The 55,190-nt window shown below is 73.7% G+C and carries 58 protein-coding genes and 1 riboswitch (1 of these 59 running past the window's edge); of the genes, 26 read left to right on the top strand and 32 right to left on the bottom strand.

The window, feature by feature from the left end; genetic code table 11:
• On the top strand, positions 1-1,306 hold the 3' portion of the coding sequence (locus ACN6LM_RS07630) for a bifunctional glycosyltransferase 87/phosphatase PAP2 family protein (RefSeq protein ID WP_445064502.1). Its footprint begins 638 nt before the window's first position; the window shows 1,306 of its 1,944 coding nt (coding positions 639-1,944); its start codon lies beyond the left edge, outside the window; it ends in the stop codon at positions 1,304-1,306.
• Positions 1,307-1,316: 10 nt separating this feature from the next.
• Here ACN6LM_RS07630 and ACN6LM_RS07625 read toward each other — a convergent pair whose 3' ends face one another.
• The 7 genes from ACN6LM_RS07625 to ACN6LM_RS07595 all read right to left on the bottom strand — a co-directional run bounded on the left by ACN6LM_RS07625 (position 1,317) and on the right by ACN6LM_RS07595 (position 8,779).
• Positions 1,317-2,297, bottom strand: coding sequence for an AEC family transporter (locus ACN6LM_RS07625; protein WP_445064501.1), 981 nt, complete (start codon positions 2,295-2,297; stop codon positions 1,317-1,319).
• A gap of 101 nt (positions 2,298-2,398) precedes the next feature.
• Positions 2,399-2,836, bottom strand: a complete 438-nt coding sequence (locus ACN6LM_RS07620) for an aggregation-promoting factor C-terminal-like domain-containing protein (RefSeq protein WP_391260321.1) — start codon at positions 2,834-2,836, stop codon at positions 2,399-2,401.
• Positions 2,837-3,137: 301 nt separating this feature from the next.
• A complete protein-coding gene (locus ACN6LM_RS07615) occupies positions 3,138-4,007 on the bottom strand; it encodes an ECF transporter S component (RefSeq protein ID WP_445064500.1) in 870 nt (289 codons plus the stop codon).
• Positions 3,959-5,689: an ABC transporter ATP-binding protein gene (locus ACN6LM_RS07610; protein ID WP_445064499.1), complete on the bottom strand. Its 1,731-nt coding sequence runs from the start codon at positions 5,687-5,689 to the stop codon at positions 3,959-3,961. Before ACN6LM_RS07610 ends, ACN6LM_RS07615 begins: the two co-directional genes overlap by 49 nt.
• Complete coding sequence (locus ACN6LM_RS07605; RefSeq protein ID WP_445064498.1) at positions 5,686-6,846, bottom strand: energy-coupling factor transporter transmembrane protein EcfT; 1,161 nt, start codon at positions 6,844-6,846, stop codon at positions 5,686-5,688. Before ACN6LM_RS07605 ends, ACN6LM_RS07610 begins: the two co-directional genes overlap by 4 nt.
• A complete protein-coding gene (locus ACN6LM_RS07600; protein ID WP_445064497.1) occupies positions 6,843-7,526 on the bottom strand; it encodes an SCO2322 family protein in 684 nt (227 codons plus the stop codon). The genes ACN6LM_RS07605 and ACN6LM_RS07600 overlap by 4 nt, the downstream gene beginning before the upstream one ends.
• On the bottom strand, positions 7,523-8,779 hold the full coding sequence (locus ACN6LM_RS07595) for a prenyltransferase/squalene oxidase repeat-containing protein (protein WP_445064496.1): 1,257 nt from the start codon (positions 8,777-8,779) through the stop codon (positions 7,523-7,525). Before ACN6LM_RS07595 ends, ACN6LM_RS07600 begins: the two co-directional genes overlap by 4 nt.
• A 126-nt stretch (positions 8,780-8,905) precedes the next feature.
• Positions 8,906-8,976: riboswitch (cobalamin riboswitch) on the bottom strand.
• Between the two features lie 194 nt (positions 8,977-9,170).
• On the opposite strand from ACN6LM_RS07595, the gene ACN6LM_RS07590 reads away from it, so the two are divergent.
• Positions 9,171-9,809: a helix-turn-helix transcriptional regulator gene (locus tag ACN6LM_RS07590; protein ID WP_445064495.1), complete on the top strand. Its 639-nt coding sequence runs from the start codon at positions 9,171-9,173 to the stop codon at positions 9,807-9,809.
• Positions 9,810-9,857: 48 nt separating this feature from the next.
• Positions 9,858-10,352: a DUF3291 domain-containing protein gene (locus ACN6LM_RS07585; protein ID WP_445064494.1), complete on the top strand. Its 495-nt coding sequence runs from the start codon at positions 9,858-9,860 to the stop codon at positions 10,350-10,352.
• A gap of 65 nt (positions 10,353-10,417) precedes the next feature.
• Here ACN6LM_RS07585 and ACN6LM_RS07580 read toward each other — a convergent pair whose 3' ends face one another.
• The 3 genes from ACN6LM_RS07580 to ACN6LM_RS07570 are packed head-to-tail and all read right to left on the bottom strand — an operon-like array spanning position 10,418 to position 14,423.
• On the bottom strand, positions 10,418-11,569 hold the full coding sequence (locus tag ACN6LM_RS07580; RefSeq protein ID WP_445064493.1) for a winged helix DNA-binding domain-containing protein: 1,152 nt from the start codon (positions 11,567-11,569) through the stop codon (positions 10,418-10,420).
• Positions 11,566-13,569 carry a helix-turn-helix domain-containing protein gene (locus tag ACN6LM_RS07575; protein WP_445064492.1) on the bottom strand — a complete coding sequence of 668 codons (2,004 nt, stop codon included), beginning with the start codon at positions 13,567-13,569 and terminating at the stop codon, positions 11,566-11,568. Before ACN6LM_RS07575 ends, ACN6LM_RS07580 begins: the two co-directional genes overlap by 4 nt.
• Before the next feature lie 35 nt (positions 13,570-13,604).
• Positions 13,605-14,423: a 3-hydroxybutyrate dehydrogenase gene (locus tag ACN6LM_RS07570; protein ID WP_445064491.1), complete on the bottom strand. Its 819-nt coding sequence runs from the start codon at positions 14,421-14,423 to the stop codon at positions 13,605-13,607.
• A gap of 274 nt (positions 14,424-14,697) precedes the next feature.
• On the opposite strand from ACN6LM_RS07570, the gene ACN6LM_RS07565 reads away from it, so the two are divergent.
• The 12 genes from ACN6LM_RS07565 (at position 14,698) to ACN6LM_RS07510 (ending at position 22,270) form a co-directional block, all read left to right on the top strand.
• Positions 14,698-15,945 (top strand): extracellular catalytic domain type 1 short-chain-length polyhydroxyalkanoate depolymerase, encoded by a 1,248-nt coding sequence (locus ACN6LM_RS07565; protein ID WP_445064490.1) that lies wholly within the window; start codon positions 14,698-14,700, stop codon positions 15,943-15,945.
• A gap of 174 nt (positions 15,946-16,119) precedes the next feature.
• Positions 16,120-16,419, top strand: coding sequence for a gas vesicle protein GvpO (locus ACN6LM_RS07560; RefSeq protein WP_445064534.1), 300 nt, complete (start codon positions 16,120-16,122; stop codon positions 16,417-16,419).
• Between the two features lie 45 nt (positions 16,420-16,464).
• Positions 16,465-16,902, top strand: coding sequence for a gas vesicle structural protein GvpA (locus tag ACN6LM_RS07555; protein ID WP_445064489.1), 438 nt, complete (start codon positions 16,465-16,467; stop codon positions 16,900-16,902).
• A gap of 5 nt (positions 16,903-16,907) precedes the next feature.
• Positions 16,908-17,618: a GvpL/GvpF family gas vesicle protein gene (locus ACN6LM_RS07550; protein ID WP_445064488.1), complete on the top strand. Its 711-nt coding sequence runs from the start codon at positions 16,908-16,910 to the stop codon at positions 17,616-17,618.
• A gap of 47 nt (positions 17,619-17,665) precedes the next feature.
• Complete coding sequence (locus ACN6LM_RS07545) at positions 17,666-17,923, top strand: gas vesicle protein GvpG (protein WP_445064487.1); 258 nt, start codon at positions 17,666-17,668, stop codon at positions 17,921-17,923.
• A 49-nt stretch (positions 17,924-17,972) separates the two neighbouring features.
• Positions 17,973-18,572, top strand: a complete 600-nt coding sequence (locus tag ACN6LM_RS07540; protein ID WP_445064486.1) for a hypothetical protein — start codon at positions 17,973-17,975, stop codon at positions 18,570-18,572.
• Positions 18,565-19,776 carry an SRPBCC family protein gene (locus tag ACN6LM_RS07535; protein WP_445064485.1) on the top strand — a complete coding sequence of 404 codons (1,212 nt, stop codon included), beginning with the start codon at positions 18,565-18,567 and terminating at the stop codon, positions 19,774-19,776. The genes ACN6LM_RS07540 and ACN6LM_RS07535 overlap by 8 nt, the downstream gene beginning before the upstream one ends.
• 53 nt (positions 19,777-19,829) lie before the next feature.
• Positions 19,830-20,261 carry a gas vesicle protein gene (locus ACN6LM_RS07530; protein WP_445064484.1) on the top strand — a complete coding sequence of 144 codons (432 nt, stop codon included), beginning with the start codon at positions 19,830-19,832 and terminating at the stop codon, positions 20,259-20,261.
• Complete coding sequence (locus ACN6LM_RS07525) at positions 20,258-21,079, top strand: GvpL/GvpF family gas vesicle protein (protein WP_445064482.1); 822 nt, start codon at positions 20,258-20,260, stop codon at positions 21,077-21,079. Before ACN6LM_RS07530 ends, ACN6LM_RS07525 begins: the two co-directional genes overlap by 4 nt.
• The gene (locus tag ACN6LM_RS07520; RefSeq protein ID WP_445064481.1) at positions 21,076-21,288 is read left to right on the top strand and encodes a gas vesicle protein; all 213 of its coding nucleotides are present in this window, start codon (positions 21,076-21,078) and stop codon (positions 21,286-21,288) included. The genes ACN6LM_RS07525 and ACN6LM_RS07520 overlap by 4 nt, the downstream gene beginning before the upstream one ends.
• Positions 21,289-21,343: 55 nt before the next feature.
• On the top strand, positions 21,344-21,754 hold the full coding sequence (locus ACN6LM_RS07515) for a gas vesicle protein K (protein WP_445064480.1): 411 nt from the start codon (positions 21,344-21,346) through the stop codon (positions 21,752-21,754).
• A gap of 51 nt (positions 21,755-21,805) precedes the next feature.
• Positions 21,806-22,270: a hypothetical protein gene (locus ACN6LM_RS07510; protein ID WP_445064479.1), complete on the top strand. Its 465-nt coding sequence runs from the start codon at positions 21,806-21,808 to the stop codon at positions 22,268-22,270.
• 71 nt (positions 22,271-22,341) lie between these two features.
• On the opposite strand, the gene ACN6LM_RS07505 is transcribed toward ACN6LM_RS07510, so the two are convergent.
• The 7 genes from ACN6LM_RS07505 to ACN6LM_RS07475 all read right to left on the bottom strand — a co-directional run bounded on the left by ACN6LM_RS07505 (position 22,342) and on the right by ACN6LM_RS07475 (position 28,748).
• On the bottom strand, positions 22,342-23,241 hold the full coding sequence (locus ACN6LM_RS07505; RefSeq protein ID WP_445064478.1) for an alpha/beta fold hydrolase: 900 nt from the start codon (positions 23,239-23,241) through the stop codon (positions 22,342-22,344).
• Positions 23,238-24,353, bottom strand: a complete 1,116-nt coding sequence (locus ACN6LM_RS07500; protein WP_445064477.1) for a branched-chain amino acid ABC transporter permease — start codon at positions 24,351-24,353, stop codon at positions 23,238-23,240. Before ACN6LM_RS07500 ends, ACN6LM_RS07505 begins: the two co-directional genes overlap by 4 nt.
• Positions 24,350-25,237: a branched-chain amino acid ABC transporter permease gene (locus ACN6LM_RS07495; RefSeq protein WP_445064476.1), complete on the bottom strand. Its 888-nt coding sequence runs from the start codon at positions 25,235-25,237 to the stop codon at positions 24,350-24,352. The genes ACN6LM_RS07500 and ACN6LM_RS07495 overlap by 4 nt, the downstream gene beginning before the upstream one ends.
• Positions 25,237-25,983 carry an ABC transporter ATP-binding protein gene (locus tag ACN6LM_RS07490; protein WP_445064475.1) on the bottom strand — a complete coding sequence of 249 codons (747 nt, stop codon included), beginning with the start codon at positions 25,981-25,983 and terminating at the stop codon, positions 25,237-25,239. The genes ACN6LM_RS07495 and ACN6LM_RS07490 overlap by 1 nt, the downstream gene beginning before the upstream one ends.
• Positions 25,980-26,771, bottom strand: a complete 792-nt coding sequence (locus ACN6LM_RS07485; protein ID WP_445064474.1) for an ABC transporter ATP-binding protein — start codon at positions 26,769-26,771, stop codon at positions 25,980-25,982. The genes ACN6LM_RS07490 and ACN6LM_RS07485 overlap by 4 nt, the downstream gene beginning before the upstream one ends.
• Before the next feature lie 3 nt (positions 26,772-26,774).
• Positions 26,775-28,022: a substrate-binding domain-containing protein gene (locus ACN6LM_RS07480; protein ID WP_445064473.1), complete on the bottom strand. Its 1,248-nt coding sequence runs from the start codon at positions 28,020-28,022 to the stop codon at positions 26,775-26,777.
• A gap of 126 nt (positions 28,023-28,148) precedes the next feature.
• Positions 28,149-28,748, bottom strand: a complete 600-nt coding sequence (locus ACN6LM_RS07475; RefSeq protein ID WP_445064472.1) for a TetR family transcriptional regulator — start codon at positions 28,746-28,748, stop codon at positions 28,149-28,151.
• 176 nt (positions 28,749-28,924) lie between these two features.
• Here ACN6LM_RS07475 and ACN6LM_RS07470 point away from each other — a divergent pair, with 176 nt between their 5' ends.
• From ACN6LM_RS07470 to ACN6LM_RS07460, 3 genes are all read left to right on the top strand, one after another.
• Complete coding sequence (locus tag ACN6LM_RS07470; RefSeq protein ID WP_445064471.1) at positions 28,925-30,256, top strand: glycosyltransferase family 4 protein; 1,332 nt, start codon at positions 28,925-28,927, stop codon at positions 30,254-30,256.
• A 68-nt stretch (positions 30,257-30,324) separates the two neighbouring features.
• Complete coding sequence (locus ACN6LM_RS07465) at positions 30,325-31,077, top strand: class I SAM-dependent methyltransferase (protein WP_445064470.1); 753 nt, start codon at positions 30,325-30,327, stop codon at positions 31,075-31,077.
• Complete coding sequence (locus tag ACN6LM_RS07460) at positions 31,074-32,147, top strand: prenyltransferase/squalene oxidase repeat-containing protein (protein ID WP_445064469.1); 1,074 nt, start codon at positions 31,074-31,076, stop codon at positions 32,145-32,147. Before ACN6LM_RS07465 ends, ACN6LM_RS07460 begins: the two co-directional genes overlap by 4 nt.
• Before the next feature lie 39 nt (positions 32,148-32,186).
• Here ACN6LM_RS07460 and ACN6LM_RS07455 read toward each other — a convergent pair whose 3' ends face one another.
• Positions 32,187-32,474 (bottom strand): hypothetical protein, encoded by a 288-nt coding sequence (locus ACN6LM_RS07455; RefSeq protein ID WP_445064468.1) that lies wholly within the window; start codon positions 32,472-32,474, stop codon positions 32,187-32,189.
• 149 nt (positions 32,475-32,623) lie between these two features.
• On the opposite strand from ACN6LM_RS07455, the gene ACN6LM_RS07450 reads away from it, so the two are divergent.
• The 3 genes from ACN6LM_RS07450 (at position 32,624) to ACN6LM_RS07440 (ending at position 35,133) form a co-directional block, all read left to right on the top strand.
• Positions 32,624-33,178, top strand: coding sequence for a hypothetical protein (locus tag ACN6LM_RS07450; protein ID WP_445064467.1), 555 nt, complete (start codon positions 32,624-32,626; stop codon positions 33,176-33,178).
• Between the two features lie 40 nt (positions 33,179-33,218).
• Positions 33,219-33,995, top strand: coding sequence for a maleylpyruvate isomerase family mycothiol-dependent enzyme (locus tag ACN6LM_RS07445; protein ID WP_445064466.1), 777 nt, complete (start codon positions 33,219-33,221; stop codon positions 33,993-33,995).
• Positions 33,996-34,092: 97 nt separating this feature from the next.
• Positions 34,093-35,133 carry a PHP domain-containing protein gene (locus ACN6LM_RS07440; protein ID WP_445064465.1) on the top strand — a complete coding sequence of 347 codons (1,041 nt, stop codon included), beginning with the start codon at positions 34,093-34,095 and terminating at the stop codon, positions 35,131-35,133.
• 70 nt (positions 35,134-35,203) lie between these two features.
• Here ACN6LM_RS07440 and ACN6LM_RS07435 read toward each other — a convergent pair whose 3' ends face one another.
• From ACN6LM_RS07435 to ACN6LM_RS07410, 6 genes are all read right to left on the bottom strand, one after another.
• Complete coding sequence (locus ACN6LM_RS07435; protein ID WP_445064464.1) at positions 35,204-35,977, bottom strand: hypothetical protein; 774 nt, start codon at positions 35,975-35,977, stop codon at positions 35,204-35,206.
• 223 nt (positions 35,978-36,200) lie between these two features.
• Positions 36,201-37,148: an N-acetylmuramoyl-L-alanine amidase gene (locus ACN6LM_RS07430; protein ID WP_445064463.1), complete on the bottom strand. Its 948-nt coding sequence runs from the start codon at positions 37,146-37,148 to the stop codon at positions 36,201-36,203.
• Between the two features lie 82 nt (positions 37,149-37,230).
• On the bottom strand, positions 37,231-37,875 hold the full coding sequence (locus ACN6LM_RS07425; RefSeq protein ID WP_445064462.1) for a class I SAM-dependent methyltransferase: 645 nt from the start codon (positions 37,873-37,875) through the stop codon (positions 37,231-37,233).
• A 100-nt stretch (positions 37,876-37,975) separates the two neighbouring features.
• Positions 37,976-39,301, bottom strand: a complete 1,326-nt coding sequence (locus tag ACN6LM_RS07420) for a M20/M25/M40 family metallo-hydrolase (RefSeq protein WP_445064461.1) — start codon at positions 39,299-39,301, stop codon at positions 37,976-37,978.
• Positions 39,298-40,689, bottom strand: coding sequence for a cytosine permease (locus ACN6LM_RS07415; protein WP_445064460.1), 1,392 nt, complete (start codon positions 40,687-40,689; stop codon positions 39,298-39,300). Before ACN6LM_RS07415 ends, ACN6LM_RS07420 begins: the two co-directional genes overlap by 4 nt.
• Entirely contained in the window at positions 40,689-41,642 is a 954-nt protein-coding gene (locus ACN6LM_RS07410) for a DUF1177 domain-containing protein (RefSeq protein ID WP_445064459.1), read from the bottom strand. The genes ACN6LM_RS07415 and ACN6LM_RS07410 overlap by 1 nt, the downstream gene beginning before the upstream one ends.
• A gap of 148 nt (positions 41,643-41,790) precedes the next feature.
• On the opposite strand from ACN6LM_RS07410, the gene ACN6LM_RS07405 reads away from it, so the two are divergent.
• A complete protein-coding gene (locus tag ACN6LM_RS07405) occupies positions 41,791-42,624 on the top strand; it encodes an IclR family transcriptional regulator (protein ID WP_445064458.1) in 834 nt (277 codons plus the stop codon).
• A gap of 27 nt (positions 42,625-42,651) precedes the next feature.
• Complete coding sequence (gene pepE / locus ACN6LM_RS07400; protein ID WP_445064457.1) at positions 42,652-43,380, top strand: dipeptidase PepE; 729 nt, start codon at positions 42,652-42,654, stop codon at positions 43,378-43,380.
• On the opposite strand, the gene ACN6LM_RS07395 is transcribed toward pepE, so the two are convergent.
• From ACN6LM_RS07395 to ACN6LM_RS07360, 8 genes are all read right to left on the bottom strand, one after another.
• Positions 43,343-45,136, bottom strand: coding sequence for an MFS transporter (locus ACN6LM_RS07395; protein WP_445064456.1), 1,794 nt, complete (start codon positions 45,134-45,136; stop codon positions 43,343-43,345). The two genes, pepE and ACN6LM_RS07395, sit on opposite strands and share 38 nt — an antisense overlap.
• Positions 45,137-45,413: 277 nt before the next feature.
• Positions 45,414-46,856, bottom strand: coding sequence for a glycosyltransferase family 39 protein (locus ACN6LM_RS07390; RefSeq protein ID WP_445064455.1), 1,443 nt, complete (start codon positions 46,854-46,856; stop codon positions 45,414-45,416).
• Between the two features lie 57 nt (positions 46,857-46,913).
• Positions 46,914-47,546, bottom strand: a complete 633-nt coding sequence (locus ACN6LM_RS07385; RefSeq protein ID WP_445064533.1) for a response regulator — start codon at positions 47,544-47,546, stop codon at positions 46,914-46,916.
• 5 nt (positions 47,547-47,551) lie between these two features.
• Positions 47,552-48,754: a sensor histidine kinase gene (locus ACN6LM_RS07380; protein ID WP_445064454.1), complete on the bottom strand. Its 1,203-nt coding sequence runs from the start codon at positions 48,752-48,754 to the stop codon at positions 47,552-47,554.
• Between the two features lie 53 nt (positions 48,755-48,807).
• Entirely contained in the window at positions 48,808-49,527 is a 720-nt protein-coding gene (locus ACN6LM_RS07375; protein WP_445064453.1) for an ABC transporter permease, read from the bottom strand.
• Positions 49,527-50,507, bottom strand: coding sequence for an ABC transporter ATP-binding protein (locus ACN6LM_RS07370; RefSeq protein ID WP_445064532.1), 981 nt, complete (start codon positions 50,505-50,507; stop codon positions 49,527-49,529). Before ACN6LM_RS07370 ends, ACN6LM_RS07375 begins: the two co-directional genes overlap by 1 nt.
• A gap of 212 nt (positions 50,508-50,719) precedes the next feature.
• Positions 50,720-50,896 carry a hypothetical protein gene (locus ACN6LM_RS07365; RefSeq protein ID WP_203600444.1) on the bottom strand — a complete coding sequence of 59 codons (177 nt, stop codon included), beginning with the start codon at positions 50,894-50,896 and terminating at the stop codon, positions 50,720-50,722.
• A gap of 121 nt (positions 50,897-51,017) precedes the next feature.
• A complete protein-coding gene (locus tag ACN6LM_RS07360; protein WP_445064452.1) occupies positions 51,018-52,328 on the bottom strand; it encodes a hypothetical protein in 1,311 nt (436 codons plus the stop codon).
• A 198-nt stretch (positions 52,329-52,526) separates the two neighbouring features.
• Here ACN6LM_RS07360 and ACN6LM_RS07355 point away from each other — a divergent pair, with 198 nt between their 5' ends.
• The 3 genes from ACN6LM_RS07355 to ACN6LM_RS07345 form a co-directional block, all read left to right on the top strand.
• Positions 52,527-53,363: a Nif3-like dinuclear metal center hexameric protein gene (locus ACN6LM_RS07355; RefSeq protein ID WP_445064451.1), complete on the top strand. Its 837-nt coding sequence runs from the start codon at positions 52,527-52,529 to the stop codon at positions 53,361-53,363.
• Complete coding sequence (locus ACN6LM_RS07350) at positions 53,360-54,103, top strand: zinc ribbon domain-containing protein (protein WP_445064531.1); 744 nt, start codon at positions 53,360-53,362, stop codon at positions 54,101-54,103. Before ACN6LM_RS07355 ends, ACN6LM_RS07350 begins: the two co-directional genes overlap by 4 nt.
• On the top strand, positions 54,103-55,190 hold a 1,088-nt coding region (locus ACN6LM_RS07345; RefSeq protein ID WP_445064450.1), incomplete at its 3' end, for a bifunctional RNase H/acid phosphatase. The genes ACN6LM_RS07350 and ACN6LM_RS07345, both read left to right, overlap by 1 nt.

Here is a 55,190-nt window from a genome sequence, read left to right as displayed (position 1 = left end):
GGCGGGCCTCGGCGATCAGGCGGACAGCCTCGCCAACCAGTCCCTGCACGGCGCGCTGCTGCGCCTGGGCCTCGCCGGGCCGCTGGAGATCGCGCTGTTCCTGGCGCTGGCCGCCGCCGTCTGCACCCTCGGCCTGCGCCGCGCCGTGCGGTACGCGCGCGACGGGCAGCTCCTGCTCGCCGCGGCCGTGACCGGCTGCGTCGCCGTCGCCGTCTCCCCGACCGCCTGGCAGCACCAGCTGCTCTGGGTGCTGCTCGCCGTGGTCGGCCGGGCGGGCCGCAGCGCCTCGGACCGGCTGGTGTGGCCTGCCGTCGTGGTCCTGGTGACGACCCTGCCGGGCACGATGCTGCTCCCGAACGTCGGGGCGGTGTTCCCGGTACGCGACAACGTGCTGCTGATCGCCGCGCTCGGGGCCGCCTGCGTGACGCCGTTCCTGCCCCGCACCTCCCCGTACTGGCGGCGGCCCGTGCCCACCGCGTACGCGAGGCCGGTCCCGGCCCGCTGGGCCCGGGTGCCGCTGCTGCCGTTCTGGCGGCGGGTGCTCAGCCGGCCCAACCTGCTCCTGGAACTCCTCCTGATCCGCGTCGTCTACTCCGCGTACGGACAGGTCAGGCTGGCCGCCACGGCCGGGCGGGACACCGCCGAGCTGCACGGGCGGCAGATCCACTCGCTCGAACAGTGGCTGCACATCGACATCGAGCACCGGATCAACCACGCCGTCGCGGGCATCGGACGGCTGCGGGACTTCTTCGACTTCTACTACTCGACGTTCCACTTCTTCGTCCCGCTCACGATCCTCGCCGTGCTGTACGTGCGCCGCCCCGCCGATTACCGCTGGGCCCGGTCCACCCTCGGCTTCGCCACGCTCCTCGCGCTCGTCGGCTTCTGGCTCTATCCGCTGGCCCCGCCGAGGCTGATGCCCGGGCTCGGCTTCATCGACACGGTGCACGGGGTGCAGGACTTCTCGCAGCCCGACTACGGGGCGCTGACGGCGGTGACCAACCAGTACGCGGCGATGCCCTCACTGCACTTCGGCTGGTCCCTGTGGTGCGGGGTGATCATCGTGCTGCTCGCCCCGAAGACGTGGATGAAGGTGCTCGGGGTGCTGCATCCGCTGTTCACGGTCTCCGCGATCGTCGCGACGGCCAATCACTGGGTGCTGGACGCGGTGGGCGGAGCGGTCGTCGTCGCGCTCGGGTTCCTCATCACGTACGTGCTCGCGGGGCCGCGCAGGCTGCGGGTGGCGCCGGAGGACGGGCTCCCGGAGGGCGAGGCGGTCCGCGAGGCGGTGGCGGGCAGGGTGTAGCCCGGCCGGCTCACGGCCCCAGCGCCCAGGCGGCCACCGACAGCGTGACCATCGACACCAGCGTGGAGGCGACGATCGCGTCGCGGGCGAGCCCGGTGCCGAGGCCGTACTCGCGGGCGTAGATGAAGGAGTTCTGCGCGGTGGGCAGCGCCGCGCACAGGACGACCGCGAGCAGCTGGTGGTCCGGGAGGCGCAGCAGCGGGCCCGCGACGAGCAGGGCGGCCAGCGGCTGGCCCAGCGTCTTCACGGCCACGACCGCCGCGGTCTCCGCCCGCTCCCGGCGCGCCCGGCTCCCGCCGCCGGGTCCCCGGTGCAGCGACAGGCCGAGCGTGATCAGGGCCGTCGGCACCGCCGCCGCGCCCAGCACGTCGCACGGGTGCGTCACGGCGGCCGGCAGCCGCAGCCCGGTCGCGGAGACGGCCACGCCGAGCAGCGAGGCCAGGATGATCGGGTTGCGCAGGGGCATGGTGAGCAGCCGCCGCACCCCGCCGCCCGGGCGCCGCCCGTCCGCCCCGCGCGTCCCGGAGTCCAGCAGCGTCAGGATCACCGGCGAGAGCACCAGCACCTGGAAGAGGATGACCTGCGCGACGAACGAGGCGTCGCCCAGCACCTGCACCGCCACCGGGATGCCCAGGTTCGCGGAGTTCACATGGCCCGACGACATGGCGCCGATCGCCGCGTCGGCCCGCCCCCGGCCGAAGACCCGCCGGACGAGGACGAACCCGGCCCCCGCCGCCACCGCCGTGCTCGCCGCGAACGCCACCATCGACGGATGACCGAACACGTCCGGGCTCGCCCCCGACACCATCGTGAACAGGGCGGCGGGCATGGCCACATGGAAGACGAACCGGCCGAGCACGGCCTCCGCCTGCTCTCCGAGCAGCCCGCCGCGCCCGACCGCGTAACCGATGCCGGTCAGGACCCAGATGGGGGCGAACGCGGAGAGCAGGGCATGCATGGCCGCCATGATCCCCGTGCGCCTGTTCGGCATGCGGACGGGGGTTCGGTTCCGTGTACCGCGTCCGGACAGGCCGAAGCCCCGGCCGCGGTGCGGTCGGGGCTTCGGGGGTCACTGGCTCGGGCCGGGCCGGCTCAGTACCAGTTGTGGGCCTGCCAGAAGGACCAGGCGCCACAGGGGCTGCCGTAGCGGGAGTTCATGTAGTCCATGCCCCACTTGATCTGCGTGCCGGGGTTGGTCTTCCAGTCCGAACCGGCGGACGCCATCTTCGAACCGGGCAGCGCCTGGACCAGGCCGTAGGCGCCGGAGGAGGCGTTGGTCGCGCTCGGGTTCCAGCCGCTCTCGTGGCTGACGATGTTGCTGAAGCACTGGAACTGGGCGTCGTCACCGATCATCTGCTTCGCCGTGTCCTGGGCACTCCCGGCGGAGGTCGGTGCGGCGGACGGGGCCGCCATGGCCGGGGAGACACCCAGGCCGATGCCGGTGGCGCCCAGCAGCACGGAGGCGCCTGCGATGGCGGCCTTGCGACGGGTGGTGCGGGGCTTGGCGATGAGGTTACGGGCGAACGTCACAGGGAACCTAACGGTGGGGGACGGGAAAGTCGCGGCTCGGTCCGAATCCTGCGGGGACCGGCGCTCGTCGACCGCGATCCCGGTGAGGACCCTGCGGTGCTCGGCGACGGGATCCAGTCTTAGCGAGCCCGTTCGGCCGTGGCAACGACCCCTGATACGACCCCGCCTCGCACCCGGGGCCGAAGGTCCTGAACCGTCCCAAACCGCTCCATAGCAGGTCGCGAGAGTGTGCCGGGGCCCGGCAGGCCCCGTGCCCGGCTCCTATGCCGCTTCGTACAGGACCAAGGTCCTGTGGGTGCCCTCACTCGCCACGGGCGCCGAATGTGACCTGGGCCTCGAAGGAAGCCCGCCGCGTGGCCCGCCGCAGCGCCTTCAGCAGCGGGGCCCCGACCGCCAGCGTCAGCACGACGGTGAGCGCCGCCCTGCCCAGGTCCCAGCCGAACGAGGTCGTCGCGCAGTACGCGAGGAAGCGGACCAGGTTGTCGCCCAGCGGGTCACCGGCCCGGAACGAGATGCCCGACGCCAGGCCCGGCACGATCGTCCAGCCGTACAGGTTCATGATCGTCCCGTACGCGAACGAGGCGAGGGCCCCGTAGGCCGCGAGCATCAGCAGCTCGCCGCGCCCGCGCAGCCGGTCCGGGCCGGGCAGCAGCCCGGCGCCCATCGTGAACCAGCTCATCGACAGCATCTGGAACGGCATCCACGGCCCCACCCCGCCGGTCAGCAGCGCGGACGCGAACATCGTCACCGAGCCCAGCACGAAGCCGAACCCCGGCCCCAGCACCCGCCCGCTCAGCACCATCAGGAAGAACATCGGCTCCAGGCCCGCCGTGCCCGCCCCCAGCGGGCGCAACGCCGCCCCGACCGCGGCCAGCACCCCCAGCATCGCGACCGCCTTCGCGTCGAGCCCGGCGTCCGCGATCATCGCGACCACCACCCCGACCAGCAGCGGCAGCAGCGCGGCGAACAGCCACGGCGCGTCCTGCGCGTGCGCGAGCCCCGAGTCCCGGTCCGCGAGCAGCGGCCACCCGAAGGCGGCGATCCCGACGGCGCTGATCAGCACCAGCGCGAAGACCGCCCGGGGGCCCAGCCGGACCGGGCGGCCACGCCTCTCCACCTCGCTCACGCGCCACCCTCCAGCGCCGCGCGGACCTGCGGGACGGTGAGCCATTCCTGCGGGGCGAGGATCTTGGCGGTCTGCGGGGCGAACGCGGGCGAGGACACCACGACCTCGGCGGTCGGGCCGTCCGCGACGACCTCCCCGTCGGCGAGGATCACCACCCGGTGCGCCAGCTCGGCGGCCAGCTCCACGTCATGGGTGGCGAGCACGATGGCGTGCCCCTCGGCGGCCAGCGCGCGCAGCACCCCGACCAGCCGGGCCTTCGCCGCGTAGTCCAGACCCCGGGTCGGCTCGTCCAGGAGCAGCAGCGGCGGCCGGGCGGTGAGCACCAGGGCGAGGGCCAGGGCGAGGCGCTGCCCCTCGGACAGGTCGCGGGGGTGCGTGTCGTCCCCGACCCCCGGCAGCAGCTCCGAGACCAGGGCCCGGCAGCTGCCCGGCTCCGCCCCCGCGTCCGCGTCCGCCGCCGCGCACTCGGCGGCGACCGTGTCCGCGTACAGCAGATCGCGCGGCTCCTGCGGTACGAGGCCGACCCGGCGCACCATCTCGCGCGGCGGGGTCCGGTGCGGGGGCAGACCGCCGGTCAGGACGGTGCCGGAAGTGGGCTCGACCATGCCGACGAGGGCGCCGAGCAGCGTGGACTTGCCCGCGCCGTTGCGTCCCATCAGGGCCACGGTCTCGCCGGCCCCGACGGTGAGCGACACCCGGCGCAACGCCTCGACCCGGCCCCGCCGCACCCCGAGCCGTTCGACGCGGGCGGCGGGGGCGCCGGTGGCGGGCGCGGGGGCGGGTGCCTCGTGCGGGGCACGCCGGAACAGCCGGGCGAGGGTGCCCCGGCCCGGGGCGGGGCGAGCCGGAAGGGGGGCCACGGGGGCGCCGGGGCGGCCGGGCGCCTCCGGTGCCGGATGCCGGGGCGCCACCTCCGCCAGCCGGTCGCGCAGGGCGCCGGCTCTCCGCCGGGCGTCCCGGACCGTGAGGGGCAGCGGTTCCCAGCCCGCGAGGCGGCCGAGCGCGACGACCGGGGGGTGCACCGGGGAGACCGCCATCACCTCGGCGGGCGTGCCCATCACCGGGGCGGCGCCCGGCGACGGGAGCAGGACGACCCGGTCCGCGTACTGCACCACGCGCTCCAGCCGGTGTTCCGCCATGAGGACCGTGGTGCCCAGGTCGTGGACGAGCCGTTGGAGGACCGCGAGGACCTCCTCGGCCGCCGCCGGGTCGAGCGCGGACGTCGGCTCGTCCAGGACCAGGACGCGGGGGTGCGGGGTGAGGACCGAGCCGATCGCGACCCGCTGCTGCTGGCCGCCGGACAGGGTGGCGATCGGGCGGTCGCGCAGCCCGGCGAGGCCCAGCAGATCGAGGGTCTCCTCGACCCGCCGCCGCATCACGTCCGGGGCCAGGCCCAGCGACTCCATGCCGTAGGCCAGCTCGTCCTCGACGGTGTCGGTGACGAAGTGCGCCAGCGGGTCCTGGCCCACCGTGCCGACCAGGTCCGCGAGCTCCCGGGGCTTGTGCGTACGGGTGTCGCGCCCGTCCACGGTGACGCGCCCGGTCAGCGTGCCGCCCGTGAAGTGCGGCACCAGGCCCGAGACGGCGCCGAGCAGCGTCGACTTGCCGACCCCGGACGGGCCGACGAGCAGCACGAGCTCACCCTCCGGGACCGTCAGGTCGACCCCCGACAGGGTGGGGCGCCCGGCCCCCTCGTACCGCACCGAAACATCGTCGAACCGGATCACACCTGCTCCTGGAAGCCTGTGGGGGAGGGCGGGACGGGCGCGATCACCGCGGGGGCCAGCCCGAGCAGCACGGCGGCGGCCGGCCACAGCGGCAGTACGGGAGCGGTGAGCGGTACGACCCCGGGGTGCAGCGCCGCCGGATCGGCGTTCCCGGCCCAGACCATCGCCGCCGCGACCGCCGCGCCGGACCCGGCGATCAGCCAGGCCCGTACGCCCCACCGGTCGGGCCGGTAGCGGGTCCGCACCGAACGCGCCCCGCCGAGCCGCAGACCCGCCATCGCCGCGAGGAGACCGGCGACGAGCAGCGGCACGCCGTAGCCGGCGCCCTCGGCGGCGAGCAGCCCGTATGTGCCCGCGCACACGCCGAGCAGCCCGCCGAGCGTCAGCACGTTCGTGGTGTGCCGGACGGCGGCCGGGACGCGGGCGGTGCGTCCGTAACCGCGGGCGTCCATGGAGGCGGCCACGGCGACCGACCGTTCGAGGGCGCCCTCCAGGACCGGAAGCCCGATCTGGAGGACGGCCCGCACACCACCGGTCGGCCGGCCGCGCAGCCGGCGGGCGGTGCGCAGCCGCAGTACGTCGGCGACCATGTTCGGCGCGAACGTCATCGCCACGACGACGGCGACCCCGGCCTCGTACAGCGCTCCGGGCAGCGACTTCAGCAGCCGGGCCGGGTTGGCGAGGGAGTTCGCCGCGCCGACGCAGATCAGCAGGGCCGCCAGCTTCGCCCCGTCGTACAGCGCGAACAGCAGCTGCTCGGCGGTGACCCGGCCGCCGATCCGGACGCCCCTCGCCCAGTCGGGCAGCGGCAGCTCGGGCAGCGTGAACAAGGTGTGCGTGCCGGGGATCGGGGAGCCGAGGAAGACGGAGAACAGCAGCCGGACCGCGATCACGAAGAGCCCGATCCGGATGAACATCCCGTACGACCGGGCCCACGGCGCGTCCGTGCGGCGCGCGGCCACCACGTAACCCGCGACCCCGACCAGGAGGCCGAGCAGCAGCGGGTTGGTGGTCCGGGACGCGGCCGTGGCCAGGCCCAGCGCCCACAGCCACCACGCCCCGGCCGGGACCGCGTTGGAGCGGGTCGCGGCGGGGGCGCGCCAGGCGGGGAGCCGGTGTGTCGCGGTGTCCGTGCGGCCGGCCGTCGGGCCGGTCATCCGCGGCGGCGGCGGGCCTGCGCGACTGCGGCGATGCCGAGGAGCAGCACGGCGCCGATCCCGACGAGGACGCCGGCGGACGGACCGCCGCCCTGGCCTCCGCCGTCGCCGGACGAGGCGGCGGCGGCCGACGCGGGCGCCTTGCTGCCGCTCTCCGTGCCGCCGTTGCCGTCGCCGGAGACCTGCTCGCCGCAGCCGTTGGCCGGGTAGCCGGAGATCGCGCAGAGCATCGCGCTCGCGTCGTAGCGCAGCGGCTCGGCGACCGCGGCCAGGGCCTCCGCGCTGCTCGCGTCCTTCGCGACCCGCGCGCACGCGGTACGCGGCGGGGGCGGGGTCTCCCCGTCCGGCGCGTCGGCCGCGGTGCCCGGGTCGATGACGACGGCGACGCGCTTGCTGCCGTCCTTCGCCGGGGTGTCCGCGCACACCTTCGCGAACTCGGGGGCGCGGCGCGGCTTGGAGGCGTCCTGCGAGTCGGCGCTCACCGAGAACCGGAAGCCCTGCACCGAGCCGTCCTCGGGCCGGACGAGCGAGGGCCCCTGGGTGGCGTACGACCAGCCGCTCGCCGAGCCCTCCCAGAACGACCAGTAGCGGTAGCCCGCCGCCTGCGCCGTGCCCGCGCCGAGCACGGCCAGGACGGCACCGGCGACCAGGAGCGCGGCGGCCCGTGCGACGCGGCTCACAGCTGCTGGTTCTTGCGGCGGCCGCTGATCAGGAAGCCGGCGCCGGCGCCGACGGCGAGGCCGATGCCGACGAACCACCAGACGCCGCCGATGCCGTCGCCGTCGCCGCTGTCCTTCTTCTCCTCCTCCTGCGTGGCCGTCGGCTCCGGCTTCTTCACGGAGGCCGGCTCGGGGCCGGTCGCGTTCAGCTGGGAGACGAGGTCGGCGCCGCCGAAGTCGTGCACGTCCGCGCCGGTCGCGTGGGCGGCCAGGATCAGCTGGGCGTAGGCGGCGGGGCCGCTCTGCTTCGCCCAGGCGGCGGAGTTCTTCTTCAGCCAGGCGACCGAATCGGCCGCCTTGTCCTTGTGGCCGGCGGCGGACAGGGCGACGACCGCGTCGGCGGTGTTGCCGAAGTCGGGCTGCGGGGCGCTGTCCTCGGCGCCGGGCATCTTCGGCAGGTCCAGGTGGCCGTTCTTCGCGAGGGCGGTCGCGAGGTAGGAGGCGCCGTTCTGCGCGGCCTGCTCCGGTTCGAGCGGGGAGCCCGTGTGGCAGGCGGGGTCCTTCACGGCCGCGTTGTCCGAGACGACCAGGCCCTTGCCGAGCGCGCCGAGGACACCGGCGGCGGTGGCGTCACCGTTGGCGGCGAGCTTGCCGGCCTTGTCGGGCTGGTAGGCGAAGGCGCCGCCGTCCTTCCCGCCGCAGGGGATGGAGAACGCGAGCAGTGCGGCGTACGGGGTCTTGCCGCCGGGCGTCGTCACGTCGCCCAGCTTCTCGCCGGCCCGGGCGAGGGTGCCGATCACGATGGACGTGGAGTTCGCGTCGCTGGGGCTGCCGGCGGTGTAGCCCCAGCCGCCGTCCTCGTTCTGGACGGACTTGAGCCAGCTCACGGCGTTCGCGAGGGCGTCCTGGTGGCCGCCGACCGCGCGCAGCGCCTGGGCGGCGGCGGCCGTGGCGTTGGTGTCGACCACTGTCTTGTCGGTGCAGGGCGCGGAGGCGTCCGGGCGGTACGCGGGGAACGCGCCGCTGTCGCACTGCTGGCCGGTCAGCCAGTCGACGGCCTTCGTGGCCGGGGTCACGCCCACGGCCTGCTGCGCGAGGAACGCGAGTGACTGCCGCCACACCCCGTCGTAGGTCGGGTCGCCGGTGCCGTAGAGCCCGGAGGGCAGCGCCGCCGAGGGGGACGGAGACGGCGCGGCGACGGCGGCCGGGGCGGCGGTCGCGCAGAGCGCGGCGGCGGTGACGGCGAGCGCGGCGGCGCTGCGGCGTACGGTCATGGCGGGCGGTGCCTCTCCTGGGGAACCGGGCGCAGGCACACAGGGGCACCAGGCTCCGGCTCCGTTTACCTCGACGGGGCCGGCCGCCGGGGGCCCCGACGGCGTGAGCCGGTCACGACTCGGACAGGGCATTCCGACTTCCGCCTTCACGGCGGTCCACGGCTGCGGGTCAGTGCCGGATTCGCACCGGCTTCCCCCTGAACGGGCATGATGACGACTCGCACAGTCTAGCGGGCGGGGGCGCGGGGCCGTGGGGGTGCGCCTGCGGCGGGCCTGTTCCCCCGCCCGTCCCCAAGCTCCCGACTTCGTTCGGGCGGGGGAGACCCCACTGTTCCCGGAGCCGGAGCTCCGCCCCGGCAGCGGTGCCGCGCGGCCGCCTAGACTCGGGCCCGTGAGCAGTGACGACGCCGCCCTGGACGCGCTGGCGGTTCTCGGGGACCCCGTACGCCGCGGGCTGTACCGACACGTGGCCGCCGCCCCGGGCGACGTCACCCGGGACGCCGCCGCCGACGCGGTGGGGGTGACGCGCTCCGTGGCCGCCTTCCACCTGGACAAGCTCGTGGACGCCGGGCTTCTGGAGACCACCTTCCGCCGGCTCTCCGGCCGCACCGGACCCGGTGCCGGGCGGCCCTCCAAGCTGTACCGGCGGGCGGACGGCGAGCACACCGTCTCCGTACCGCCGCGTTCCTACGACACCGTGAGCCGGCTGCTCGCCGAGGTGGTCGAACGGGCCGGGCTCGACGCCGAGCTGCAGGCGGCGGCGCGGGCGGCCGGCGAGGCGGCGGGTGCGGCGGACCCCGTGGAGGCGCTGCGCGAGCGCGGCTACGAGCCGTACTGGGACTGCGGGAAACTCCGCCTCAACAACTGCCCGTTCCACGCGCTGGCGGAGCAATTCCCGGCTCTGGTCTGCGGGATGAACCTCGCGGGCGTCCAAGGGCTGCTCGCCGAGGGCTGGAGCGCCGCCATGGACCCGCTGCCGGAAGGGTGTTGCGTCGCGATCGAGGGGCCGGAGGAGGCCGGCGAAGTCTAAAAAGGAATCCATTGACTTTAGAACGTTCACCCGGCCATGCTGGGGCCCGTGAACGACTTCCACCTTGCCCAGGTCAACGTCGGGCGCCTCCTCGCCCCGCTCGACAGCCCCCAGCTCGCCGACTTCGTCGCGCAACTCCCCGAGATCAACGCCCTCGCCGACCACGCGCCCGGCTTCGTCTGGCGGATGGTGGACGACGAGGGCGCCGACGCCACGAGCCTGCGCCCCGATCGCGCGGACGACCTCTTCCTGATCAACTGCTCGGTCTGGGAATCGGTCGACGCGCTGAAGGCGTACGTGTACCGCAGCGATCACCTCAGGGTCCTGGCCCGCCGCCGCGAGTGGTTCGAGCGCCTCGCCGACCACCACGCGGCCCTGTGGTGGGTCCCGGCCGGCCACCGGCCGAGCGTCGAGGAGGCGATGGACCGTGTCGCCCTGCTCCGCGCGAAGGGCGACACCCCCGACGCCTTCACCTTCCGCGCCCCGCACCCGCCGCCGCCCACGCCCGCCCACTGCCACCGAATCTCTGACTCAGGTCACTAGGGCGTGTTTCGAAAGTCCCGCCTGTCCGGCCTCCGGGCGGACGGCGCTACTTTCGAAAGACGGCGCTACTTTCGAAACACGCCCTGGAGCATCCGCACATCCGCGTCCGGGAGCTTCGCCCACCAGTGGTGGTAGCGGTTGTAGACCACCCGCTCGCGGTCACCCAGGAACGCGGTCAACGCCGCAGCCTCCGCGCCCAGTTCGTCCCAGACCGCGGACGGCAGCGGATGGAACGCCGTGGCCTCGACCCCCTCGGCCGTCGGCCGCCACACGCCCGCGACGAAGCCGTCCACCAGCAGGGTCGGCAGTACGTCCCCGTTGCGCCGGATCACCAGCGGGCGGTACTCCGGCGGTATCACCCGGGCCCGGTCCGCGTACGCCAGCAGCGTGGAGTCCCACATCGCCATGAGCCGGGACGGGGCCGGGGTGCCGGGGTCCGGCCGGGAGGCGCCCGGGAGGTCGAACAGCACCTCCCCGGCCGGCCCTCGAAGCCGCTCCACCTCGTCCGCCATGGCCGTCAGCTCCGCCCGGACCGGAGCCCGCCCCACCATCGAGAACTGCGCCACGTCCGCGACCGACGCCGGGCCGAAACCGGCCAGATAGCGCAGGATCAGCGTGCGCAGCGCCGCCCGGTCCACCGCCCGGCCCCGGGGGACGGGACCGGTGCCCGCCGCGACGAACGAGGCGCGCGTGCCGAAGGACCACGGCGGGCCGGTCGGGACGTGGTGGAGCGGGGCGTACGTCTTCATGCCCCACCACGCCGCGTCCCTGCGCTCCGCGCCGAACCGCTCCACCAGCCAGGACCGGATCTCCGCCGACGTCCTCGGCGTACGGGCGAACTCCACGACCTCCGCCGCCAGCTCCTCGCCCTCGGCCGCGCTGAGCCCCGACGCGGTGAACCGGTGGCCGAGCCGTGAGCCGTACAGCACCGGCTGCATCGCCGCCCGGAACGCCGGGTAGTCCTCGGCGTGCACCGCGTGCAGCGTGATCCGCATGAGTGTCCCCTTCACCACCGACCGCTCGGCGAAGGCCGCGTCGAGCGCTTCGGGGGCGAAGCCCGAGAGCCGGTTCCACAGGGCGATGTACGGCGAGGCCGGGTTCTGGGCCTGGAGCGCGACCACCCGCCGCACCCCCTCGGCAGCGGTCAGCGGCTCACGGGCCAGCAGCAGTTGACGGCTGAGGGTGGCCCGGTTGAGGGCGCGCGCGGTGATCGTCATGGTCCGGGATTCTGCCCGTCGGAGCGGCCGCATGGCCTGCGAGGTCCCGACAACCGGTGCAGCCGCAGCGCGAGTTGCAGTTCCAGCGCCCGGTCCGGTTCGTTCCAGTCGCGGCCCAGCAGCACCTGGATGCGGTCCAGGCGCTGCACCACCGTGTTCACGTGCACGTGCAGTTCGTCCTTGGCCCGGATCAGGCTGCCGCCCGCGCCGAAGTACGCGCTCAGCGTCCGCACCAGATGCGTGCCGCGCTGGGCGTCGTACTCCAGCAGCGGCCCCAGCGTCGCCGCCACGAAGCCGTCCACGTCCTGCGCGTTGCCCAGCACCACGCCCAGGAACCCCAGCTCCTCCACGCACGCGCCCTCGCCCGTCCGCCCCAGCACCCGCATCGCCCGCAGACAGCGCGCCGCCTCCGCATGGGCGGCGGCCAGCCCCCCGGGGCCCCGCGCCGGGCCGGCGGCGGCCACCGTGACGGGTGCCTGGGCCAGCTGCCCCAGCTGGGCCGCCGCCGCCCGGGCCGCCGCAGCCGCACCCGTGCCGGTGTCCTCCGTCAACAGCACCACCGTGCCCGCGTGTTCGGCGCTCACGCCCTGGTGCTCACCGCCGAACAGGAATCGCATCGCGGCCGGGGCCAGCCGTTCGCGTGCCCCGGACTCCGCCACCAGCAGCAGATGCGGGCGGTCCAGGTCGATGCCGAGGCGGCGGCCCCGCTCGGCCAGCCCCGCCGGGTCACGGGCCGGGTCCGACAACAGGTCCGCGATCAGCTCACCGCGTATCCGGTTCTCCGTCTCGGCCACCGTGCGCCGCAGCAGCAACAGCAGCCCCGTCACCACCGCCGACCGCTCGAACAGCCGCCGGTCCGAGTCGTCCAGCGGGCGGCCCCGGTGCAGGACGAGCCCGGCCAGCAGCTCCTGCCCGGCCAGCACCGCGCACACCACCCGCCCGTCGCGGTGCACCGCCCGCGCCCCCGTACGCGACTCCTCGGCCGCCTCCGCCAGCCAGCCGGCGTCCATGCTGTCGGCGGCGAAGCCCGTACCGTCCGGACGGACGGCGGCCAGCGGGCGGCCGCCCGGGTCGTGAATGGTCAGCGGCGAGCCGAGCAGCCCGGCGACCGCCGCCGCCACGTCCTTGACGTCCCGGCCGCGCAGCACCAGGTCGGTGAGCCGGTCGTGCGACTCCTCGGCCCGGGCCATGGCCGCCGAGTGCGCCCGCACGGAGGCGTTGGCCTCGGCCAGCTCCGCGTTCGCCTCGGCCAGTTCGGCCAGCGCCGCCGTGGTGTCGGCGAGCGCGCGGGCCGTGTCGATGGCGATCGCCGCGTGCGCCGCGAGCGAGCAGAGCAGCGCCACCTCGTCGGGGCTGAAGACCCGGGGCGAGCGGTCCGCCGCGAACAGGACCCCGATCACCTTGCCCGTACCGCCCCGGCTCGACCCCAGCAGCAGCGGCACGCCGAGGATCGCGACCAGGCCCTCGTCGAGGACCCCGGCGTTGATGTTGCGGGTGTGGCGGAAGCGGTCGTCGGTGCGGTAGTCCGGTGTCGCGTAGGGGCTCGCCGTCTGGGCCACCAGACCCCCCAGGCCCTCGCCGAGTTCCAGCCGCAGCCGCTGGAAGAGCACCGAGACCGAGCCGTCGGTGACCCGCATGTAGGTGTCCCCGGCCCCCTCGTCGGGGAGGGTCAGATACGCGGTGTCCGTGCCCAGCAGCATCCTGGCCCGCCGCACGATCGCCTTCAGCACGTCGTCCAGGTCCCGGGAGGCCGCCAGGTCCCCCGCCGTGTCGAACAGCGCGGTCAGCTGGGCCTCGCGCCGCCGGTGCTGGCGCAGCGCGCTCCTGATCCGCAGCGCCGTCGCCGTCGCCCGCTCCACCTCGGCCAGCTCCTCGGCGGGCACCCCCTCCGCCCGCGCCTGCGAGGAGACCGCCCCCAGCGCCTCGGCCGGGGCGTCGTCGGCCAGCAGGCCGAACAGGCGCCGGAGGTGGGGCGCGGCGGAGGGGAGCGGTTCAGGCATGGCGTCCGGGGTTCCTCGAGGGTCGGGGTGGCGGGTCAGTTCGCGGTCCAGCCGCCGTCCATGGAGAGCGAGGAGCCGGTGATGTGCCCGGTGCGCGGACCGCACAGCCACAGGACCGCCTCGGCCACGTCCGCGGGCTCGATCAGCCGTTTGACCGCGCTGCGCTCCAGCATGACCCGCCCCACCACCTCCTCCTCGGAGATGCCGTGCGTGCGGGCCTGGTCGGCGATCTGGTTCTCCACCAGCGGCGTGCGCACGTACCCGGGGCAGACGCAGTTGCTGGTCACCCCGTGTTCCGCCGCTTCGAGCGCGACCACCTTGCTCAGCCCCTCCAGTGCGTGCTTGGCCGTCACATAGGCCGACTTGTACGGGCTCGCGCGCAGCCCGTGCACCGACGAGATGTTGACCACGCGCCCCCAGCCGCGTTCGTACATGCCCGGCAGGGTCCGGCGCAAGACGCGGAACGGGGTCTCCACCATCACGCGCTGGATCAGGGCGAACCGGTCCGGCGGGAACGCGTGCACCGGCGCCACGTGCTGGATGCCCGCGTTGTTGACCACCACGTCCACATCGGCGGGCAGCGTGTCCACGACGTCCGGCTCGGACAGGTCCACCACCCAGGGCGTCCCGCCCAGCTCGTCCGCCAGGCGCTCGGCGGCCTCCCCGGCCCGGTCCACGACGTGCACATGGGCGCCCGCTTCGGCGAGCGCCCGGGCACAGGCCAGCCCGATGCCGCTCGCGGCCCCGGTGACCAGTGCGGTGCGCCCGGCCAGGACGGGTTCTGCGGGCGGCTGCGCGGGGCCGCCGGGCGCGGGGGCGGCGGGCTGGTGAACCGGTCTGCGGGAAGTCTCCATGGCGGTCACCGTAGGTACGCGCGGGCCCGCGTCACACGGCGCCGGTGCACACACCCGCGTACCGGGGCATGGTGCGGGCGTACATGGTGCGGGCCCCCGTGCGGCCGCCGCACGGGGGCCGCCGCCGGGAGCCCGTCGCCGCCACCCCGGCGCGCAAGGGCGTCGGGGCACACAGCGGGGCCCGGGGTGTGGCCACCGGTCCCATGGGCGGGGGCCGGTGCCGCTCATAGGTTCCGGCAGCGACCCGTACCCCCACGGCAGGGAGAGAGCACCCGTGCGCCCACCGATCCTGAAACGCCTCCTCCGCCGCATCGCGGCGACGGCCGTCCTCGGCCTGCTCGCGGCGACGCTGAGCGTCACCACCGCGCAGCCCGCCGCCGCTGCCGGCCTCCAGCAGGTGACCGGCTTCGGCTCCAACCCCGGCAACCTCCAGATGTACGCGTACACCCCGGCAGGACTCCCCGCGAACGCCCCCGTGGTCGTCGCCCTGCACGGCTGCACGCAGACCGCGAACGCCTACTACGCCAACTCCGGCTGGCCCCGGTACGCCGACGAGTGGGGCTTCGCCGTCGTCTTCCCGCAGACCACCTCGGCGAACAACGCGCTGTCCTGCTTCGGCTGGTTCGACCCGGCCGAGGACACCCGGGGCAGGGGCGAGGCCGCGTCGATCGTGCAGATGGTCGACTACGCGAAGAAGACCTACGGCTCCGACGCGGACCGGGTGTACGTCACCGGGCTCTCGGCGGGCGGCGGGATGACCGCCGACCTGCTCGCCGCCTACCCGGACGTCTTCGCCGGCGGTTCGGTGGCCTCCGGGCTGCCCGCCCAGTGCGCGACGAGCCAGGCCGCCGCCTCCGGCTGCCAGACGGGCCCGCAGAAGCTGACGCCCGCCCAGTGGGGCGACAAGGTCCGTGCCGCGTACCCCGGATACAACGGTCCGTGGCCCCGGGTCGCGATCTGGCAGGGCACCTCGGACTACACGGTTCACCCGGCCAACGCCACGGCCCTGCGCGACCAGTGGACCGATGTGTGGGGCATCGGCCAGACCCCGTCGTCCACGGACAGCCTCCCCGGCAGCACCACGCGCACCGTCTACAACGACGCCTCCGGCCGGCCGGCCGTGGAGATGTACTCGGTCTCCGGCATGGGCCACGGCCTGCCCGTCAGCCCCGGCTCGGGCGACCGGCAGTGCGGCTCGACGGCCGCGTACTTCCTCGACACCCTCTGCTCCACGTACTACACGGGCGTCTTCTGGGGCCTGGACGGCGGCACCGAACCGGGCGACCCGGACGGCCCGGACGACCCGGGCGACCCGGGCCCCGGGGACCCCGGCCCCGCGCAGTGCTACACCGCCACCAACTACGCCCACGTCACGGCGGGCCGGGCGCACATGTCCGGCGGGTACGTCTACGCCAACGGTTCCGGCCAGAACATGGGCCTGTACAACGTCTTCGTCAGCCACACCCTGAAGGAGTCGCCCACCGGGTACTTCGTGATCGCGGACAGCGGCTGCACCGGCTGAACGCCACGACGACGCGGTTTTTCCGCGGCCGCCCGGACCGGCGGCCGCGGAAAAACCCGCGTCGTCGTCATTCCCGCCCCGCGACGCATGCCTCCGGAATGCATGGGCATGCGAACGGAAGCCATGACGACGGAGGCCGGACAGGCAGCGGCGCTCCCCGGCGACAGGGGAAGGATGAGTACCGAAAAGGACACCGGAAACGGTCAGGACGAAAAGCGAGTCGACGCGCTCACCGCGATGCGGCAGGCAGCCGCACAGCTCTCGGAAATGCTTCAGTGCGAGCCCGATTCGGTCTCCGCGGTGAAAGCCACCGAGGACGGCTGGTCGGCGGATGTCGAAGTGGTCGAGCTGGAGAGGGTGCCGGACACGATGAGTGTGCTGGCCTCCTACCGGGTGCTGCTCGACCGCCAGGGGCGGCTCATGTCCTACGAACGCGTGCAGCGGTATGCCCGGGGGCAGATCGACCGCCGCTGAGGAACTTCGTCGTCGAACGAAAAAGGATCACCGAAAGGAGTTCCCATGACACTCGTGCAGCAGAGCAATGCGACGTCCGGCGGGGGTGGCGGCTCGGGCAATCTCTACGACGTTCTCGAGCTCATACTCGACCGCGGCCTGGTCATCGACGCTTTCGTCCGCGTCTCCCTGGTGGGCATCGAAATCCTCAAAATCGACGTCCGCGTGGTGGTCGCCAGTGTCGACACCTATCTGCGGTTCGCCGAGGCGTGCAACCGGCTGGATCTCGAATCCGGCCGCAAGGCCCCGAGCCAGCTCACCGACCTGGTCGGCGACATGACGGAGAACGGCGCCAAGGGGAAGTCCAAGGGCGCGCTGACCGGAGCCGTCGAGGCGTTCAGCGAATCGTTGCAGGGCAAGCGCGAGGAGCCCGAGGAGGAGCCGCGCAAGCGGCCCGCCCGCAAGTCGACGTCCAGCCGGCAGACCCAGCGACGCGAGGAGTAGCAGCAGTGTCCACGTACATCTACGCCATCACCGGCGCCGGCCACCCGTTGCCGCTGGACGGCCTGCACGGGGTCGGTGACCCGCCCGCGGAGCTGCGGATCCTGCGCACCGACCGCCTGGCCGCGGTGGTCAGCGACGCCCCTCCGGGGCTGCGCGCGAAGCGCCGGGACGTCCTGGCCCATCAGGGCGTCCTGGAGGCTCTGATGGAGAAGGGTGCGACCCTGCCGATGCGCTTCGGCCTGGTGGGGCCGGGCGACGAGGAGGTCACCGCGGCCCTGGAACGGGAGGCCGACGCCTACGGGGAGCGGCTCGCGGAACTGGACGGCCAGGTCGAGTACAACCTGAAGGCCGGCCGGGACGAGGACGACCTCCTGCGGGAGATCATGGCCGAATCCGACGAGATACGGCGCCTCAACGAGCGGGCCCGCACCCAGGGCAGCCGGGACGACCAGCTCGCGCTCGGCGAACTGGTGGCCCACGAGGTGAGCGCCCGTCACGCCAGGGAGGCCGAGGAGGTGGCCGGCCGTCTGGCGGCCGCCGCCACCCGCAGCTCCTCCGCGGAACCGGCCCCCCAGCACTTTCTGAACCTGTCCTTCCTCGTGCCCCGGGCGGAGGCGGACGCCTTCGTGGAGGCGGTCCGGCGTGAGGCCGACACGCGGGGCGACGCCTACGCGTACACCCTCACGGGCCCGCTTCCGCCGTACAGCTTCGTCTGACGGCCGCCGCGGCCCGTCCGGCCCAGGAGCGGAGGTGATCGGCCGGCATGGGACTCATCACGCAACTGCTGACCCTGCCGCTGGCTCCCGTCCGGGGGACGGTGTGGGTCCTCGACCAGGTCGTCCACGCGGCCGAGGAGGAGTACTACGACCCCGAACCGGTTCGGGCCCTGCTCGCACAGCTGGAACAGGAGCTGAACAGCGGGCTCATCGGGGCCGAGGAGTTCGACCGGCGCGAGGACGAACTGCTCGACCGGCTCGACGAGATCGAGCAGTACCGCAACGGCGCACGGCATACGTCATGACCGGCGACCGGACCACACACGACCGGGAGAGATCCGAGGTGTATTCCAGATGACGAAGAACGCCAAGATAGGCGCGGCCCTGGTAGGGGGTTACCTGCTCGGGCGTACCAAGAAGGCCAAACTCGCCGTGGGGTTCGGCATGTTCCTCCTCGGCAAGAAGTTCGACCTCGACCCGAGGCGCATCGGCCGGATGCTGGCCGACTCGCCCGCCCTGGGCCCGCTCAACGACCAGGTCCGCAAGGAGCTGGTGGAGGCCACGAGGACGGCGGCCACCAAGGCCGTCACCCAGCGGGCCGGGCACCTGGCCGAATCGCTGCAACGGCGCACCCAGTCGCTGGAGGCGGGCCCCGCCTCCGAGGACGAGGAGCCGGTCGAGGACGCCGAGGGCACCGAGGACGCCGAGGACGCGGCGGGCTCCGACGACGGGGCCGAAACGGACCGCGACGAGAAGCAGAACCGGCGTTCCTCCACCCGCAAGTCCGCCGCCTCGGGCGCCAGGAAGGCCGCCCCGAAGAGCCGGCCCGCGTCGGGCGCCGGCCGGTCGGGGAGCGCGGGCAAGGCCGCCGCCCCCGCCCGCAAGCGCGCGGGCGGTGCCGCCAAGGCCGCGTCCTCCCGCACCCGCAAGGCCCGGGGAGGCGACGATGCCTGACTCCGCGATCAAGGGCATCAAGGACGAGGTCGTCAAGAGCCCGGCCGCCGAACGGCTCAAGGAAGAACTGCAGAACTACGTGCGGGCCCGCGCCGAGCACACGGTGACCCAACTGGGCCACCGGCTCGGGGAATCGGTCGCCAAACTCGCGGACCCCGGCAGCGGGAGCGGCGCTCTGAAGGGCCTCGCCAAGGGCGGACAGGCCCTCAAGGACGGCAAGTCGCCCGCCCAGGCGGCGATCGGCGTGGGCGCCTCCCATCTCAAGGACAAGGTGAAGGACAAGGTCAAGGGGTTGTTCGGCAAGGGGCGCAAGTCCGGCGGAGGGAAGTCGAAGAGCGTCACCGTCGTCGAGGACATCGATGTCGGCGTGCCCGTCCGCGAGGCGTACGACCAGTGGACCCAGTTCCAGGAGTTCAGCACGTTCGCCAAGGGCGTCGTGAGCGTGGAGAAGGCCGACGACACCACCAGCAACTGGAAGGTCAAGGTCGCCAAGTCCACCCGCAGCTGGAAGGCGAACGTCACCGAGCAGGTGCCGGACGAACGCATCACCTGGACCACCGAGGGTGCCAAGGGCACCGTCAAGGGTGTCGTCACCTTCCACGCGATCACCGACGATCTGACCCGCGTCCTGCTGGTCCTCGAGTACTTCCCCAAGGGGCTGTTCGAGAAGACCGGCAACATCTGGCGCGCCCAGGGCCGCCGTGCCCGGCTCGATCTGAAGCTCTACCGCAAGTTCCTCATGATGCGCGGTGAGGCGACCGACGGCTGGCGCGGCGAGATCCGCGACGGCGAGGTCGTCGTCAGCCACGACGAGGCGGTCGAGGAGGAAGAGGCGCGCGCCGACCAGGACGTCGAGGCCGAGGACGCCCGCGACGAAGAGGCGGACGGGGCCGAGGACGGCGAGGAAGAGCCGCTGGACGACGAGTACGCCGACCAGGACGAGGCCGAGGACGAGGACGACGGCGAGGAGCCGGCCGAGGAGTTCGAGGAGCCGGAGGACGAGGCCGGTCCGGAGGACGAGGAGCCGGAGGACGACGAGCCGGCGGACGAGTTCGAGGAGCCGGAGGACGAGGCCGGTCCGGAGGACGAGCCCGTGGACGAGGACGCCGAAGAGCAGCCGGAGGAGGAAGAGGAGCCGGAGGAGGAAGAGGAGCCCCGGCCGGCCCGCCGCTCCCGCCGCCGGACGGCCACCGCACGCCGCTGACCCGGGCCGTGCCCAGGCCCCCCTACCGACACCCTTGAAAGGTGTGAGAGACCGTGTCCGATTCACTCGCCGGCCGGCTGCCGGCCCCACCGAGGGGGAGCTCCCCGGCGTACGGGCAGGGCTCGTCGGCCAACCTCGCCGACATCCTGGAAAGGGTGCTGGACAAGGGCGTCGTCATCGCGGGCGACATCCAGATCAATCTGCTCGACATCGAGCTGCTCACCATCAAACTCCGCCTGCTCGTCGCCTCGGTCGACAAGGCCAAGGAAATGGGCATCGACTGGTGGGAGCACGATCCCTCGCTCTCCTCACGGGCCCGTCCCGCACGCGAGAGCGAGGCGCGCCCGGGGAGCGACGCCCTGGCCGAGGAGAACGACCGGCTGCGGGCCGAGCTGGCCCGGCTGCGGTCGGCCGCCGGGCTCCCCGAGGCGGGGGGCGGCTCTCAGGAGGAGCAGGCCCGGGCCACGGAGGAGGAAGAACGATGAGCACCCGGACGGAGACGCCCGACGGCGCACGGCTGACCTATGTCTACGCGGTCGGGCGGGAGGGCCCCGCACTCCACGGACTCGCCTCCCGCCTGCCGGGCGTGGACGGCCGCCCCCTGTACCCGGTGACCGCGGGCGGGCTCTGCGCACTCGTCTCCCGGGTACCGGCGGACACCTTCGGAGCGCAGGGCCTGTCCGCACAGCTGGAGGACCTGGCACGGCTCGAAACGCTCGCCCGGGCCCATCACGCCGTGGTGGACGGCGCGTTCGCCGAGACCTCGGTGCTGCCGATGCGGCTGGCCACGGTCTACCTGGACGACGCCCGGGTCGCCGACATGCTGCTCCGGCGACGCGGCGACTTCGAGGGCCTGCTGGGCCGGCTGGAGGGGCACGTCGAGCTCGGGATGAAGGTCTACGCCGATCCCCGGACCGCCGAGGCGCCGGCTCCGGCCGCCGTGACGTCGGCCGGAGCCGGCCCAGGACGGGCCTATCTGCAGCAGCGCCGGGCGACGCGGCGCAGGGACCAGGACGCCTACCGGGCCGCGTCCGATCTGGTCGTCCGCGCCGGGGAGCTGACCCGGGACGTCGTCGCCTCGCGCGTGGTCCACCGCCCGCAGCAGGGGCAGCTGGCCTCCCACTCCGGCGTGAACGTGGCCAACGAGGCGTATCTCGTCCCCCGGGCACGCACCGAGGAACTGCGCCGGACGCTCACCGGCCTGGCCGACGGCGTCCCCGGGGTGTCGGTCGAGGTGACGGGGCCCTGGGCGCCCTACTCGTTCGCCACCCCGGTGGATTCGGACGGCGGTGAGGGGCCGTGAGCGCGGACCTCGTCGGGAGCGTGCTCGGCCCGTCCGAGTCCCGGGAGGGCCCGCCCGTCGCGCTGATCGACCTCCTGGACCGCCTCCTGAACGGCGGGGCGGTGCTCACCGGCGATCTGGTCCTGTCCATCGCCGACGTCGATCTCGTCCACATCAACCTGCGGGCGGTGATCCGGTCGATCACCGGCGAGGAGCCGGCGCCGTGGTGAGCCCATGGCCCCCCGGGGCGTTCCGCCCCATCATCCGGACGAGGAGGAGGACGGCATGACCGAGCGCGACGGCGAACGCGGCGCACCCGCTCCCCCCGCCGCCGTGGCCGAAGCCGTGGCGGAGGCGGCGGCTCGGTCGTTCGGGCTCAGCCCCGCGCATCCGGACGACGGCCCCGCTCCGGCCGGTGCGCGGAGGCTGGAGACCGACCCGGACACCGTCGAGCGGGATCTCATGAAGCTGGTGCTCACCATCGTCGAACTGCTGCGCCAGCTCATGGAGCGCACGGCCCTCCACCGCGTCGACCAGGGGGACCTGTCCGAACATCAGGAGGAGCGGGTCGGGATGACGCTGATGATCCTGCACGAGCGCATGACCGAACTGTGCGACCGGTACGACCTGACGATGGACGATCTCAATCTCGACCTGGGGCCGCTCGGCTCCCTGCTGCCCCACAACGGCGCATGAGAGGGCCGCGCACCCAGGTTTTGACACGACACCCGAGGCAAGGAGGACGCCATGACCGCTGAAAAGGAAACCAAGAATTCCACTGGGAGCAAGGCGCGGACCACCGCTGCCCGCAGGACGACCGGTGCGGCGAGAAGGACGGCCGGCACCGGTGGCGGGCAGGCGAAGTCCACGGCCGACGGGGCCAAGTCCACGGCCGCCAAGGCGAAGACCGCGGCAGCGAAGGCCACGGACTCGGCCGCGGACACCGCGGGCGAGGCCGGGGGGCTCACCCAGCGCGCCGGTCAGGCGGCCGTCTCCGGTCTCCAGAACGGCCGGCAGGTGGTGACGGCCAACGTGGCCAGGGTCGGGAGCGCGGCCACCACCGCCTGGACCGCCATCAAGCTCAGGAAGGCGATAGCCGCCGGCGCCGCCGTGAGCGTGGTGAGCATCGTCGGGGTGGCCTTCGCGACCGGACGCGCGACCGCCAAGCCGCGCACGGGCCCGCTGACCCGGCTGGCGAACGGCAGGATCTGATCCCGCCGGCGCGCGGCCCGCTTCAGGGGCCGGCCTCGTGGTACCGCCACGGGACCGGCCCCTGAGGCGTGTCAGCGGCCCGTACGCGCGAGGGTCGCCAGGCGGTCGGCCACTTCGCGTGCGCCCCGGTCGCCGGTCAGGACCGTGTAGTGGTTCACGTCCTTCACCGCGACCGGCTCCACCCGGGTCCCGTCCAGTCCGGCGGCGGCCAGCCGGCCCTCGTCGTACAGGCCCTGCTCCTCGTCCATCAGCCCGCGCGCGGCCCACAGCAGCGTCGCTTCGGCGGGCAGCTTCCGCACCGCCGACAGGACCTCCTCGTCGAACAGGCCGACCCCGTCCGTGCGGATCGCCTCGATCCGGCAGGACGAGCGCAGCTCCGGCTCCTCGCCCGTCAGGTCGCGCTGGATGTACGCGTCCACCTCCTCCGACCACGCCCCGGCGAACGCCGGATGCGCCTGCCAGAACGCCCGGTACGCGGCCCGGTCCGGGAAGGTCATCGACAGCCGGTCCATCGCCGGGCCGATCACCGCCGTCATCAGCTCGTCGGGCGTCAGGTGCGTCGGGGCGGGGAAGCCGACGCCGCCGTCCACGAGGAGCAGCGGTCCGAAGCGGTCCGGGTGGCGCACCGCCGCGAGGGCCGCCACGAACGCGCCCATCGAGTGGCCCGCGAGGACCACCCGGTCCCGGCCCAGGGCCTCGGTCAGCGCGGCGATGTCATCGGTGTGCGCCGCGATCCCGTAGGGGCCCGGCAGGTGCGCGCTCCCGGCCCGGCCGCGCAGATCCGGGGCGACCAGGGTGGCCCGGCCGGCCAGCAGCCGGGCCACCGCGGCCCAGGACAGGGCGTTGGAGGTGATGCCGTGCAGCGCCACCACGACCGGGGCCTCCGGGTCGGCGGCCGGCCAGCGCAGGGCCGCCAGGGAGCCCCCGCGCACCGGGACCTCGATCTCTTCGTACTCCGCGAGCTGGCTCAACTGACTCCGGTCTCCTTACGGTTCGAGGCTGCTGCCCTCAGCCGGGACGGCAACCGGGCCAGGCCGCCGGGCAGCAGATGTACCACGGCCACGAACAGCACGCCCAGCAGGAACAGCGGCTGAGACAGCGGTACGCGCAGGACCGCCGGCAGGTCCGCGACGGCGCCCGACCCGGCGAGATCGCCGAGCCGGTGATCGGCCCAGGTGTAGAGGATGCCGCCGACCATCGGGCCCCACCGGGTGCCCGAGCCGCCGAGCACCACCATCACCAGCAGCGACAGCGTGAAGTCGGAGGTGGTCGTCTGCGGGGTCGAGCCGCCCGTCAGCAGCAGGTGCACGATCCCGCCCAGCGCCGCGAGCGCCCCCGCGACGACGAAGGCCGTCAGCTTGAACCCGTACGGCTTCAGGCCCAGGACCTCCACCCGGCGCTCGTTCTCCTTGATGCCCTCCCAGACCCGGCCGGTGGGGGAGCGCACCGCCCAGTGCACGACGCCCAGGGTCAGGACCAGGTAGGCCAGCGCGATCCAGTACAGGTTGGCGGTGTTGTCGATGCCGACCAGCGAGGACGGCAGCAGGTCGGACGGGGCCGCCCGGCCCTCCTCGCCGCCCGTGACTCCACCGGGGTCGCGTGACACCAGGATCGAACCCGCCTGGGCGAAGGCCAGGGTCACCATGGAGAAGCCGATTCCGGTCACGCGCATGCTCACCGACCCCAGGGCCAGGGCGAGCGCGGTCCCGAAGAGCAGCCCGAGGACCGTGGCGAGCGCGAACGGCAGCCCCGCCTCGAGCAGGAACAGGTTGGTGGCGTAACTGCCCGCCGCGAAGTACAGGGCGTGGCCGAAGGAGAGCAGCCCGGTCCGCCCGAGCAGCAGGTCGTAACCGGTCGCCAGGGCCCCGAACAGCAGGCAGGTCGCCAGGAGTTGCAGACTGCCCGCCGAGCCCAGCGGCCCGTCGAGCAGCCCCGGCACCGGCACCGCGCTGAACGGGGCGACGGCCAGGACGAGCAGGACGGCGGCGGGCCACCAGCGCAGCGGGCGGAAGCGCCCGGCGGGGGCCGGTCCGGGGGCGGCGCGCCCCGTGGTGCGGTCGGGTGTGTCGGTGGCGGTGCTCACGCGAGCCTCCCCGTCAGTCCGCGCGGCCGGATCAGCAGCAGCACGGCGAGCAGGACGACGACGGCCAGGTCGCCGAGCCCCGCTGCGGTGTAGTAGTTGGCGAACTGCTGGACCAGGCCGATGACCACCGACGCCACGGCGGCGCCCGTCACCGAGCCCATGCCGCCGGTGACCACGACGACGAACGCGAAGATCAGCAGCGAGGTGCCCTGGCGCGGGTCGACCGAGCCGGAGTACAGCCCGCCGAGCGCCCCGCCCAGCGCCGCCGCACAGCCGCCGATCGCGAAGACCAGCGTGAACGCCTTGCGGACGTCGACGCCGAGCGCGGTGACCATCGCCCGGTCCTCCACCCCCGCCCGGACGACCAGGCCGTGCCGGGTCCGCCCCAGGAACAGCCGCAGCGCCACCAGCACCACGACCGCCGCGCCCACCAGGACCAGCCGGTTGACCGGGACCTGCGCGCCCAGCAGCCCGAAGGTGCCGGACAGCGCCTCGGGCCCGGGGAAGGTGTGGGCGTCCGAGCCCCAGATTCCGGAGAGCAGCGCGGGCACCGCGAGCCCCACCCCGACCGTGGCGAGCACCTGCTCGCGCGGCCGGGTGTAGAGCGGGCGGACGACCGCGAGTTCGAGGAGCACGGCGGCCGCGGTGCCCACCGCCGTACCGAACAGGACCGCGAGCGCGAAGCCGGCGCCGCCGGGGCCCGCGCCGGGGAGATTCCCGGAGGCGGCCCACCAGGTGCCGTACGCGCCGATGGACAGCAGCGCCCCGTGCGCGAAGTTGAGCACGTCCATCAGCCCGAAGATCAGCGAGAGTCCGGACGCGACGAGGAAGTAGAGGGCCCCCAGACCGAGGCCGGTCATGGTGAGCAGGACGAGGGTGGACATCAGGAATCCGCCTTCACGGAGGGGTGTGCGGTGACCGGGCCGTGGCCCACACCGAGCAGCGTGCGGGCCGCCTCCGCGTCGCCCAGCAGCTCGGCGGCCGGGCCCCGGTGGGCGGTACGGCCGTCGGCCAGGACCACGCAGTGCCCGGCCAGCCGGCGCACCACGGCGAGGTTCTGCTCCACGAGGAGCACCGGCACCGCCTCGGCGGCCCGCTCCAGCACGTGGGCCACCTCGGTGACGACCTTCGGCGCCAGGCCCTTCGTCGGTTCGTCCGCGATGATCAGCCGGTTGGTGTTGAGCAGGGTCCGCCCGATGGCCACCATCTGCTGCTGGCCGCCCGACAGTGTCCCGGCCAACTGCCGGGCCCGCTGCTTGAGTTCCGGGAAGAGTTCGTGGACCAGGCCGTACGCCGGGTCGCCCGCGCCGCGCCGCTCGGCGAGCCGCAGGTTCTCCGCGACGGTCAGCCCGGCGAAGACGCCCCGGTCCTCGGGGGCGTAGCCGATGCCGCGCCGGACCAGGGCGTGCGTGGGCAGGCCCACGGTCTCCTCGCCGTCGAGCCGGACGCTCCCGGCGCGCGGGACGAGCCCGAGGATGCCCCGGACCGTGGTGGTCTTCCCGGCACCGTTGCGCCCGAGGAGCGCGGTGACGCCGTGCGCGGTGACGTCGAGGTCGACGCCGTGCAGGATGTGCCGGCCGCCGATCAGGACCCGCAGATCCCGTACGTCCAGCAGGGGTCGCTCCGTCACAGTCCCTCCCCGAGGTACGCCTGCTGCACGACCGGGTCGGCGGTGACCGCCTCCGGGGTGTCCAGGGCGAGCAGCCGGCCGTGGTGCATCACGGCGAGGCGGTCGGCGAGGCCGAGCAGGACGTCCATGTGGTGTTCGACCATGAGGACCGTGCGCCCCTCCTCGCGGTGCAGGGTGCGGATGAGCTCGGTCAGGGCGGGGACCTCCTCGGCGCTCACCCCGGCCATCGGCTCGTCGAGCAGCATCAGCCGCGGCTCGCCCACCAGCAGCACGGCCAGCTCCAGCTTCCGCTTCTCGCCGTGCGACAGCTCGCCCGCGGTGGCGCCGGCCCGGTGGCCGAGCCCGGTGCGTTCCAGGACACCGGCCACTTCGGCGGTGTACGGGTCGGCCCGCCGCCACAGCCGGTACGAGCCGCCCCGGGCCGCCTGCGCGGCGAGCCGGACGTGGTCGGCGACGGTCATCGCGGGCCACAGGCTCGACGTCTGGAAGGTCCGGCCGACGCCGCGCCGGGCCCGGACGTGCGCGGGCCGGTCCGTCATCTCGGCGCCGTCCAGCTCGATCCGCCCGGCGGTCGGCAGGTTCAGCCCGCTGATCAGGTTGAACAGGGAGGTCTTGCCCGCTCCGTTGGGCCCGATGAAGGCCAGGAACTCGCCCTCGCGGACGCTCAGGGAGACGTCCTGGACGATGGTGGCGCCGCCGACGCTCCAGCCGAGGCCGTCCAGCCGGAGCACGGGCGCCTCACGGTCCGCCGGGCCCGCCTGCCCCAGGGGGTGGGGTGCTGCGGTCACGGTTCAGCCCGCCGCGGGCTTCACGGGCGGCGCGACGGCGTCCAGCTGCTCGGTGTCCAGCAGCTTCGGCTCGGCGGTCTTGCCCTTGCCGTCCAGCTTGGCCACGAACATCGGCTGGAGCAGCGCGTGGTCCTCGCCGCGCACCCGGGTCGGTCCCTTGACCCCGTCGAAGCTCCAGCCCTCCAGGGCCTTCACCATCGCGGCGGTGTCGGTGGCGCCGCCCTTCTCGACGGCGTGCACGATCATCTGGGCGGCCGTGAAGCCGTCCGGGGTGAACAGGTCGGGCCTGCCGCCGTCCTTCTCCACCGCGTCCAGCATCGCCTTCTCCACGGGGTTGCCGCCGCCCGCGCCCGGGAAGTAGTGCGCCAGGAACGACACCTTGGATCCGGCGGCCCCGAAGACCGGGTACGAGGCGGTGCCGGCCAGGCCGGTGACGACCTTGCTCGCGCCGAGCACGCCCTGCTGGTCGAGCGCGGTCCACAGCGCCGGTGCGGTGGAGCCGGCCCAGGCGACGAAGACCAGGTCGGGGCCGCCCGCCTCGACCTGCCGGGCGAACGGTGTCAGGTCCGTCGCGCTCGGCGGCGCCAGCACCGAGCCGACCTTCGCGCCCTTCCCGCCGAGGACAGCCTTCACGGCGGCCACGTTGGCCTGGCCGAAGGTGGAGTCCTGGGCGAGCACCGTGACCTTCTTGCCCTTGGCGTCGCCGAGCATCGTGCCGGCCGTCAGGATGTCCTGGTAGGACTGGCGGCCGGAGCGGAAGGTGTAGTCGTTGATCCCGGTCACCGCGTCGGTGGCGGCCGGCCCGCTGACGTACAGCACCTTGTTCTGCGCGGCGAGCGGGGCCATCTGGAGCGCGACGCCGGAATCGGTGGTGCCGGCCAGTACCTTGTAGCCCTTGCCGATGAGGTTCTTCGCGGCGGAGACCGCCTTGCCCGGGTCGCCCGCGTCGTCCTGCTCGGTGACCTCGATGCGGTGTCCGGCGACCTTGCGGGTGCCCTTGGTGGCGTAGTCGAGACCGGCCATGAAGCCGTCCCGGTACTGCTTGCCGTAGTCGGCGAGGAGCCCCGTCCTGGAGTACACCAGGCCGACCTTGACGGCCGCGTCGCCGCCGGTCTTCGCGGAGTCGGAGCCGCCCGCCTTCCCTGCGGCGGTACAGCCCGTCAGCACCAGGCCGGCTGCGGCCAGGACGGCGACGGTACGGATGTCACTGAGGGATCTGCGGGCTCTGCTGGCGGTACGGCTGCGGGGCATGGTGACCGGCTCCTCGGCGTGTTCCTGTGATGTCGCCGAACCGTATGGACACCGCGCCGCCGTCGACATGGTGCAGGGCACCCCACCTCGCCCCCGGGGCGTGTGGGCGCCGCACATGGCAGGAGGTCAGGGGGCCGCCGGGCCGACCAGCCGGCACACCGTCTCGATGTCCGTGCGCACCTGGGCGACCGAGGTCCGGCCGGAGAGCCAGGTGATCAGCGCGGAGTGCCAGGTGTACTCGATCACCCGCACGGCGGACAGCTGTCCCGGCGTCGGGTGGCCGGTGCCCAGCGCGTCCAGGATGATCGCCGTCGTGAGCCGTGAGACCGCGTCGACCTCGCTGTTCGCGCCCCGGTCCGCGAAGGTCAGCGCGCGCATCATGGCGTCCGCCAGCTGCGGTTCACGCCGCATCGCGCGGAAGGCCCGCAGCAGCGTCCCGGCGACCCGGGCGGCCGCGTCGTCCCCGGCCGGGGGGCGCTCGCGGAGGGCGGTGCGCAGGTGCTGGAGCCGGTCGTGCAGGGTGGCGACGAGGAGGTGGACCTTGGACGGGAAGTACCGGTACAGGGTGCCGAGAGCGACCTCGGCGGCCTCCGCCACCTCGCGCATCTGGACGGCCTCGAAACCGCCCCGGCCGGCCAGCTCGGCGGTGGCCCGCAGGATGCGGCGGCGACGGGCCTCCTGGCGTTCCGTCAGGGGCGGCGATGCCGGTCCGGCTTCCGCTGTCATGTGTCCCGTCCCGTGGCCAGGGTGTGTGCCGTGGCGTGAATCACCCGATCCGGCCGTTGCGTCGAAGCTACCTGCCGGTAGATTCGTAGCTCATTGAACTACCCAGTCTGAAACTTGTTCTAGATTAGCGCGAGCGGTTACGCTCCGGCGAACACGCAGTGAGAAGGGGGCCGAGTGTGACCGCTGAGGCCGTTGAGTCGGGCCCCCGTACGGGCGTCGCCGCACCGGGCACGGGCCCCGGCGACGGACCCCTGCGCATCGCGCTCCTCACCTACAAGGGCAACCCCTTCTGCGGCGGCCAGGGCGTCTACGTACGGCACCTCGCCCGCGAGCTCGCCCGCCTCGGCCACCGCGTCGAAGTCATCGGCGCCCAGCCCTACCCGGTCCTCGACGAGGGCGTCCCGCTCACCGAACTGCCCAGCCTCGACCTGTACCGGCAGCCCGACCCGTTCCGCACCCCGAGCCGCGGCGAGTACCGGGACTGGATCGACGCCGCCGAGGTCGCCACCATGTGGACCGGCGGCTTCCCCGAACCGCTCACCTTCAGCCTGCGGGCCCGGCGCCACCTCGCCGCCCGGCGCGGCGAGTTCGACGTCGTCCACGACAACCAGACCCTCGGCTACGGGCTCCTCGCCGACCTCGGCGCGCCCCTGGTCACCACGATCCACCACCCCATCACCGTCGACCGGCAGCTCGACCTGGACGCCGCGACGAGCCGGCGCCGCCGGGCCTCCGTGCGCCGCTGGTACGGGTTCACCCGGATGCAGAAGCGGGTCGCGCGCCGGCTGCCGTCGGTGCTCACCGTCTCCGGCTCCTCCAAGCAGGAGATCGTGGACCACCTCGGCGTCGACCCACGCCGTATCCGGGTCGTCCACATCGGCGCCGACACCGATCTGTGGTCGCCCGACCCCTCGGTCCCCGAGGTCCCGGGCCGCATCGTCACCACATCGAGCGCCGACGTCCCGCTCAAGGGCCTCGTCCACCTCGTGGAGGCGCTGGCCAAGCTCCGTACCGGCAACCCCGCCGCCCACCTCGTCGTCGTCGGCAAGCGCGCCGAGGACGGGCCGGTGGCCCGGGCCATCGAGCGGCACGGCCTCGCGGACGCCGTCGAGTTCGTCAAGGGCATCAGCGACGCCGAGCTGGTCGACCTGGTGCGCGGCGCGCAGACCGCCTGCGTCCCCTCGCTGTACGAGGGGTTCTCGCTGCCCGCCGCCGAGGCCATGGCCACCGGCACCCCGCTCGTCGCGACGACCGGCGGCGCGATCCCGGAGGTCGCGGGCCCCGACGGGGAGACCTGCCTCGCGGTCCCGCCCGGCGACCCGGGAGCCCTCGCCGACGCGCTCGGCCGGCTGCTCGGCGACGCGGAGCTGCGCGCCCGGCTCGGCGCGGCCGGCCGCGAGCGGGTGCTCGCCCGGTTCACCTGGAAGCAGGCCGCGATCGGCACCGCCGAGCTGTACCGGCAGGCGATCGCCGCCCGCGCCGCCACCGGCCCCGGCGGCCGGCGGTGACCCCGGACCTTCCGCCGGGCCCCTGATCCCGTTCCCCGACCCACCCCCGACCGCGAAAGCAGGCACTCGTGCTGACCGTGGACTTCACCCGCTTCCCGCTCGCCGCAGGCGACCGCGTGCTCGACCTGGGGTGCGGCGCCGGACGCCACGCCTTCGAGTGCTACCGGCGCGGCGCCCAGGTGGTGGCCCTCGACCGGAACGGCGAGGAGATCCGCGAGGTCGCGAAGTGGTTCGCCGCGATGAAGGAGGCGGGGGAGGCCCCGGAGGGCGCCACCGCCACCGCGATGGAGGGCGACGCGCTCAACCTGCCCTTCCCCGACGAGTCCTTCGACGTGGTGATCATCTCCGAGGTCATGGAGCACATCCCCGACGACAAGGGCGTGCTCGCCGAGATGGTCCGGGTCCTCAGGCCCGGCGGCCGGATCGCCGTCACGGTCCCGCGCTACGGCCCCGAGAAGGTCTGCTGGACCCTCTCCGACGCGTACCACGAGGTCGAGGGCGGCCACATCCGCATCTACAAGGCCGACGAACTCCTCGGCAAGATGCGCGGCGCCGGCCTCAAGCCGTACGGCACCCACCACGCGCACGCGCTGCACTCCCCGTACTGGTGGCTCAAGTGCGCGTTCGGTGTCGACAACGACAAGGCGCTGCCGGTGAAGGCGTACCACAAGCTCCTGGTCTGGGACATCATGAAGAAGCCCGCCCTGACCCGGGTCGCCGAGCAGCTGCTCAACCCGGTCGTCGGCAAGAGCTTCGTGGCCTACGCGACCAAGCCGCACCTGCCCCTCGCCGCAGCCGCCGAGGCCGAGGCCGAGGCGTGAGTCTTCCCGAGCGGACCGAACACCTCGTCCTGCCCGGAGTCCTCACCGCCGCGCAGGCCACCGAGACCGTCGCCGCGCTGGGCGCCGTGCAGCGTCCGGACGGCGCGATCCCGTGGTTCCGCGGCCACCACCTCGACCCGTGGGACCACACCGAGGCCGCCATGGCCCTGGACGCGGCCGGCGAGCACACCGCCGCGGAACGCGCGTACGAGTGGCTGGCCCGCCACCAGAACGCGGACGGCTCCTGGTACGCCGCCTACCACGACGGGGACGCCGGGCAGCCGACCGACCGGAGCCGGGAGACCAACTTCTGCGCCTACGTGGCCGTCGGTGTCTGGCACCACTACCTGGCCACCGGCGACGACGCCTTCGTGGACCGGATGTGGCCCACGGTCTACGCGGCCGTCGAGTTCGTCCTGCGCCTCCAGCAGCCCGGCGGCCAGATCGGCTGGAAGCGGGAGGCGGACGGCACGGCGGTGACGGACGCGCTGCTCACCGGCTCGTCCTCGGTCCACCAGGCCCTGCGCTGCGCGCTCGCCATCGCCGAACGCCGCGAGGAGCCCCAGCCCGACTGGGAGCTGGCGACCGGCGCCCTGGGCCACGCGATCCGCAGCCACCCGGAGCGCTTCCTCGACAAGAGCCGCTACTCGATGGACTGGTACTACCCGGTCCTCGGCGGCGCCGTCACGGGCGCGGCGGCCAAGGAGCGCATCGACGAGGGCTGGGACCGCTTCGTCGTCCCCGGCCTCGGGGTGCGCTGCGTGCTGCCCAACCCCTGGGTGACCGGCGGCGAGAGCTGCGAACTCGCCCTCGCCCTCTGGGTGATGGGCGAGTCCGACCGGGCGCTCGACATCCTCCAGTCCGTCCAGCACCTGCGGGCCGAGGACGGCATGTACTGGACGGGTTACGTCTTCGAGGGGAACCGCGCCTTCTGGCCCGAGGAGCGCACCTCCTGGACGGCCGGTTCACTGCTGCTGGCGGTGGCCGCGCTCGGAGGGGACGAGGCGACCACCGCCGTGTTCGGCGGGGACCGGCTCCCGAGGGGGCTGGAGCCGGACTGCTGCGGCTGAGCGCTCAGGGGGTGTCGTGCCGACAGGACACCCCTGGGGTCAGCGCCGGACGCGGCCTGCCACGGCGTGCCCGATGAACAGGTACACCAGGGCGGCGAGGCCGTAGCCGGCGACGACGTTGGCCCATGCCTTGTCGAACGTGAACAGGTCGTACGACCAGCCCGCGAGCCACCTGGCGGTGTCCCGCACGAACTCGACCAGCTCGTTGCCCCGGTTCGCGTCGAGCAGGTACATCAGGATCCACAGGCCGAGAATGAAGGCCATGACGTCCGCCACGAGGGCGATGACACGTGCTGCGGTGAAGCCGTTGCCTCTGCTGTAGGACATGGTCTCCGCGTTGCCGCTCCCGCCGGGCCGAAACCCGTCGGCCGGACCCGTACGGCCGCGCAGCGGTGGCGGGTTGCCCGTGCCCCGGCCAGCCTGGCGGGGAGTGCCGGGTCCCGGCACCCGCCCCGCCCCGGCCAGGGAGGCCCGCCGTGCCCCGTCCCGTCCCGCTCCGCCGCCCGCTGCTCGCGCTGCTGCTGGCCTGCGCGCTCCTGGCGGGCGCCACCGCGTGCGGGAGCGACGACAAGGACAGCGGTGCGAGCAGTTCGGCGTCGCCCACGGGCACCTCGTCGGCCGAGGCGCAGAAGTGGGCCAAGACCAGGTTCGTCGCCAACGCGGGGCTCGCCGCGGGCGCCACGTACCAGTGGATCGTGAAGCCGTACCGGGCCGGGAAGTTCAAGAAGGGCACCGACGGGCGCACCCTCGCCCTCGTCAAGGCCGGGCTCGCGGGCGGCTTCGCCTACAACCGGCTGAAGGCCGCGACGGAGAACGCCAAGGGCGACCCGCTGCTGTCGAAGGCCGTCGCCCCGCTCACCGCGGGAATCGCCTCGCTCAAGGGACTCACCGCCAAGGTCCGCAACGGCGATGCGGACGCCGGCGACATCGGCGTGTTCGAGGACGTCATCAGCGGCATCAAGGACGCCGGGAAGAGCGCGGGCGCCGAGGTGAGGGACAAGGTCCCGTCCACCTCGCAGCTCGGCGGATAACCGCATGTCAACTCGGCCCGGCCCGCTCTAGGGTGCGATCATGGGACTTCTCGCGCACGAGCGCTACTGCCATGAAATCGTCCGCCTCACGGGGGAGTTGAGGGCGACCCTTCAGGGCGCCGACCTCGGTGCGACCGTGCCGACCTGCCCCGACTGGACCCTGCGCGAACTGGCGGAGCACGTCGGCCGCGCGCACCGCTGGGCCGGCGAGATCGTCCGCACCCGGGCAGCCGAGGCGGTGGCGGAGGACAAGGTGCCGGACAACAGCCCGGCGAGCGACGACCCCGCCGCGCTCGACGCCTGGCTCGCGGCCGGCGCCGCCGGCACCGCCGACGCGCTGCGGGAGGCCGGGCCGGACGCCGAGGCGTGGTCCTGGGCCTGGGACCACAGCGCGGGCTTCTGGGCCCGCCGCATGGCCATCGAGACCGTCGTCCACCTCGCCGACGCGGCCCTCGCGGCGAAGGCCCCGTACACGATGACGCCCGAGCTGGCGGCGGACACCATCGAGGAGTGGCTGGAGATCGTGGTCTTCGCGCAGAAGCTGGGCCACCCCGGGATCGCCGAGTTGCCCCGCGACGGGCGCACCCTGCACCTGTACGCCACCGACGCGCCCGACGCCGAATGGCTCATCGAGCGCGGCGCGGACGGCGTCACCTGGCGCCGGGCGCACGACAAGGCGGACGTGGCGCTGCGGGGGCCGCTCACCGACGTGATGCTGGTGCTCAACCGCCGCCGGGCCCCCGACAGCGACCGGGTGGAGGTGCTGGGCGACGGCGGGGTGCTGGATTCCTGGCTGGAGCACACCACCTTCGGCTGAGCGGCCCGGCCCGGCCCGGTGTGCGGGCCCGTCCCGGCTGGGCCAAGCTGGACGGGCGGCCGCCGGCCGTCCCGTCCCGTCCCGCGAGGAGGTGCCGATGGACCCCGTCAGGGCCCTGGAGCGGATCGCCTTCCTGCTGGAGCGCGGCAAGGCGGTCACCTACCGTGTCCAGGCGTTCCGCACCGCCGCGCGCACCGTCGCCGCGATGGACGACGGCGAGGTGGAGCGGCGCGTGGCGGACGGCTCGCTGGAACGGGTCAAGGGCATCGGCCCCCGCACCGCCCAGGTGATCCGCGAGGCGGCGGCCGGGGAGACACCCGGCTACCTGGACCGGCTGGAGTCCGAGGCGGCGAGCGCCGGGCCCCTCGCGGAGGGCGGCGCGCACCTGCTGTCCCTGCTGCGCGGCGACTGCCATACGCACTCCGACTGGTCGGACGGCGGCAGCCCCATCGAGGAGATGGGCCGCGCGGCGGCGGAGCTGGGCCACGACTGGACGGTGCTCACCGACCACTCGCCCCGGCTCACCGTGGCCAACGGCCTCTCCCCGGAGCGGCTGCGCCGGCAGCTCGCCGAGGTGGCCGAACTCAACCAGCGGTGGGCGCCGTTCAGGCTGCTCACCGGCATCGAGTGCGACATCAACCTGGACGGCTCCCTGGACCAGGAGGAGGACCTGCTCGACCAGGTCGACCTGGTCGTGGTGTCCGTCCACTCCAAACTCCGCATGGACGCCGCCCCGATGACCCGCCGGATGGTCGCCGCCGTCCGCCATCCGCAGGCGAACGTCCTCGGCCACTGCACCGGGCGCCTCGTCACCGGCCGGGGCCGCCCCGAGTCGTCGTTCGACGCCGACGAGGTCTTCGCCGCCTGCGCGGAGGCCGGCACCGCCGTCGAGATCAACAGCCGGCCGGAACGGCTCGACCCGCCCCGCCGGCTGCTGCGCCGGGCCGTGGCGGCGGGCACCCTCTTCGCCGTCGACACCGACGCCCACGCACCGGGCCAGCTCGACTGGCAGGCGTACGGGTGCGCCCGCGCCGAGGAGTGCGAGGTCCCGCCGGAGCGCGTGGTCACCACCTGGACGGCCGACGAGCTGCTGCGCTGGACCCGGCAGGGCAGGATCCCGGAGCGCGCGGGCGGTTGAGCCCCGGGTACGCCGACGGCCCCCCGCCCGGAAGGGGCAGGGGGCCGCTGTGACGGGCGGGGTGCGGGCGTCAGCCGCGCTGGATGCCCGTGGTGTCCTGGAGGACGCCGCGACGGCCGTCCTGCGTCTGGGCGATCAGCGCCGAACCGTGCTGCTCGACCGCGAGGTACCAGGTGCCCGGCGCCAGTTCGGCGATCGGGGCCTGCGAACCGTCCTCGTTGTACAGCTGGCGGGCCACCGGCACCGCGAACCAGAACGGGGTGAAGTCGCCGGCGCCGCCACCGGCCGCCGGCGCCGCCGGGGCCTTCTGCGCCTCGGGCTGACCGGGCTGCTGCGCACCGTACGGCTGCGGCTGGCCCGGCTGCTGGCCGCCGAACGCCGGCTGCGGACCGCCCGGGTAGCCGTAGCCCTGACTGGGCTGGCCACCGTACGGCGGCTGCACGGCCTGCGGGCTCGGGGCACCGGCGAGCGGGGCCTTCAGGGCGGGGACCAGCGGCGAGGCGACCGCGCCCGCGGCCAGCGCCAGGGAGGCGATGAAGCCGAGGATCAGGCCGGCGCCCGCGTCGATCTGGCCCAGGTCGATGATCGTCCAGAACAGGTTCCACGCGGTGAACACCGTGGCGGCGACACCGAACTGGCCGAGGTCGAGACCCACGATCTTGCGCGGCTGGGCCTGGGAACGGGAGAGCACGATCAGCGCTGCGCCGATCACTCCGACCATGTAGACGCCGATGCCGTTGCCCAGGAGGTCCCAGGAGTTGGGGGCGTCCGCGGCGGCGTTTCCGTAGTCGTAGTAGTCCAGGAACGAGGCGATGAACAGCACGACCGCTGCTCCGATCACCACGCCGTCGCCTCGAGTGAGGGAGCGGATATTCACGTGAAGGTCCTTAGTCGATCGTCTCGTCGGGGCGGTCGTCGCTGCCGCCGGATACGCGGCGGGCACGGCTTGAAGCTCGGGAACGGCTCCCCATCGTAGGGATGAATCTATCGTCTGCCCGGGCGGGTTGGGTTCCTGCCCGGTTGGTGCGGGAACATCCTCCCGAATTCATCGCAGAATCACCCCTTGCTTACCCCTTGAGGTAGCTGCTGATACCGTCCGCGATGCCCTGGGCGGCCTTCTGGCGCCAGCCCGGGCTGGTGAGCAGGGCGGCGTCCTTGGGATCACGCATATTGCCGCATTCGATGAAGACTTTGGGCACGGTCGACAAATTAAGTCCGCCGAGATCCTTGCGTACGTCCAAACCCGTTTTGCCGCCCACATAATTGGAAGGCGAACTTCCGGTACTGCGTACGAACAGACCGGCGATACGGGTACCGAGATCGCGCGAAGGGGCCACGATCTCCGAGGTGTCCGCGTCTCCGCCGCGCACCGATGCGGGGAGGATCACATGGAATCCCCGGTTTCCCACGGCCGAGCCGTCCGCGTGCACCGAGACCACCGCGTCCGCGTGCGCCTCGTTCCCGATACGCGCCCGCTCGTCCACGCACGGCCCGAACTCCCGGTCCCTGTCGTACGTCAGGAGCACCGTCGCGCCCTGCGCCCGCAGCAGGTCCCGCAGCCGGTGCGCCACGTCGAGGGTGAACTCCGCCTCCGCGTAACCCCCGTTGGTGGAGGTCCCGGTGGTGTCGCACTCCTTGCGGCCGGTGCCGATGTCGACCTGGCGGTTGATCGCGGCGGTGTGCAGGTGGTTGCGCGGGTTGTGCCCGGGGTCGATGACCACGGTCTTGCCGGACAGCGGTCCGTCGGGAGCGGCCGGCGGCCTGGAGGGGGACTTCGCCGGGGATTTCGCCGGGGCCTTCGACGGCGACGGGGCGGCCTTCGTGGGCGCCGCTGACGGCGGAACCGGTGCGGCCGGGGTGGCGGCGGGACCGCCGCTCGGCCCGGCCTGGGCCTGCGCGGTGCCGCCTCCGTCGCCGCAGCCGGCCAGGCCCAGGCCCAGGCACAGCAGGGCGGCGGGGGCGGCGAGCCGGAGCGGGCGGCGCGGGGTGGGGGGAAGGCTCTCGTGGTGGCGCACCCGGCGATGCTACCGGCCGGGCCCTGCCCTGTCCGGGGCGTCCGCGGACCGGCCGGGAACGCCCCGTGAACAGGCCGTGCGGTCAGATGCCCGGCCCGGTGCGGCGCAGCACGCGCAGCGAGTCCGTGACGGAGACCTCCGTGAAGGCGCCCGATTCCAGCGCCCGCAGATACACCCGGTACGGGGCCTGGCCGCCGTGCGCGGGGTCCGGGAACACGTCGTGGATCACCAGCAGCCCGCCCTCGGCGACATGCGGGGCCCAGCCCTCGTAGTCGCCGTTCGCGTGCTCGTCGGTGTGGCCGCCGTCGATGAAGACGAAGCCCAGCGGGCCACCCCACACCGCCGCCACCTGCGGCGAGCGACCCACGAGCGCCACCACGTGGTCCTCCAGGCCCGCCGCGTGCAGCGTCCTGCGGAAGGTGGGCAGGGTGTCCATGCGGCCCACCTCCGGGTCCACCACGGTCGGGTCGTGGTACTCCCAGCCGGGCTGCTGCTCCTCGCTGCCCCGGTGGTGGTCGACGGTGAGCGCGGTGACGCCGGCCGCCCGCGCCGCGTCGGCGATCAGGATCGTGGAGCGCCCGCAGTAGGTGCCGACCTCCAGCAGCGGCAGGCCGAGCGCGGCGGCCCCGGTGGCCGCCTCGTACAGCGCGAGCCCCTCGACCACCGGCATGAAGCCCTTGGCGGCCTGGAAGGCGGCGAGAATCTCCGGCTCGGGTTCGGCGGCCACGGCGTTCCTCCTGGTGGGACGGGTAGGGCGCCATCGTGCCGTACGCCCCCGTCGCCGGCTGCGGCGGGGGCGTACGGAGGGGCGCCTGGCGTGGCTCGGGTCAGCAGCTCTGCCAGAGGCGGGTCATGACGCGGACGCCGAAGCGCAGCCCTTCCAGCGGGACGCGCTCGTCCACGCCGTGGAAGAGGCGGCCGTAGTCCAGGTCGTGCGGGAGCTTCAGGCCCTTGAAGCCGAAGCAGCGGATGCCCAGATGCGTGAACGCCTTGGCGTCCGTGCCGCCGGGGTTGCAGTAGGGCACCGGGTGGCCGTCCGGGTCCTCGGCGCGGACCGCCGCGCACATGGCGTCGACCAGCGGGCCGTCGAACGTGGTCTCCATGGCGATGTCGTGGTTGACCCACTCCCGCCCGACCGAGGGCAGCAGCAGCCGGTCGATCGTGTCGATCAGCTCCTGTTCGTGGCCCGGCAGGAAGCGGCCGTCCACGCGGGCGGTGGCCTTCCCCGGGATCACGTTGGTCTGGTAGCCGGCGCTGAACATCGTCGGGTTCGCCGAGTTGCGCAGCACCACCTGCATGAAGTCCGCGACCGGGCCCAGCCGGGCGAGGCTGCCCTCGATGTCCTCCTCGTCGAACTCCACCCCGTAGAGCCGGGCGGCCTCTTCGAGGAGTGCGCGGACCGGCTCGATGAGACGGATCGGGAAGGTCTCGCGGCCGATCCGGGTCAGCGACTCCGCGAGGTCGGTGACCGCGTTCTCGTCGTTGGGCGATGAGCCGTGGCCGGCCCGGCCGGTGGCGGTGAGCTCCATCCAGGCCATGCCGCGCTGGGCGTTCTCGATGGGGTACAGCCGCCGGGTGTCGTCGATCGCGAACGAGAACCCGCCGCCCTCGCCGATCGCCTCGGTGACGCCGGCGAACAGCTCCGGGCGGTGCTCGACCAGCCAGTGCGCGCCGAACTTGCCGCCCGCCTCCTCGTCGGCGAGGAAGGCGAGGACCAGGTCGCGCGAGGGCCGCGTGCCGGTGCGGGCGAAGTGCCGGGCGGTGGCCAGCATCACCGCGACGGTGTCCTTCATGTCGATCGCGCCCCGGCCCCAGAGGTAGCCGTCGCGGATCTCGCCGGAGAAGGGCGGCACCTGCCATTCGGAGGCGTCCGCCGGGACCACGTCCAGGTGGCCGTGGACCAGGAGGGCGCCGCGGGCCGGGTCGCGGCCGACGATCCTGGCGATGACGCTGGCGCGGCCGGGCGCGGACTCGACCAGCTCCGAGTCGATGCCCACCTCGGCGAGGCGGGCCACGACCCACTCGGCGCTCGCGCGCTCGGTGCTCGTCGGGTTGGAGGTGTCGAACCTGATCAGCTCGGCGCAGAGGGCGACGACCTCCTCCTGGGCCTCGTCGGAGGCCAGGACCGGTGCGGTGCCGGGTGCGGTGCTCATGCTGCTCCCACGGGGGTGGTGGTGCGGGCGGCCGGGGCCGGGCCGTCCTGCTCGTCGGCGAGGGCGGAGGTGCCGTAGGGCTTGATCCAGCCCAGCAGGCCCAGGGCGCAGTACAGGACGAAGGCGGTGGCCAGCGAGTTCAGGGCCGGGATGCCGCCGTCGTAGAACTTGCCGACGCAGAACGCCGCGATCCAGATCGCGATCGACATCGGCACCCAGGTCGGCGAGTGCGCCGGCAGGGTCTGGGCCTCCCGGGTCTCGTCCAGCGGCTTGCGCATCCGCTTGACGACCCAGTACTCGGCCACGATGATCCCGCCGATGGGCGGGATGGCGACGCCGAGGATCGTGAGGAACTCGGTGAAGTGGCTCATGATCCCGACGGCCGACAGGACCGTGCCCGCGATGCCGAGCACGATGGTCACCGCGCCGCGGTGGACGCGCTTGCCGAAGACGACCTGGAAGAAGTTGACGACGCCGAGCGAGGAGCCGTACAGGTTCCAGTCGTTGATCTTCGCCGTGGACATCAGGACGACGAGCACCCCGAAGGCGCCGGAGGTGGAGAGCACGATGTGCGAGACCTCGTTGCTCTTGACCAGGTGGCCCAGGAGCACGCCGGTCAGGCCGACGATGTACTCGGAGAGGATCATGGACGAGGCGCTCTGCAGGAAGACGTGCGAGCCCTTGCGGTTGTAGCGGGTCATCTCGGGGGAGACGATCGCGCCCGTCATGTAGCCGCCCGCGATGGCGGTGGCGGCGACGGCCAGCGGAATCGTTTCTCCTGGCGCCGGCGAGTGGACCAGGTCGCTGAACGAGTGGTCGTTCAGGGTCCGGATCACCGAGAAGGCGACCATGGCGAAGAAGAGCGGCGTGACGACCTTCGCGAAGTTGGCCATGTATCGGAAGCCGAAGATCACCAGGGCGGTGATGGCGATGCCCGCGAGCACGCACCACATCCAGGACGGGCCGCCGACCAGCGCCGAGACGCTGTCGCCGAAGATCTTGTTCTGGACGCCGAACCAGCCGACCAGGCTGACCGCGATCACGAAGCTGACCAGCGCCGAGCCGTTGCGCCCGAAGCCGACCCAGCGGGTCAGCATCGGCGTCGCCAGGCCCTCGCGCATCCCGGCCAGGCCGATCGCGAAGATCACCACCTCCAGGATCACCGCGCCCAGCGTGAACGCGAGGAACGCGTCGCCGAAGGTCATCCCGACGCCGATGGTGGCGCCGAGCGTGAACTGCGAGATCGAACCGGACTGGGCCAGCCACTGGAGGAGCATCGACCAGAAGCCGAACCGCTTGTCGCGCGGGACGCGCGAGAGCGCGTAGTCGTCGCTGCCGATGCTCTTGGGCGCGGGCGCCACGGCACCGGACTGCGGGGCGGCTGGCATCAGGACTCCTGGGGGGTGCGGCCGAAGGTCTGCAGGTGGGTCAGCGAGCCGTAGCGGCTGACGAGGTTGTCGAACTCCACCGCGTCGTGGAAGTCCAGCCGGCCGTCGCCGTACGCCTTGGCGACCTCGACGGCGTAGCGGGCGGCGGACGCGATGTCGCTCTCGTGACTCGCGCCCGTCCCGCAGCCCGGCACCGCCGCGGCCGAGGTGATGGCCAGGCCGATCACTGGGGCCGCCGTCGCGGTGGACGGCTGAAGGATCGAATTGATGTGGTGTGCCCCATTACCGTACGGGGTGATGTCCTGGGTGGTCACCGGGTACGTGACCAACGGCTCACCGGTCACCACGGCCAGCAGCTCCCCCAGCTGCTCGTTCACGCGGAGCACCCAGCCCTCCTTGACGGTGGGCGACAGGGCGAGGCCCTTGTGGTTGATGACGCGGTTTCCCTTGGTGGTGTCGATGGAGAGCACGGCCTCCATCTCGCCGGTCACCTCGTGGCGGTTCATCGTGGCGATGTCCACCGGCGAGCCCATGAAGGGCACCGGGTCGTGCGGCTCGGTCGGCGCGTCCGGGCAGATGTGCGTGGCGATGATCACGTCGCCGGGCAGCACATCCCCCCGGCGGCGCATGTCGAGCAGCTTGGCGGCGGCGGCCAGCGCCGAGATCGCACCGTCGGCGTCGGAGACCAGACCCGTCACCTCGGGCCGGGCGCCGATGCCGCCGAGCCGGCCCACGACGCCCAGGGTGCGGGCGTCGCCCCCGGCCGTGCGGCCCCGGGAGCCCGGGATGCGGACCGAGACGAAGTCCGTCGAGCCCCGCTCACCGGCGACCGTGGTGACCTGGGCGGACGATCCCTCGGCCCCCGCCGCGGCGTCCAGGTACCCGACAGCCGTCCTGCCATTGGCCCGGGGGTCGTCGAGCAGTTCGACGAGGTCCAGTACGTACTTCAACATGGGGGGCCTTTCTCGCGCATCCGTCACACCCGTCCGGAGTCCGTCAGGGAGCGGGGGCTCCGGACGGGGTGCTGAGAGCAGATTCGGGATCGGATAGCGTTGAGCGCAATGATTTCCCGTTATCTGCAATTCACGTCTGAATGGTGAGATGGCCATGGCGGAGTTCGAACTCGACCGGCGCACCCCCGCCGGAGCCCTCCAGACCGTCGACCGCGCGCTGCTCGTGCTGCTCGCGTTCGAGCGGACCCGGCCCGACTGGGGCGTGACCGAGGTCGCGGCGGAGTTCGGCTGGGACACCTCCGTCGCCCAGCGGCTCCTCGCCACGCTCGCGGGACGCGGCTTCCTGGTCTCCGACCCCGCCACCCGGCGCTACCGCATCGGCCCCGCCGTGCTGCGCCTGGGCCGGCTCTGGGAGCGCTCGGGATCACTGGAGCTGCTGGCCGGACCGGTACTGGAGGAGCTGCGCCGGGTCACCGGCGACACCGTGCTGTTCTGCCTGCCGGACAGCTTCCACATGCGGTGCGTGGCCGCCGAGGAGGGCGAGGCGGGGCCGCTGCGCTACTACCCGCTGGTCGGCGAGCTGTACCCGGCGCACGCCGGGGCGACCAGCAAGTCGTTCTACGCCTACCTGCCCGACGAGCAGCGCCACCGGCTCTTCCGGGGCCGCCCGATGGCCCGCTTCACCGACCGCACGGTCACCGACCCGGACGTGCTGGAGCAGCAGCTCCTGAAGGTCCGCGCCCAGGGGTACGCCTGGACCGTCGGCGAGTACGACACCGGCATCGCGACCCTCGCCGTGCCCGTCTTCCTGGGCCGCGAACCGTACGGGAGCCTCAGCCTCGGCGGCGCCGAGGAACGGTTCGAGGGCGCGCCGGAGAACCGCCTCGACGCGCTGCGAAACGCCGCCGCGCTGCTGGAGAAGCGCCTCACCCACCCGCCGCAGCGCCCTAAACCCAAGGCCCGCCGCACCCCGTCCGCCTGACCCAACGACCCCCGGAGGAAGTACCCCGTGAACCTGCTCCTGCTCTCCAACTCCACCCAGTACGGCCGCGGCTACCTGGAACACGCCCTGGACACGGTCACCGCGTTCCTGCCCGCCGGCGCCCGCCTCGCCTTCGTGCCGTACGCGCTCGCCGACCACGACACGTACACCGCGCGCGTCCGCGGCGCCCTGGAACCGGCCGGGATCACCGTGCGCGGTGTCCACGAGCACGCCGAGCCGGCCGCCGCGCTGACGGAGTCCGACGCCGTGTTCATCGGCGGCGGCAACTCCTTCCGGCTGCTGAGCGCCCTGTACCGGACCGGGCTGCGCGAGGCCGTCGCGGACGCCGTGCGCGCCGGGCTGCCGTACATGGGGGCGAGCGCCGGCACCAACATGGCGGCGCCCACCCTGCGGACCACCAACGACATGCCCATCGTGCAGCCGCCGTCCTTCGCGACCCTGGGCCTCGTCCCGTTCCAGATCAACCCGCACTACCTGGACCCGGACCCGGCCAGCACCCACAAGGGCGAGACCCGGGAGGAACGGCTCACCGAATTCCTGGAGGAGAACGACGTCCCGGTCCTCGGCCTGCGCGAGGGCTCCTGGCTCCGCGTCGAGGACGCGGCGGCCCGGGTCGAGGGCGCCCGCCCCGCCCGCCTGTTCACGCGGGACGGAGCGCCGCAGGAGCTGGCGGCCGGGACGGACGTGTCCTGGCTGCTCAGGACGGAACCGCGGTTCGACGTTCCGGCGCGCTGACACCCCCCAGCACGAGGTCGGTGACCGCGGAGCCGCCCTGCGCCGGGCAGGCGCGCGGCGTGTGGCCGGTGGCCGACGCCGCCAGGACGAACGTGCCGGCATCCGGGGCGGCCAGCGCCCAGCGGCCCCGCGCGTCGGTGGTGGTGAGCCCCGCCTGCCGGCCCTGCCGGTCGATCAGGGTCACGTTGGCCCCGGCGACCGGGGCCCCCTTCGCGTCCAGCACCCGGCCGCGGAAACCCTCCGGGGCCGGCAGGGGGAGCGGCTCGACGTCCTCGGCGGCGCGCCGGGCCGCCTCGTCGCCCTCGCTGCTCGCCAGCAGTACCGGCGCGGTGGCCGTGCGCCGGGACGGCAGGAACGAGGCCAGGACGAGACCGGCGACCACGGCGCCCGTCGCGATGAGGAACGAGATCCGGAAGCCCTTCATCGTGGGCACCTCGACCCCGCCCATGGGGGTCGAGGTGTGGGCCAGGACCATGCCGATGACCGCGCTGGAGACCGAGGTGCCGATGGAGCGCATCAGGGTGTTGAGCCCGTTGGCGGCGCCGGTCTCCGAGGCGTCGACGGCGCCGATGATGAGGGCGGGCAGCGAGGAGTAGGCGAGCCCGATGCCGGCGCCGAGGAGGACGGCGATCAGCACGGTCTGCCAGGGGGCGCTCATCAGGCCGAGCCCGGCCCCGTAACCGATGGCGATGATCAGCATGCCGAGGATCAGCGAGACCTTCGGGCCCTTGCGGGCGGAGATCCGCGCGTACAGCGGGGCGACGAACATCATCGTCAGGCCGAGCGGGGCCACGCAGAGCCCGGCGACCACCATCGACTGGCCGAGGCCGTAACCGGTGGAGGCGGGCAGCTGGAGCAGCTGGGGCAGGACCAGGGAGACGGCGTAGAACGCGACGCCGACCATGATCGAGGTCAGGTTGGTGAGCAGCACCTCGCGGCGGGCCGTGGTCCGCAGATCCACCAGCGGGGCGTCGCTGCGAAGCTCGAAGAGCCCCCACAGCACCAGCACGACGAGCGAGGCGGCGATCAGTCCGAGGGTGGTGGGCGAGCCCCAGCCCCAGTCGCTGCCCTTGGTGATCGGCAGCAGCAGGAGCACCAGGCCGAGCGAGAGACCGAGCGCGCCGACCGTGTCGAACCGGCCGGGGGCGCGCAGCGTGCCCCCCGGCACCGCGAAGACGGTCAGCGCCATGGCCAGCACGCCGAGCCCGGCCGAGCCGAAGAAGAGGACGTGCCAGTCGGCGTGCTGGGCGACGAGCGCGGCGGCCGGCAGCGCGAGTCCGCCGCCCACCCCGATCGACGAACTCATCAGCGCCATCGCCGAACCCAGCTTCTCGCGCGGCAGTTCGTCACGCATGATGCCGATGCCCAGCGGGATCGCGCCCATGGCGAAGCCCTGGAGGGCGCGGCCCACGATCATGACGACGAGATCGTCGGTGAAGGCGCATATCAGGGAGCCGACGACCATCACGGCGAGGCTGGCCAGCAGCATTCCGCGCTTGCCGTACAGGTCTCCGAGCCGCCCCATGATCGGCGTGGCGACGGCTCCGGCGAGCAGGGTGGCGGTCATCACCCAGGTCGCGTTGGAGGGGGCGGTGTGCAGAAGGGCGGGCAGATCCTTGATGACGGGGACGAGCAGGGTCTGCATCACGGCGACGGTGATACCCGCGAAGGCGAGCACGGGGACGATCCCCCGGCCCGCCTTCGCGCGCGGATCGGGAAGCTCCGCGCCGGGCTGTTCGTGCGTCGTCTGTGGCATGCGTGCGGCCTCCGGGCAGCGGTGGGAAGGGGACGTGCGTACGGTTACGGCCGGTGCTGCGGGCAGCACCGACCGCCAAGTCTGTGCAGGGTGAACCTTCCTCGGCTACGGCGTATTCCGGGGCGCGGGGTGCGAAGGGCGCGCGGGTGCGCGCGGGCGCGTGGCGATGCCGGGGGACGCCGTGCCGCTCCTGCGCCGGGCACCAGGGCCGGTGAGGCGTCGGGGCACCAGGGCCGGTGAGGCGTCGGGGCGCCCCGGGGCCGCGAAGCGGAGAACGTCAGTTCCGTTCGTACAGCGTCACCCGACGCCCCCGCACCCGCTGGTCCTCGACCACGGTGAAGTAGTTCTTCAGGACGGCCGCCTTCGCCTTCTCGCGCCGCCCGTTCTCCGGACGCGCCGCCCCCGGCGCGTCCGTGACCAGCAGTATCCGGCGCTGGGCGAGCATCGCCTGCCTGATCCGGACCGGTGCCGCCTCCACCCCGTTCAGCGTCCCGGACGCGTGCGGGCTCCGGGCCAGCGCTATGTCGCGCAGACCGGTGAACGCCTCGGGCGAGACCAGCTCCGCGTCGCGCCGGGCACCCGGCAGGAACACCACCGCGGTGCCCGGCTTTTTCATCCGGCGCACGTCCGCCGCCATGGCCAGCACGTCGTCCACCCGGCTCGACGGCGACCGCTTGGCCAGCGACTGCGGCAGCAGCGCCGCCACCGAGCAGGCGAGCAGTACGGGCACGAGCCACCGTGACGCCGCCGGGAACCGGGGCGCCACCGCCCGTACCGCCGCCCCCAGCAGTGAGCCGATGAGCAGCGCCAGGCCGAGCAGGCTGAAGAGGATGTAGCGGTCCAGGAAGAGCGGCTTGCCCAGTGAGACGGCGGCCAGTCCGAGCTGGGGGACCGCCAGCAGCGGCAGGCCCACCGACGCCACCGAGAGCCGGCGCCCGCCCGGCCGGTCCACCAGGACCCCGAGACCGCCGATCGCCAGCAGCACCGCGGGGCCGATCATCATGTGCCAGGTCAGCGGCGGTATCCAGGACACCTGCCGGGACTGGCCCGAGGTGTACAGCACCAGCGGCAGCGCGCCCGCCGAGGCCGCCGCCGAGGCCACCGCCCAGCGCCCCCACACCCGGCGCCCGGCCCCGCTCCACGCCAGCGTCGCCGCGTGCGCGGGCAGGATCAGCAGCGAGAACCAGTTCAGCAGCGCGCAGACCAGCACCGTGCCCGCGTACGCCGCCCAGCGCCCCCACCGGCCGCGCCCGCCGAGCAGGGTCACGAGGAGCAGGGTCGAGACCCCGGCGCCCGCCGCGACCAGCGCGTACGGGCGGCCCTCCTGGAGGTAGAACTGCACGGCCGGCAGCAGGCAGAGAGCCATTCCGGCGCCCAGGCCCGCCCATCTCCCGGCCAGCCGCTCGCCGATGGCCGTCACACAGGCCGCCGCCACCGCCATCGCCAGGACGGAGGGCAGTCGCAGGGTCGTGGTCGTCGGCCCGAACCAGTCGAAGAGGCCGTGCATCAGCAGGTAGTAGAGCCCGTGGACCGCGTCGACGTGGCCCAGCATGAGCCGTATCTCGGCGGCGGAACGCAGGGCCACCTGCCAGGTCGCCGCCTCGTCCCGCCACAGGCTGTCCTGCCGCGAGAGCCCCCAGAGCCCGAGGCCCAGGGTCCAGAGGGCCGGTATGAGCCAGAGCGGGGGGAGGCGGCGAGGCGTGGGTATTCGGGATGACATGAGGTGACCGGGTCCTGGGTGCCGAAGGTGCCGGGGGTGCCGACGGAGCGGACGCGGTCAGAGCCAGCCCTGCTGCCGGGCCGCGCGGACCGCCTCCATGCGGTTGCGGGTGCCCGTCTTGCCGATCGCCGATGAAAGGTAATTGCGGACCGTTGATTCTGACAGATGCAGCTTGGCGGCGATGTCGGCGACCGTCGCCCCGTCCGCCGACGCGACCAGAGCGTCCCGCTCCCGAGCGGTGAGCGGACTCGGCCCCGAGCTGAGCGCGGCGGCGGCCAGCGCCGGATCGACCACCGTCTCCCCGGCGAGCACCCGGCGGATCGCCTCGGCCAGCTCCTCGACCGGTCCGTCCTTCACCAGGAAGCCCGACGCCCCCGCCTCCATCGCCCGGCGCAGATAACCCGGCCGGCCGAAGGTGGTGAGGATCAGCACCCTGCAGTCCGGGACCTCCTCACGCAGATCGGCCGCCGCGTCCAGGCCGCTGCGCCCCGGCAGCTCGATGTCCAGCAGCGCCACGTCCGGCCGGGACGCCAGCGCGGCCGCCACGATCTCGTCGCCCGCGCCGACCTGGGCCACCACCTCGATGTCCGGTTCGAGCCCGAGCAGCAGGGCGAGCGCGCCGCGCATCATCCCCTGGTCCTCGGCGAGCAGAACGCGGACGGACGGGGCCGGGGGGTGCTCCTGAGGCATCTCGTTCACCGGCCCAGGGTAGGCGAGCAGGCCGGGCCGTCCCCCGCTCCGGGCGCCGGCGCCGCGTCGGCGTCGCCACCCTCGTCGCCGCCCGCGTCCACCGGGAGTTCGGCGGTGACCACGAAGCCGCCGTCCGGGCCGGGGCCCGCCACCAGGGAGCCGCCCGCCGCCGCGAGCCGTTCGGTGAGCCCCTTGAGACCGGTGCCGCCGATGCCCGGGGTGGGCGCGGGGCCCTCGGGCCTGCCCCGGCCGTCGTCGGTCACCGTGAGCCGGACCCTTTCGCCCGTGCCGCCGACCTCGAACACGCAGCGCGTCGCCGTGGAGTGCCGCACCACGTTGGTGACGGCCTCCCGCACCACCCAGCCCAGCAGCGCCTCGGTCTGCGGGGCGAGCGGCGGCCCGGAGCGCCGGACGACCGGTTCGATCGCGGCGGCGGTCAGGGCGGACCTGGCCCGGTCCAGCTCGGTCGCGAGGCTCCCCTCGCGGTAACCGGTGACGGCCTCGCGGATCTCGGTGAGCGCCTGGCGCCCGACCGACTCGATGTCGGCGACCTGGGACAGTGCCGCGTCCATGTCGCGCGGGGCGAGCCGGCGCGCGGCCTCCGACTTCACCACGATGACCGAGAGCGTGTGGCCCAGCAGGTCGTGGAGATCGCGCGAGAAGCGCAGCCGCTCCCTTTCGACGGCGGCGCGGGCCAGCTCCTGCCGGGTGGCGCGCAGCTCCGTCACGGTCTCGGCCAGCCGGAGGATGGCCGACGTCACGGCCCCGGAGATGAACGTCCCGTACCCCAGCGTCCACGGCGGCGACGCGCTGTCGTCGCGCCAGACCGCGACCGCGCACGCGGCGACCGCGAGTCCGAGCAGCCCGACCGCCAGCAGCCGATGGCGCAGGACCGTGCCGGCGGCCAGCGAGAGCAGCGGGAAGAACAGCAGCCAGCTGCCCCCGTAACCGATGGCCAGGGCGAAGGTGACGGCGGCCAGCGCGCCCAGCAGGACGTACGTCACGGGGCTCTCGCGCTTCTCCTTGGTGAAGCCCCGGAACACCACCGAGATGTAGAGCGAGTTGAAGGCCAGCAGGCCGGCGCCGGCGATCCACGGGGTGGGGGTCTCGCCCTGGAAGAGGTTGGAGAAGGCGCCGAGGCCCATCAGCAGCCACGGCAGCAGGGCGTACGGCGACGGCGGTCCCGGCCTGCGGCCCTCCTTCCGCATCCGGCGGCGCTCCCTGAACGACGGTCGTGCGGTCCCCGGCATGTGCGCTCCCGTCACTCGGTCCTGGCGGACCGACGGTACGAGATCACCGCGTACGCGCCGAACAGCAGGAGCCATGCGGCGAGCACGCCCAGGGTCGAGGCACCCGGCGCGTGTCCGTCGGTCGTCGCCCAGCCGAGGTCCGCGAACCGGTTGGCCGGGGTGAACCGGCCGACCGAACGCAGCCACTCGGGCAGCATCTCCAGCGGGAACCACAGCCCGCCGAGGACGCCGAAGCCCATCAGGCAGGCGACGTTGACGACGCCGGTGCCCTGCGGGGTCAGCCGGTAGCCGTTGCCCAGGCCGAGCAGGGTGAAGGGCAGCGCGCCGGCCCACAGCAGCACCACCAGCACCGCCCACTGCCAGGCCGCCATCCGCACCCCGTTGATCAGGGCGCCGGCCAGCAGCACGGTCAGGATCACCGGCAGCACGGTCACCGAGCCGCTGACCGCCCGGCCCGCCACCGCGTGCGAGGGGGAGAGCGGGGTGACCCTCAACTGCTGGAGCCAGCCGAGGGACTTGTCGGACGCGACGCCCGTGCCGATGGACATCGCGGAGCCGAGCGCGCCGTACGCGGCCATGCCGACCATGGACGCGGTCTTCCAGCCGTCGGCGCCGTCGTCACCGATGTTGGTGAAGATCAGGTACATCATCACCGGCATGCCCGTGCCGAAGATCAGGAATCCGGCGTCCCGCAGGGTCCGGCGCATTTCGAGCAGGATGTAACGGAACATCAGACGGTCTCCTTCTCGGTCCGGGCCGAGCTCCTCGCGTGTGCGGTGTCCCCGGGCGTCGTGGTGTCGCCCGGCGCGACGGTGCCGCCGGGCGCGGGCTCCCCGGGTGCGGTGAGCGCCAGGAAGGCTGTCTCCAGCGTGGCCCGGGAGACCTGGAGGCCACGGACCAGGCCCAGCCGGGCCAGCTCCACGACCGTCGCGTCCGAGTCGTCGGTGCGCAGCAGGGCGCGGTCGCCGGTCACCTCGACGGCGACGACACCGGGGAGCCGGTCCAGACCCTCGGTGGAGCGGCCCGCGAGGTCGAAGGCGACCTGGCTGTGTCCGGCCGCGTCCTTGATGGCCTCGCCGCTGCCGTCCGCGACGGTCCGGCCCCGGTCGATGACGACGATCCGGTCCGCGTTCTCGTCGGCCTCCTCCAGATAGTGCGTGGAGAAGAGCACGGTGTTGCCGCGCCGGGCGTAGGCCCGCATCGAGTCCCAGAACGCGCGCCGCCCCGCCACGTCCAGGGCGGCGGTCGGCTCGTCCAGCACGATCAGCTCGGGGTTGCCGGCCAGCGCGACGGCGAACCGCACCCGCTGGGTCTGGCCGCCCGAGAGCTTGTCGATGCGCCGGTCCGCGTACTCCGTCACGCCGGCCAGGGCCAGCGCCTCGGCGACCGGCAGCGGACGCGGATAGGTCGAGGCGACGAAGGCGACCAGCTCGCGCACGGTCACCCTGGGTATCGGCCGGCCCTCCTGGAGCATGGCGCCGACCAGACCCGCCCGCACCGCCTGCCCGGGGGAGCGGCCCAGGACCCGCACAGCCCCTTCGTCCGGCTCGTCGAGCCCGAGCAGCAGCGAGATGGTGGTGGACTTCCCCGCCCCGTTGCGGCCGAGCAGGGCCACGGTCTCGCCCCGCCCGATCCGCACGTCGATGCCGTCGACGGCCCGTACGCTCCGCCCGGCCCGTCCGAACGTCTTCACCACCCCGGTGAAGACCACCGCGGCCTCGTCGTCCCTTGTCTGTGTCATGTCTACGACGTTACGCAGCGTGAGCAGGCGGCGGCAGATGTATATGTACGCGGTCCGCCATGACATTTGTCATCGCGGACGCGGAGGCTCCGCGTCCGGCGCGTACAGCACGGCGCCCCCGCCGCCCGGGACGGTCTCCCGGGCGGCGGGGGCGCCGCATTCCCCTCCTCGGTCGGCGGCGGTCAGGCCGCCGCCGCGCCGCTCTCCTCGGCGGGGCGGCGATGGCGGCCGGCCGGCGTCGCAGCCGTGTCGTCCGTCGCCACACCCCCTCGGTGCTTTCCGGAGCCGCCGGCGTCGCCCCGCTGCGCGTCCGCCCCCGGCGGGAACGTCTGGGTCGTGTCGGTGCGGGCTTCAGACATGTGGGAAGTCACCCCGTTGTGATCGCTTACGTGTGTGCCAACCGGAGCGTCACGCCGCCGCCCGTCCGGGAAAGGCCACGGTCGGTGACCGAGACGCACGGTGCGTGAGCCCGGCCCAAGCTTAGCCAGGGGCCGTACGCCCCATGAGTGGCGCCTGCCCCAGTGGAACCGGTGTACACACTGGAGGATTCACCGATGGCGCGGAAGGTTGCTTACCACTTACGTCGCATGCCGGCTCCGTCTCCTCCGGCATCTCCAGCAGGGCCACCGCGCACGCCGTGTCCCCGTCCGCGTACGGGAGTCCGAGCACCCCGTCACGCGACCAGACCCCGCTGCCCGCCAGCCAGCCCGCGGGTGCCGCGAGCTGGTGCAGCCGACGGCCCGAGGGGCGCCACAGCCCGATCCAGCTGCCCGCCGCCCCGTCGATCCTGAGGGCCACCGCACAGCTCTCCGGCATCAGCATCTGCCCCGGCTGCACGGCGAACGGCACCACCGCGCAGCCCGGCAGCCGCAGGCACTCGGGGAACCGCACCGGCAGGCAGCTGCCGAGCACCCCCCAGCCGAGCCGGTCCCGGCCGGGCGCGTCCGAGCGGATCAGCAGCAGCCCGCTGTCGGGGTCCGCGAGCAGCAGCCGGTCGTCGCTGTCCGGCGCGATCTGGAGCAGCGGGGTCATCTCGGCGCCCCGCCCCAGGTCCACCGCGACCGTCTTCACCGGGCCGCCGCCCGCCGGTTCCCGGTCCAGGGCCAGCAGCCGGCCGGCCCGGTCCAGCCAGACGCCGCCGGAGCAACGCCCCGGCAGGTCCGCGATGTGCTCGGGCCCGGCCGCCCCGCCCGCCACGCGCCACAGCTCCGTGGAGTACGCGCCGACCGCCAGGGCGTACGCGCTCGCCCCGTCCGGCGACGGCGGCAGCAGGGTGAGCGCGTCCCGCTCGACGGCGCCGAGCAGCAGCTCGCCGGTGCCGGGGCCGGTCGGGTAGAGGAGCGAGAAGGTGTGCCGCTCGGCGACCCGCCGCCGGATCAGCACCCGCCCGTCGGCGAGTGGCACCACCTGCGCCTCCGCCTCCTCCGGCTGGTCGGTGGGCAGCGGTACGGCGTACGGCTCGGGCCCGTCGAGCGTCCAGCGCTCGGCGTACCAGGCGGTGTCGCCGGCGGGCACCGGGGCGGCGGTGAGCCGGGCGCCGTACGCGCCGTCGGCGGTGAGCGTGAAAGGCGGCAGAACCGTTTCGGCGGGGGTGTCCGCCTCGGGTGTCGCGGGAGCCTCGGGCGCCGGGGTGTCCGCCACCGGGCCAGTCTCCGCCAGGGTCCTCACGGGTCCGCCGGGACCGGGGTCCGGCTCCGGCTCCACGGGTCCGCCGGGACCGGGGTCCGGCTCCGGCTCCGCCGGACCGTCGTCATCCGTCGTGGCCCCCTCCTCGATGGCACAGGCAGTCATCGACTCATCACCTCCGGCAACCGAAGCTAGTTTTCGCACTTCCAGCCGAACAACACGACCTCTCCCACTTCACACATAAGGGTGGTGATGGCCGGATTTCGCTGTACGGCCAGGGGTGCGTGTGCTGTACGGGGCCGAGCCGCCGGCGGCCCGTTCCCGGGGCTTCCCGGGGCGCGGCGGGCAGGTAGCCTTTCCTCCGTGCCCCGTCTGTCTGAAGTCATCTCCGAGCTCGACGCCCTCTGGCCGCCCGAGCGGGCCGAAGGATGGGACGCGGTCGGCACCGTCTGCGGTGATCCGGACGCCGAGGTCCACCGGGTGCTCTTCGCCGTCGACCCCGTCCAGGAGGTCGCCGACGAGGCGAAGAAGCTGGGCGCGCACCTCGTCGTGACCCATCACCCGCTCTACCTGCGCGGTACGACGACGGTCGCGGCGGACACCTTCAAGGGCCGCGTCGTGCACACGCTGATCCGCGACGGCATCGCGCTGCACGTGGCCCACACCAACGCCGACACCGCCGACCCCGGCGTCTCCGACGCCCTGGCCGCCGCGCTCGACCTGCGCGTCGAACGCCCCCTCGTACCGGACCCGACGGACCCGGCGGGCCGCCGGGGGCTCGGCCGGATCTGCGTGCTCGACCACCCCGAGACCCTGGGCGCGTTCGCCGCCCGCGCCGCCGCCCGGCTGCCCGCCACCGCGCAGGGCGTCCGCCTGGCCGGCGACCCGGACGCGCTCGTGCGCACCGTCGCGGTGAGCGGCGGATCGGGCGACGGCCTCTTCGACGCGGTGCGCGCCGCCGGTGCGGACGCCTTCCTCACCGCCGACCTGCGCCACCACCCGGCCTCCGAGGCCACCCAGCACTCGCCGCTCGGCCTGGTCGATGCCGCACACTGGGCCACCGAGTGGCCGTGGTGCGAGCAGGCCGCGGCACAGCTCGAAGCGATTTCCGACCGCCTCGGATGGGACCTGCGGGTCCACGTCTCGAAGCAGGTCACCGACCCCTGGACCGCCCACCACTCTTCTGGAGCCCCCAACTGAACGCCGCGCCCGCCGACCAGATCCGACTTCTCGACGTCCAGGCGCTCGACCAGCGCCTCTCCCAGCTCGCGCACCGCCGCACGTCCCTGCCCGAGCACGCCGAGATCGAGTCGCTGACGGCCGACCTCGCCCAGCTCCGCGACCTGCTCGTCGCCTCGACCACCGAGGAGAGCGACACCGCCCGCGAGCAGACCAAGGCGGAGCAGGACGTCGACCAGGTCCGCCAGCGCGCCGCCCGCGACCAGCAGCGCCTGGACTCCGGTGCGGTCACCTCGCCGAAGGACCTGGAGAGCCTCCAGCGCGAGATCGCCTCGCTCGCCAAGCGCCAGGGCGACCTGGAGGACATCGTCCTGGAGGTCATGGAGCGCCGGGAGTCCGCGCAGGAGCGCGTCGCCGAGCTGACCGACCGGGTCGCCGCCGTGCAGGCCAAGGTGGACGACGCCACCGCCCGCCGCGACGCCGCGACCCAGCAGCTCGACACGGAGGCCGCCTCGGTCACCAAGGAGCGCGAGGTCGTCGCCGGTTCGGTCCCCGCCGACCTGCTGAAGCTGTACGACAAGCTCCGCGCCCAGCAGGGCGGGGTGGGCGCCGCCCGCCTCTACCAGCGCCGCTGCGAGGGCTGCCGCCTGGAGCTCAACATCACCGAGATCAACGATGTGAAGGCCGCGTCCCCCGACACGGTGCTGCGCTGCGAGAACTGCCGCCGCATCCTGGTCCGCACCGCCGACTCGGGCCTGTAGTGAGCCTGCCGCGCCGGTTCGTGGTCGAGGCCGACGGCGGCTCCCGGGGCAACCCGGGCCCCGCCGGCTACGGCGCGGTCGTGATCGACCCGGACACCGGCGAGACGCTGGCCGAGACCGCCGAGTACATCGGCGTCGCGACCAACAACGTCGCCGAGTACAAGGGTCTCGTCGCCGGACTCCGCGCGGTGGGCGCGCTGCTCGCGGACGGCCCGGTGGGCACCGGGGTCCGGGTGAGCGTCCGGATGGACTCCAAGCTGGTCGTGGAGCAGATGTCGGGCCGCTGGAAGATCAAGCACCCGGACATGAAGCCGCTCGCGGCCGAGGCGGCGGCGGTCCTGCCCGGCGCGGACGTCACGTACGAGTGGATCCCGCGCGAGCGGAACCGGCACGCCGACCGGCTGGCCAACGAGGCGATGGACGCGGGCCGGCGCGGTGACCGGTGGGAGCCCTCGGTGTCCACGGCCGCCCTGGACACCCCGCGCTCCCCGGAGGCGGCGGCGGCCCCGCCCCCCTCCGACCCCGTCACCCCCCAGGTGGGCTGGGGTTCGGCGCCCGATCTGGGCGCGCCCGCCACCCTCGTCCTGCTGCGGCACGGCGAGACGGCCCTCACCCCGCAGAAGCGGTTCTCCGGCAGCGGCGGCACCGACCCCGCGCTCTCCCCGGCCGGCCTGGTCCAGGCCGAGCGCGCGGCCGCGGCGTTCGCGGCGCGCTCCACCGTGCAGGAGGTCGTCAGCTCGCCGCTGCGCCGCTGCCGCGAGACGGCCGGGGCGGTCGCGGCCCGGCTGGGCCTGGAGGTCCGGGTCGAGGACGGGCTGCGCGAGACGGACTTCGGGGCCTGGGAAGGGCTCACGTTCGGCGAGGTCGGGGAACGGTACGGGGCCGACCTGGACGCCTGGCTCGCCTCCCCGGACGCGGCCCCCACGGGCGGCGGCGAGAGCTTCGCGGAGGTCGCCCGCCGCGTGGCGGCCACCCGGGACCGCCTCGTCACGCGCTACGCGGGCCGCACGGTCCTCGTCGTCACGCACGTCACGCCGATCAAGACCCTGGTCCGGCTCGCCCTGGGAGCGCCCCCGGAGGCGCTGTT

Source organism: Streptomyces sp. SAS_281 (genome assembly GCF_052542855.1).
Note: the sequence above shows the minus strand (reverse complement) of the source record. Positions and strands in the feature narration are given on the sequence as shown.

What these genes read in the sequence shown, in the direction of transcription:
- ACN6LM_RS07625 (WP_445064501.1), bottom strand. Translation starts at nt 2,297, where the DNA reads ATGCCGAACAGGCGCACGGGGATCATGGCGGCCATGCATGCCCTGCTC.
- ACN6LM_RS07615 (WP_445064500.1), bottom strand. Translation starts at nt 4,007, where the DNA reads ATGGCTCACCGTCCCGCAGGTCCGCGCGGCGCTGGAGGGTGGCGCGTG.
- ACN6LM_RS07605 (WP_445064498.1), bottom strand. Translation starts at nt 6,846, where the DNA reads ATGACCGGCCCGACGGCCGGCCGCACGGACACCGCGACACACCGGCTC.
- ACN6LM_RS07595 (WP_445064496.1), bottom strand. Translation starts at nt 8,779, where the DNA reads ATGACCGTACGCCGCAGCGCCGCCGCGCTCGCCGTCACCGCCGCCGCG.
- ACN6LM_RS07580 (WP_445064493.1), bottom strand. Translation starts at nt 11,569, where the DNA reads ATGACGATCACCGCGCGCGCCCTCAACCGGGCCACCCTCAGCCGTCAA.
- ACN6LM_RS07575 (WP_445064492.1), bottom strand. Translation starts at nt 13,569, where the DNA reads ATGCCTGAACCGCTCCCCTCCGCCGCGCCCCACCTCCGGCGCCTGTTC.
- ACN6LM_RS07570 (WP_445064491.1), bottom strand. Translation starts at nt 14,423, where the DNA reads ATGGAGACTTCCCGCAGACCGGTTCACCAGCCCGCCGCCCCCGCGCCC.
- ACN6LM_RS07560 (WP_445064534.1), top strand. Translation starts at nt 16,120, where the DNA reads ATGAGTACCGAAAAGGACACCGGAAACGGTCAGGACGAAAAGCGAGTC.
- ACN6LM_RS07555 (WP_445064489.1), top strand. Translation starts at nt 16,465, where the DNA reads ATGACACTCGTGCAGCAGAGCAATGCGACGTCCGGCGGGGGTGGCGGC.
- ACN6LM_RS07545 (WP_445064487.1), top strand. Translation starts at nt 17,666, where the DNA reads ATGGGACTCATCACGCAACTGCTGACCCTGCCGCTGGCTCCCGTCCGG.
- ACN6LM_RS07540 (WP_445064486.1), top strand. Translation starts at nt 17,973, where the DNA reads ATGACGAAGAACGCCAAGATAGGCGCGGCCCTGGTAGGGGGTTACCTG.
- ACN6LM_RS07535 (WP_445064485.1), top strand. Translation starts at nt 18,565, where the DNA reads ATGCCTGACTCCGCGATCAAGGGCATCAAGGACGAGGTCGTCAAGAGC.
- ACN6LM_RS07525 (WP_445064482.1), top strand. Translation starts at nt 20,258, where the DNA reads ATGAGCACCCGGACGGAGACGCCCGACGGCGCACGGCTGACCTATGTC.
- ACN6LM_RS07515 (WP_445064480.1), top strand. Translation starts at nt 21,344, where the DNA reads ATGACCGAGCGCGACGGCGAACGCGGCGCACCCGCTCCCCCCGCCGCC.
- ACN6LM_RS07510 (WP_445064479.1), top strand. Translation starts at nt 21,806, where the DNA reads ATGACCGCTGAAAAGGAAACCAAGAATTCCACTGGGAGCAAGGCGCGG.
- ACN6LM_RS07495 (WP_445064476.1), bottom strand. Translation starts at nt 25,237, where the DNA reads ATGTCCACCCTCGTCCTGCTCACCATGACCGGCCTCGGTCTGGGGGCC.
- ACN6LM_RS07480 (WP_445064473.1), bottom strand. Translation starts at nt 28,022, where the DNA reads ATGCCCCGCAGCCGTACCGCCAGCAGAGCCCGCAGATCCCTCAGTGAC.
- ACN6LM_RS07475 (WP_445064472.1), bottom strand. Translation starts at nt 28,748, where the DNA reads ATGACAGCGGAAGCCGGACCGGCATCGCCGCCCCTGACGGAACGCCAG.
- ACN6LM_RS07455 (WP_445064468.1), bottom strand. Translation starts at nt 32,474, where the DNA reads ATGTCCTACAGCAGAGGCAACGGCTTCACCGCAGCACGTGTCATCGCC.
- ACN6LM_RS07445 (WP_445064466.1), top strand. Translation starts at nt 33,219, where the DNA reads ATGGGACTTCTCGCGCACGAGCGCTACTGCCATGAAATCGTCCGCCTC.
- ACN6LM_RS07440 (WP_445064465.1), top strand. Translation starts at nt 34,093, where the DNA reads ATGGACCCCGTCAGGGCCCTGGAGCGGATCGCCTTCCTGCTGGAGCGC.
- ACN6LM_RS07420 (WP_445064461.1), bottom strand. Translation starts at nt 39,301, where the DNA reads ATGAGCACCGCACCCGGCACCGCACCGGTCCTGGCCTCCGACGAGGCC.
- ACN6LM_RS07415 (WP_445064460.1), bottom strand. Translation starts at nt 40,689, where the DNA reads ATGCCAGCCGCCCCGCAGTCCGGTGCCGTGGCGCCCGCGCCCAAGAGC.
- ACN6LM_RS07410 (WP_445064459.1), bottom strand. Translation starts at nt 41,642, where the DNA reads ATGTTGAAGTACGTACTGGACCTCGTCGAACTGCTCGACGACCCCCGG.
- ACN6LM_RS07405 (WP_445064458.1), top strand. Translation starts at nt 41,791, where the DNA reads ATGGCCATGGCGGAGTTCGAACTCGACCGGCGCACCCCCGCCGGAGCC.
- ACN6LM_RS07395 (WP_445064456.1), bottom strand. Translation starts at nt 45,136, where the DNA reads ATGCCACAGACGACGCACGAACAGCCCGGCGCGGAGCTTCCCGATCCG.
- ACN6LM_RS07390 (WP_445064455.1), bottom strand. Translation starts at nt 46,856, where the DNA reads ATGTCATCCCGAATACCCACGCCTCGCCGCCTCCCCCCGCTCTGGCTC.
- ACN6LM_RS07385 (WP_445064533.1), bottom strand. Translation starts at nt 47,546, where the DNA reads ATGCCTCAGGAGCACCCCCCGGCCCCGTCCGTCCGCGTTCTGCTCGCC.
- ACN6LM_RS07380 (WP_445064454.1), bottom strand. Translation starts at nt 48,754, where the DNA reads ATGCGGAAGGAGGGCCGCAGGCCGGGACCGCCGTCGCCGTACGCCCTG.
- ACN6LM_RS07375 (WP_445064453.1), bottom strand. Translation starts at nt 49,527, where the DNA reads ATGTTCCGTTACATCCTGCTCGAAATGCGCCGGACCCTGCGGGACGCC.
- ACN6LM_RS07365 (WP_203600444.1), bottom strand. Translation starts at nt 50,896, where the DNA reads ATGTCTGAAGCCCGCACCGACACGACCCAGACGTTCCCGCCGGGGGCG.
- ACN6LM_RS07360 (WP_445064452.1), bottom strand. Translation starts at nt 52,328, where the DNA reads ATGACTGCCTGTGCCATCGAGGAGGGGGCCACGACGGATGACGACGGT.